This window comes from Pseudomonas sp. FG86, assembly GCF_057808775.1.
Map to the genome: position 1 here is coordinate 1 of NZ_JBMDIS010000056.1, position 41,087 is coordinate 41,087.

36 protein-coding genes are annotated in these 41,087 nt (G+C 61.0%); 12 read left to right on the forward strand and 24 right to left on the reverse strand.

The window, feature by feature from the left end; translation table 11 throughout:
- Positions 1–1,491 precede the first annotated feature (1,491 nt).
- Positions 1,492–3,051, forward strand: coding sequence for a sensor domain-containing diguanylate cyclase (locus ACODSV_RS25970; protein ID WP_150054050.1), 1,560 nt, complete (start codon positions 1,492–1,494; stop codon positions 3,049–3,051).
- A gap of 53 nt (positions 3,052–3,104) precedes the next feature.
- On the opposite strand, the gene ACODSV_RS25975 is transcribed toward ACODSV_RS25970, so the two are convergent.
- The 6 genes from ACODSV_RS25975 to ACODSV_RS26000 form a co-directional block, all read right to left on the reverse strand.
- A complete protein-coding gene (locus ACODSV_RS25975) occupies positions 3,105–4,145 on the reverse strand; it encodes a DMT family transporter (protein ID WP_150054051.1) in 1,041 nt (346 codons plus the stop codon).
- Positions 4,146–4,222: 77 nt separating this feature from the next.
- On the reverse strand, positions 4,223–4,558 hold the full coding sequence (locus tag ACODSV_RS25980; RefSeq protein WP_024076912.1) for a hypothetical protein: 336 nt from the start codon (positions 4,556–4,558) through the stop codon (positions 4,223–4,225).
- A gap of 91 nt (positions 4,559–4,649) precedes the next feature.
- Complete coding sequence (locus ACODSV_RS25985) at positions 4,650–5,003, reverse strand: gamma-glutamylcyclotransferase family protein (RefSeq protein ID WP_024076911.1); 354 nt, start codon at positions 5,001–5,003, stop codon at positions 4,650–4,652.
- Between the two features lie 17 nt (positions 5,004–5,020).
- Positions 5,021–5,680, reverse strand: coding sequence for a M24 family metallopeptidase (locus ACODSV_RS25990; RefSeq protein WP_069076755.1), 660 nt, complete (start codon positions 5,678–5,680; stop codon positions 5,021–5,023).
- 402 nt (positions 5,681–6,082) lie between these two features.
- Positions 6,083–6,661, reverse strand: coding sequence for a DUF4337 domain-containing protein (locus tag ACODSV_RS25995; protein WP_024076909.1), 579 nt, complete (start codon positions 6,659–6,661; stop codon positions 6,083–6,085).
- Between the two features lie 54 nt (positions 6,662–6,715).
- The gene (locus ACODSV_RS26000) at positions 6,716–7,600 is read right to left on the reverse strand and encodes a LysR family transcriptional regulator (RefSeq protein ID WP_024076908.1); all 885 of its coding nucleotides are present in this window, start codon (positions 7,598–7,600) and stop codon (positions 6,716–6,718) included.
- Between the two features lie 93 nt (positions 7,601–7,693).
- Here ACODSV_RS26000 and ACODSV_RS26005 point away from each other — a divergent pair, with 93 nt between their 5' ends.
- The gene (locus tag ACODSV_RS26005) at positions 7,694–8,689 is read left to right on the forward strand and encodes an NAD-dependent epimerase/dehydratase family protein (protein ID WP_069076757.1); all 996 of its coding nucleotides are present in this window, start codon (positions 7,694–7,696) and stop codon (positions 8,687–8,689) included.
- Here the strand turns inward: ACODSV_RS26005 and ACODSV_RS26010 are convergent.
- A complete protein-coding gene (locus ACODSV_RS26010) occupies positions 8,649–9,005 on the reverse strand; it encodes a DUF2784 domain-containing protein (protein WP_024076906.1) in 357 nt (118 codons plus the stop codon). The genes ACODSV_RS26005 and ACODSV_RS26010 overlap by 41 nt on opposite strands.
- Before the next feature lie 109 nt (positions 9,006–9,114).
- Here ACODSV_RS26010 and ACODSV_RS26015 point away from each other — a divergent pair, with 109 nt between their 5' ends.
- Positions 9,115–9,801, forward strand: coding sequence for an HAD-IA family hydrolase (locus ACODSV_RS26015; protein ID WP_024076905.1), 687 nt, complete (start codon positions 9,115–9,117; stop codon positions 9,799–9,801).
- Between the two features lie 366 nt (positions 9,802–10,167).
- Here ACODSV_RS26015 and ACODSV_RS26020 read toward each other — a convergent pair whose 3' ends face one another.
- Positions 10,168–10,914, reverse strand: a complete 747-nt coding sequence (locus ACODSV_RS26020; RefSeq protein WP_102625416.1) for a 3-oxoacyl-ACP reductase family protein — start codon at positions 10,912–10,914, stop codon at positions 10,168–10,170.
- Positions 10,915–11,039: 125 nt separating this feature from the next.
- Between ACODSV_RS26020 and ACODSV_RS26025 the strand changes: the two genes are divergently transcribed.
- On the forward strand, positions 11,040–11,963 hold the full coding sequence (locus ACODSV_RS26025; RefSeq protein ID WP_024076903.1) for a LysR family transcriptional regulator: 924 nt from the start codon (positions 11,040–11,042) through the stop codon (positions 11,961–11,963).
- A gap of 31 nt (positions 11,964–11,994) precedes the next feature.
- Here the strand turns inward: ACODSV_RS26025 and ACODSV_RS26030 are convergent, their stop codons facing one another.
- From ACODSV_RS26030 to ACODSV_RS26040, 3 genes are all read right to left on the reverse strand, one after another.
- Positions 11,995–12,723 (reverse strand): aspartate/glutamate racemase family protein, encoded by a 729-nt coding sequence (locus tag ACODSV_RS26030; protein WP_024076902.1) that lies wholly within the window; start codon positions 12,721–12,723, stop codon positions 11,995–11,997.
- 13 nt (positions 12,724–12,736) lie between these two features.
- On the reverse strand, positions 12,737–14,266 hold the full coding sequence (locus tag ACODSV_RS26035) for an NCS1 family nucleobase:cation symporter-1 (protein ID WP_150055885.1): 1,530 nt from the start codon (positions 14,264–14,266) through the stop codon (positions 12,737–12,739).
- Between the two features lie 483 nt (positions 14,267–14,749).
- Positions 14,750–15,484, reverse strand: a complete 735-nt coding sequence (locus ACODSV_RS26040; protein WP_024076900.1) for a phosphoadenylyl-sulfate reductase — start codon at positions 15,482–15,484, stop codon at positions 14,750–14,752.
- Positions 15,485–15,636: 152 nt separating this feature from the next.
- On the opposite strand from ACODSV_RS26040, the gene thrH reads away from it, so the two are divergent.
- Positions 15,637–16,254 carry a bifunctional phosphoserine phosphatase/homoserine phosphotransferase ThrH gene (gene thrH, locus ACODSV_RS26045; protein ID WP_024076899.1) on the forward strand — a complete coding sequence of 206 codons (618 nt, stop codon included), beginning with the start codon at positions 15,637–15,639 and terminating at the stop codon, positions 16,252–16,254.
- Between the two features lie 50 nt (positions 16,255–16,304).
- On the opposite strand, the gene ACODSV_RS26050 is transcribed toward thrH, so the two are convergent.
- From ACODSV_RS26050 to rloA, 6 genes are all read right to left on the reverse strand, one after another.
- Positions 16,305–16,661, reverse strand: coding sequence for a helix-turn-helix domain-containing protein (locus ACODSV_RS26050; RefSeq protein ID WP_069077441.1), 357 nt, complete (start codon positions 16,659–16,661; stop codon positions 16,305–16,307).
- Entirely contained in the window at positions 16,661–16,963 is a 303-nt protein-coding gene (locus ACODSV_RS26055) for a type II toxin-antitoxin system HigB family toxin (protein WP_024076897.1), read from the reverse strand. The genes ACODSV_RS26050 and ACODSV_RS26055 overlap by 1 nt, the downstream gene beginning before the upstream one ends.
- Before the next feature lie 229 nt (positions 16,964–17,192).
- Positions 17,193–18,536, reverse strand: a complete 1,344-nt coding sequence (pabB, locus tag ACODSV_RS26060; protein WP_150056047.1) for an aminodeoxychorismate synthase component I — start codon at positions 18,534–18,536, stop codon at positions 17,193–17,195.
- A gap of 100 nt (positions 18,537–18,636) precedes the next feature.
- The gene (locus tag ACODSV_RS26065; RefSeq protein WP_150056048.1) at positions 18,637–19,623 is read right to left on the reverse strand and encodes an alpha-L-glutamate ligase-like protein; all 987 of its coding nucleotides are present in this window, start codon (positions 19,621–19,623) and stop codon (positions 18,637–18,639) included.
- On the reverse strand, positions 19,623–21,155 hold the full coding sequence (gene rloB / locus ACODSV_RS26070) for an osmotic stress tolerance membrane protein RloB (protein ID WP_024076894.1): 1,533 nt from the start codon (positions 21,153–21,155) through the stop codon (positions 19,623–19,625). The genes ACODSV_RS26065 and rloB overlap by 1 nt, the downstream gene beginning before the upstream one ends.
- A 5-nt stretch (positions 21,156–21,160) precedes the next feature.
- Positions 21,161–21,706 (reverse strand): retropepsin-like aspartic peptidase RloA, encoded by a 546-nt coding sequence (gene rloA, locus ACODSV_RS26075; RefSeq protein WP_024076893.1) that lies wholly within the window; start codon positions 21,704–21,706, stop codon positions 21,161–21,163.
- A 272-nt stretch (positions 21,707–21,978) separates the two neighbouring features.
- On the opposite strand from rloA, the gene ACODSV_RS26080 reads away from it, so the two are divergent.
- The 6 genes from ACODSV_RS26080 (at position 21,979) to prpD (ending at position 30,450) form a co-directional block, all read left to right on the forward strand.
- Positions 21,979–22,701 (forward strand): GntR family transcriptional regulator, encoded by a 723-nt coding sequence (locus ACODSV_RS26080; protein ID WP_024076892.1) that lies wholly within the window; start codon positions 21,979–21,981, stop codon positions 22,699–22,701.
- On the forward strand, positions 22,698–23,591 hold the full coding sequence (gene prpB / locus ACODSV_RS26085) for a methylisocitrate lyase (RefSeq protein WP_024076891.1): 894 nt from the start codon (positions 22,698–22,700) through the stop codon (positions 23,589–23,591). The genes ACODSV_RS26080 and prpB overlap by 4 nt, the downstream gene beginning before the upstream one ends.
- A gap of 52 nt (positions 23,592–23,643) precedes the next feature.
- Positions 23,644–24,771 (forward strand): bifunctional 2-methylcitrate synthase/citrate synthase, encoded by a 1,128-nt coding sequence (gene prpC / locus ACODSV_RS26090; protein ID WP_024076890.1) that lies wholly within the window; start codon positions 23,644–23,646, stop codon positions 24,769–24,771.
- Positions 24,772–24,977: 206 nt separating this feature from the next.
- Entirely contained in the window at positions 24,978–27,572 is a 2,595-nt protein-coding gene (acnD, locus tag ACODSV_RS26095; protein ID WP_024076889.1) for a Fe/S-dependent 2-methylisocitrate dehydratase AcnD, read from the forward strand.
- An 11-nt stretch (positions 27,573–27,583) separates the two neighbouring features.
- The gene (gene prpF, locus ACODSV_RS26100) at positions 27,584–28,774 is read left to right on the forward strand and encodes a 2-methylaconitate cis-trans isomerase PrpF (protein ID WP_150056111.1); all 1,191 of its coding nucleotides are present in this window, start codon (positions 27,584–27,586) and stop codon (positions 28,772–28,774) included.
- Positions 28,775–28,965: 191 nt separating this feature from the next.
- On the forward strand, positions 28,966–30,450 hold the full coding sequence (gene prpD, locus ACODSV_RS26105; RefSeq protein WP_150056124.1) for a 2-methylcitrate dehydratase: 1,485 nt from the start codon (positions 28,966–28,968) through the stop codon (positions 30,448–30,450).
- Positions 30,451–30,615: 165 nt separating this feature from the next.
- On the opposite strand, the gene ACODSV_RS26110 is transcribed toward prpD, so the two are convergent.
- The 7 genes from ACODSV_RS26110 to ACODSV_RS26140 form a co-directional block, all read right to left on the reverse strand.
- Complete coding sequence (locus ACODSV_RS26110) at positions 30,616–31,938, reverse strand: ABC transporter ATP-binding protein (RefSeq protein WP_041161281.1); 1,323 nt, start codon at positions 31,936–31,938, stop codon at positions 30,616–30,618.
- 14 nt (positions 31,939–31,952) lie between these two features.
- Positions 31,953–33,698, reverse strand: coding sequence for an ABC transporter permease (locus tag ACODSV_RS26115; protein ID WP_150056265.1), 1,746 nt, complete (start codon positions 33,696–33,698; stop codon positions 31,953–31,955).
- 226 nt (positions 33,699–33,924) lie between these two features.
- A complete protein-coding gene (locus tag ACODSV_RS26120) occupies positions 33,925–34,653 on the reverse strand; it encodes an alanyl-tRNA editing protein (protein WP_069076762.1) in 729 nt (242 codons plus the stop codon).
- Positions 34,654–34,655: 2 nt separating this feature from the next.
- On the reverse strand, positions 34,656–35,648 hold the full coding sequence (locus ACODSV_RS26125) for a serine O-acetyltransferase (protein WP_024076883.1): 993 nt from the start codon (positions 35,646–35,648) through the stop codon (positions 34,656–34,658).
- A gap of 37 nt (positions 35,649–35,685) precedes the next feature.
- Positions 35,686–36,600, reverse strand: a complete 915-nt coding sequence (locus ACODSV_RS26130; protein ID WP_024076882.1) for a PLP-dependent cysteine synthase family protein — start codon at positions 36,598–36,600, stop codon at positions 35,686–35,688.
- 24 nt (positions 36,601–36,624) lie between these two features.
- Positions 36,625–38,487 carry a molybdopterin-synthase adenylyltransferase MoeB gene (moeB, locus tag ACODSV_RS26135; RefSeq protein ID WP_024076881.1) on the reverse strand — a complete coding sequence of 621 codons (1,863 nt, stop codon included), beginning with the start codon at positions 38,485–38,487 and terminating at the stop codon, positions 36,625–36,627.
- A gap of 35 nt (positions 38,488–38,522) precedes the next feature.
- Positions 38,523–39,416, reverse strand: a complete 894-nt coding sequence (locus ACODSV_RS26140; RefSeq protein WP_162163613.1) for a DMT family transporter — start codon at positions 39,414–39,416, stop codon at positions 38,523–38,525.
- Positions 39,417–39,576: 160 nt separating this feature from the next.
- Between ACODSV_RS26140 and ACODSV_RS26145 the strand changes: the two genes are divergently transcribed.
- Positions 39,577–41,001 carry an aminotransferase-like domain-containing protein gene (locus tag ACODSV_RS26145; protein ID WP_150056266.1) on the forward strand — a complete coding sequence of 475 codons (1,425 nt, stop codon included), beginning with the start codon at positions 39,577–39,579 and terminating at the stop codon, positions 40,999–41,001.
- Positions 41,002–41,087: the final 86 nt, after the last annotated feature.

A 41,087-nucleotide genomic window follows, 5' to 3' on the forward strand; every position in this document is an offset into this window, starting at 1 on the left:
ATCATGCTCCAGCTTCAAATCAATAACCGTGTTGCACTCAGCTTCTGCAACCGCCTAGGTATTGACACAATGGCGATGCCTAAGAGGCCGGTATTGGGGAAAAAAATCAACTTCATAAAAAACAGGGGGGTGGCGAGGTGAGCGAGCGTGTGGTTGCACACATCCCTGTACGAAGAGACAGCGGCTTACTGATGATGACCACGAGTTGATGATAACGGCTGTACCGGCGAGTGGAGGCTTTCTAAAGAATAAACTCATCCGAAAAACACTTATCCCCCTCCCGCCGACGGGCTTTGTGTCCCTTTTTTGTGCAAACGGGGTTTGGGGTGCAAACGGTGCCCCCGCCCAAGCCCGCTGCGGGGGCTGGGGGATGTTTCGCAATTGCACAGAGCGCAAGGCTTTGCAAAAAAGTGCAGTGGCCTTGCACATGCGTCACGGGACGGCAGGGGAGTGGTCACGCAAAGGAGGTGCCCGGTTTACGGGGGCTATGGTTGTGAAAACCTGCTGCAGGCGGCGTTTTCGTTTTCGGAACCGTTCATATCAGGGGTCAACCAGCTGCGGTCAAACCCTACGCAAAAAACGACTGTGAGGCCCAGCCTGTCTGGGTTTCAAGCATCCTGAGACATTGCACAGTATCGGCATCAGTTTTCGGGTGTGAGTACCCATCGAGAGCGTGCGGAAAAAATCGCCAGAACGGTTAGCGCATTGCTATTTTCCAGGCAAGGGGTGGGGAAAAGGGTAATTTTAGTAATCGGTAGGGAAGAATGGGCTGGAGCCCTTATAAAGCTTGGCTTTCAGCCATTACCTTGGAGAGTAATATAAGGTAACGAGAGAGGTAATATTTTGTTCAAGCCCCCATTTTACTGGGGTTGGCGGCTCACTGGCATTACTAGCACTGAAAGTAATTTTCTAACCTATTACTTACCTTATTATTACCTCTATAAAATCATATCAACTACCTGATTTTATTGGTATTTATTCGATTTTCCACAGCTCATTACCAAAATTACCTCTTTCCCATGCCTCAACATAAATCGTTCAAAACGACTGTTGTGACCGTTTTCTGCAACCTGGTGCATTTAAGCCATGGGACTGACATGGGACAGATCCTGCGAGCACCACCGGGCTGCAGCTCTTATAAACCGGGGGCTTTGGTTTCGAAAACCGCGAACGGGTAGTTTCGAATCTCTCCTTCACCGCCACATTCTACAAACACAAACCCCTGATTTTCCAAGAGAAAGTCGGGGGTTTGTGGTTTTTTGCGTCTGAAAAAAAGGTCATATAGGCCCAATGTCGGGACAGACGGTACTTATTGCCATCTGCACCCAGCCACATTGGCGCGGCCGGTCCATAATCGGAGGGTGGGTTTTTAAGTCTGTTTTGCACGCGGTTTTTTGGCCAAAATGGGTCAACCCAGTGCGGACCCAACCTAGGACAGTTCATGCAGTATGTTTGTTTTGGTAATTCTTCGGCCCGCTTGGACAGCGTGAAATGACCACCCAACCGAGGCCTAAGCTCAACCTGCGCATTCTGATTCTTATCTTTGTATTGCTCTCTGCAATCGCCACCCTGGCCAATAGCTTTTGGGTGACGTTCAAGATTCAGAAGCAGGAGTTAATCGAGAACGCGCTGGACGTTAACGAAGCCTACGCTGCCCGGATCGCCGCGAGTGTGGAGCAGGTTCTCAATTCCGACCTCGACAAATTGAGGTATGGCGCCGTTGTCATTGGCAAGTCCTTTGACGACAAGTCCTTGTTGGCAGAAGAAGCCGAGCGATTGTTCGGGCAGGACGCCAGTTTCAACTCCGTGCTGGTCGCCGACGCGGCCGGAACGATCATTGCGTCAGCCCCCGGCAGCCTCCATCTCGATGGCAAGACTCTGCAACACAAGGAGCCGCTCAGTCTGCGTGCGCCGAAGATCAGCAACGCGTTCAGGTCCATTTCGGGCCACCTGGTGGTGTTCATCACCCAACCCGTATTCGATGCGAAAGGAACGTACCTGGGCCTGATAGGGGGCAGTGTTCGACTTGAGCAGAGCAATACGCTTCAAGCATTGATGGACACCAATGTGCGCAAGGATGGGGCGCATGTATACCTGGTCGACAGTGCCCGTCGGGTGCTCTACCACAGCGATCCGGAGCAAATCGGGAACGTCGTGGGGAAGGATTGGGTGGTCGATGCGGCCCTCAGCCAGGGGGCGGGGACGTTGCAGGCAATGGACGAAAAGGGTGTGGAGATGCTCGCAGGCTTTGCCAAGGTGTCCAGCAGCGGCTGGGGGGTGATTTCGCAGCAGCCGCTCGGCAATATCCAGGCCGTGCTGCGACACACGATGGCCAAGGTGGCGCAAGGCATTGCCCCGCTGGCGCTGTTCGGCATCATGTTGATCTGGTGGCTGGGGGCGAGGATCTCGGCACCCCTGTCTCGCCTCGCCGATTGTGCTAAACGGCTGGACACGCCGGACAGCTACGAACGCATCAGCGCCATCCCGGCGCGCTATTTCGAGAGTTGGCAGATTCGCAGAGCCCTGCTGCTGGGCGCCACGCTGTTGCAGGAGAAGATCGGCAAACTCAACCAGCAAGCCCAAACCGATGTGCTGACTGGACTGGCCAATCGGCGAGCGATGCAGGACATCCTGTCACGGTGGTACGACGCTGACAAAGCGTTCGCAGTGGTCTCCATGGACATCGATCACTTCAAGCGAGTCAACGATACGTTTGGCCACGGTGTAGGTGATGAAACACTCAGGGCCATCGCGGAACTCATGCAACAGAACTCACGCGTGAACGACTTGCCTTGTAGGGTCGGTGGTGAGGAGTTCGTCCTGTTATTGCCCAATAGTTCGCTGCAGGCGGCCACGGATGTCGCAGAGCGACTGCGGGCCTCGATCGAAGCGGCAGATATCTACATGGTCGGCCACATCACCGTTTCGCTTGGCGTAGCGCTGTGGCGCCCGGGCGGCGATTCGGTATCCGCTGTGCTGGATAGGGCTGACCAGTTGTTGTACCAGGCCAAGCAAAGTGGTCGTAATCGGGTGGTGGTGCAACCGTCTTAAAGGGGTGGGGCGTCGGGGGATAACATCGTGATCACACGCCCCCCAACCCCTCTTCAATGCCTATGCCGATGATGCACATCCGGAAAATGTGCATGGCTATGCTTCATCGCACCATGCATATGCACATGACTATGTGGCACCTTCGCATCCCACTCAAACCCATGCTCATGCTGGTGATGTTCATCGTGCACATGCCAATGCCCGTGCTCAGTCGCTTCATGTTGATGCTCATGGGCGTGCCGCTCCGTCAGGTGCAGCCACACCCCTACGGCCATCAGCGCGGACGCTATCCAGAAGGCCGCTGACACCGATTCCCCCAACGCCAGCAGCGCAATCGCGGCGCCCAGGAAGGGCGCGGTCGAGAAATAGGCCCCCGTGCGTGCGCTGCCGAGCCCGCGCAGTGCCAGTACAAACAGGACCAGGCTGATGCCGTAGCCCAGGAAGCCGACCAACAGGATCGGCCCCAGTTGCGCGGCACTGGGTAGCTGCGCGCCGAGATAAAGCGCCAGGCTGCAATTGACCAGGCCCGCCATCAACCCCTTGGCGCCGGCGATAAACAGTGCGTCCGACGCCGACACCTTGCGCGTCAGGTTGTTATCGATCCCCCAGCACAGGCAGGCCACGGCAACCGCCAGCGGGCCGGTCCAGTCGTGGCTTGCGCCGCCGCCTTCGGGCCATGACAGCACGACGCCGCCCAGCACGATGGCGAGCATGCCGAGGACGATGCGTCGATCCGCGTTTTCCCGGAACACCAGCCAGGCGATGACGGCGGTCAGTACCGATTCGAGGTTGAGCATCAGGGAGGCCGTCGAGCCGGTGGTGCGGGTAAGGCCGAACATCAGGGCCACGGGGCCGAGGATGCCGCCGAATGCGATGGCACCGAGCAGCCAGGGCCATTCAGGTGCGGTCAGGCCGGTGGGTTTCCAGCCGCGATCACGGATGAGGCGTACGGCACTCAGGCCAATACCGCTGCCGAGGTAGAGCAGGCCGGCGAGCAAGACGGGCGAGAGGCCCAGGCCGAGGCTTTTGGCAAGCGGGGTGCTGGCGCCGAACAGCGCGGCGGCGGCGAGTGCGTAGACGATACTGAGGTTCATGGGCCATCCTCGGAAGGTTGGCCCATGATACGTCGCTCACTCGGGTTAAATCCCGGGCGAATACAGCAACGTGAGGTTTATTGCGCTTTTTTCAGCTTGATCACATCACCGGAAATGTTGGTGGTGTAACCGCTCAGCACCCAAGCCCAGAACCATTTTTCCTGTACTTGTGTGTTGATCAGCGCGTCGCCGCCTTTTGCCTTGATGGCAGCATCCTGTGCACGCACGAAACGGCTGTTCTGGCCGATCGGGATGACGCCGAACAGCATGATGCCGGTGGCGCTGGCTTCGCTGTGGCCCAGCACGGTGTATTGATTGCTGTCGTACTGCGGGGATTTGATGGCGGTGCCGGTGCAACCTGCGAGGGCGAAACCGAGAACAGCTGCTGCAACCACTTTACTGACGTACTTCACTGAGTAACTCCATGGGCTGAATCCCGAGATTCAATTCTCGGGGGCGACACTTTAATCGCTCCTGTAACAGATTGAAATAAAAGCGCCTGCGTCAGGCTTGCACATACACCCATGCGGTGAGGCCCGAGGCCAGCGCCACCGATACCCGCTTGTAGTCCGACACTTCGTACGCATCCGCCGCCGCCAGCTCCTGCTCGGTGATCTGGAACACCATCCCGTCGACGCTGGCGCCTTGCTCGAGGGTCGGCGCCACGATCGGATGATGGGTCTTGCCACTGGTGGCCAGGACGTGCGGGTCGGTGATTTCTACCCAGCGTTGCGAGTAGCCCAGCATGGCGTCGTGATGGCCGCTCAGTTCGCGGCCGAAGTTAGCCAGTTGTACGGCTTTGTCCTGCAAGGTGCCGTAGGAAAACAACAGCACGGGAAATTCGGTTGAGCGTTCCATTTCTGTTCCTTGAAGGGTCAGGCGAGCAGGTCTTCGTAGAAGGCGCCGTAGGGTTGGGTCGGGTGGGCGATCTGGATCTCGAGAATCCACAACCCGGCATTCGGACAGTGCTCGAAATCACCCAGGTCGCCGCCACGATGAATGGCGTGGGGAAAGTCGCTGACACGGTGGCCCTTGATGTCCAGGTTCAACCGCCAGCCCATGGCGCGCGCTTGTTCTTCGGCGTAGCGGTAGAGTTCGAGGCCGACCACCTGGTCGTTTTTCCAGCGCGATTGTACGCGGTCGAACAGCTCCTTGGCGGCGCTGGCGCAGGCGATCATGTCCGGGTCGGTGCCGGTGGCGAATGTCGCGCCGGCGTCACCTTCGTGGCCTTGCCACACGGCGCCCATGTCGATGAAGAAGATATCGTTGTCGCCCAGCACCGGGTCGCCTTCGGAGCGTTGCTTGAAGGTCTTGAGGGTGTTGGCGCCGAAGCGCACCAGCAGCGGGTGCCAGATGCGTTGCATGTTCAGGTCGGCGAGCACTTGCTTGCCCAGTTCACGCGCTTGGGACTCGAGCATGCCAGGGCGGATGCGCTGTGAGAGGTGTTCGATGGCTTGCCAGGTCATGGCCTGGGCGTAGCGCATGGATTCGATGCTGTAGGCGGCGCCCACGGCTTCTTTGGGTTGTGCGGACACCGGTGTTCCCTCGAGTTGAATAGCATCAGGCGTTATGCGTTTAACTATATAGCGACTCGCAGGCAGAGCCAAAGCGCAAAGGGGCTGTGCGACGACGTTTTCTGTCGAAATCACCTGCTGGGGTTGATGAGTCAAGCGTCAACGAGGCCGTAATCTTCTCAAGCATTAAACGACCGAATTTGTGTGGCGGGCCTGTTGTAGTGAGCGGGCTTACTGTGGCGATCGGGCCTGTTGTGGCGAGCGGGCTTGCCCCGCGTTGGGCTGCGAAGCGGCCCCAAAACCTGGCGATTTAATATGCCTGGATAAACGCGGTGGCCTTATTGGGGCTGCTTCGCAGCCCAACGCGGGGCAAGCCCGCTCGCCACAGGGGGGGCGACAGCACTCGCAAGGTTTTTATGCCCCTCAGACATGCAACCAGGCCAGGCTCCCCAGCAGCATCGCCACACCCGCTGCCGTATACGACAGCCGCTTCAACCACTCTTTCCTCGTCAACAACGTGATCGCCGCCAACGAGATCGCGATCTGGATCGCGGTCATCGCTTGGGCCCAGCGGTGATGCTGGTGCAGCGCCTGTTCGGATTTTTCATCCCAGGCTTTCGAGGTCGCTTCGAGTTTCTCGGCCTGCTTGCGCACTTCTTCCTTCTGGTTCCTGTAGCGCTCGATCTCATCCTTGTAGTGCGCGGCGTCCACACCAGGAATATGGGTGGCCAGTTCCGCCAGGTTTTGCCGGCTGGATTTGGCCTGGTAGTAGTTCCATTGGTTGGCGGCTTCGGTCTTGATGATGGCGGCGTTGTTCTTGTCCATCGCCGCTTCGCTTTCGGTGGAGCCGGCCTGGTAGCTGAGCATGGCACCCAAGGTGGCCATCAGGGCGGTCATCACGGCGATGCGGCTGGCGAAACTGTCGCCGCGTCCGTGGGCATGTTCAGTGGTGTGTTCGATGTGTTTTTCGTGGGGGCTGGGGACTTCGAAGGCTTCGGACATGGGGGCGTCTATGAAGGGAGTGAGGGAGTCTGATTCTTTACCAGTGAAGCTGTCTCAATCCTGTACGTAACGCTGCAAACCCTGCACGAGGGCATCGAATGTGACCCGGCAGCGCGGGCTGTTGCGCAGGTCTTCATGCATGGTCACCCAGGTGTCGAGTTTCAGCGCGAAGGCCTGCGGCAATACGCGCCGCAAGCGCGGGTCTCGTTTGGCCAATTGCACCTGGCATCCACCGATACCGGCGCCGGCGCGGATCAGGGCCAGTTGGGCCAGGTCGCTGTCGCTGCTGAAGGCAAAGTCGCTGCGTTCGAAGCCGGTGATGGCCACGCTGCGGATAAACGCGTTGGCCTGGTCGTAGCCGATCACCGAATGGTCGGTGAGGTCTTTCAACACCTGGGGGATGCCGTGTTGTTGCAGGTAATCGTCGCGGGCGTGCAGGCCGACTTCGATCAGGCCGATGCGCTGTGCCAGCAGTTGTTCCTGGCTCGGGCGCACCATGCGCACGGCGATGTCGGCTTCCAGTTGCAGCAGGTCGCTGAGGCGGTTGGTCAGTACCAGTTCGACCTTGAGATGCGGGTGCTGCCGGCGCAAGTGCGTGATGATCGACGGCAGCACTTCCACGCCGACCACTTCGCTGGCCGACACGCGCACCACGCCGCGCACTTCGTCGCCCTGGGATGACGCGGCGCGCTCAAGGGCGGCGGCGGTGCGCTCCATGGTTTCGGCATGGGCGCGCAAGGTGTGGGCTACCGCGGTGGGCAGTAAGCCCGTGGGGGAGCGGGTGAACAGCACCACGCCCAGGGCACTTTCCAGCGCAGCGATGTGCCGACCGACCGTGGGCTGTGTAATGCCAAGCAGCCGCGCGGCCCCTGACAGCGACCCCTCCTTGAGTACCCCGAGGAACGACCGGTAAAGCTCCCATCCAATGCTTGATGCCATGCATAAATGTATAGCGACTGGATGGTCTTCGGCAATTTATCTATAGCAGGGCCGCGCACACAATGGCCTCACCAACCACTGTGGGAGAGGATGATGAGCAAGGTTCTGGTATTGGGTGCCACCGGTGGCATTGGCGGCGAAGTGGCGCGGCAGTTGAGCGCAGCGGGCTGGGAGGTGTGTGCGTTGACCCGGGATGTCGACAAGGCCCGTCGCCAGAATCCCGCCCTTACCTGGCTCAAGGGCGATGCCCTTGATCGCGCTGCGGTGATCGCGGCCGCCCGTGGTTGCGCGGTGATCGTCCATGGGGTCAACCCGCCGGGCTACCGCCATTGGGCCGAGCAGGTGCTGCCGATGATCGACAACAGCATTGCCGCCGCCATCGCTGAAGGTGCCACCATCGTATTGCCCGGTACGGTCTACAACTTCGGGCCGGATGCGTTTCCCGTGTTGCACGAAGACTCGCCCCAGCACCCGCAGACTCGCAAGGGCGCGATCCGGGTCCAGCTGGAGCAACGTTTACGGGAGGCGTCCCAGCAGGGCGCCCGGGTGTTGATCGTGCGCGCCGGTGACTTTTTCGGGACCCGGCTGGCCAATAACTGGTTTGCCCAAGGGTTGGTCAAACCCGGCAAACCCGTACGCCGCGTCAGCTATCCCGGTGCCCCTGGGGTGGCCCATCAATGGGCCTACCTGCCGGATGTGGCGCGTACCGTGTTGGAGTTGATCGAGCGCCGCGCGACCCTCGACGCCTTCGCCTGTTTTCATATGGCCGGGCATGTGGATACGGATGGCACGCAGATGACCCAGGCGATCCAGCGCGTGGTGTTGCGCCGGACAGGCCAGCAACCCCAGGTCGGCGCGTTCCCCTGGTGGCTGTTGACGTTGGCGATGCCCTTTGTCGTGACCATGCGCGAGATGCAGGAGATGCGCTACCTGTGGCACACCCCGTTGCGCCTGGATAACCAGCGCTTGCTGGCGACCCTCGGCCACGAGCCCCACACCCCGCTGGAGCAGGCAGTAGAGGCCACATTGGAGGGCTTGGGTTGCTTGCCTACGCCCGCCTGGTCAGGCGCACATACACCGCAAGGTTGACCAGCACCACCACGGCGCCCAACACCAGTTGAATGTTCGGCGTCAGGCCGGCGGGGTAGATCAGCGTCAGGATGTAATGCTCGATAAAGCCACCGCCATAGCCGTCTTGCCCGGCCAGGTGGCGAAACAGGTTTTCCCAGCGGGTCAGCGGACACGGCAGGTGGAACACCTCCACCGCAATGCCCCAGGCGACCGCAGGTCCATGCAGCCACAGCACCCCGCGCCACTTGAGGGCGAGCAACCCGCCGAACAGCACGAACACAATGAAGGACAGATGGAACAGCACCAGGCTGTCGGCGGCCAGACGGTAGAGCATCACGGGCACTTCAAAAGGAGGGCCCCACAGTCTAAAGGGTTGCCTGCTGGCAAGGGGGGCCGTTATTGTGCTGAATCCTTTTAGTCCTTCCCCCCAAGGATCTGTAGTGATGAATGCACCGCGTACCGCCGCTCCGATCAAGGCCGTCATTTTCGATATGGACGGTTTGCTGCTGGATACAGAAGGCATCTACACCGAAGTGACGCAGATCATCGCCGAACGCTACGGCCGCACCTATGACTGGGGGATCAAGCAGCACATCATCGGGCGAGGCGCCCAGGACCTGGCCGACTATGTGGTCAAGGCGCTGGACTTGCCGATCACATCGGCGCAATTCCTCGAAATCCGTGAACCGCTGATGAGCGAGCGGTTCCCCAGGGCCCTGGGCATGCCCGGTGCCGAGGCGTTGGTGCGGCACTTGAAGGCGCACAATATTCCGATTGCCGTGGGCACCAGTTCGTCGCGCAATTCGTTTGGCCATAAAACCACCCTGCACCGCGAGTGGTTCAGCCTGTTCGGCACCATCGTCACCGCTGACGACCCGGAAGTCGGTGCCGCCAAACCTGCGCCGGACATCTTCCTCACCGCCGCCCGCCGCCTGGGTATCGCGCCACAGGACTGCCTGGTGTTCGAAGACTCACCGTTCGGCGTCACCGCTGCAAAAGCCGCGCGCATGACCGCCATCGCCGTGCCTGATGAAGCCATGGCCGACAGCAAGTACCACCACGCCGACCAGATCATCCGCAAACTCGCGGACTTTGACCTGGCGGCCTATGGCTTGCCGCCAATGTCCTGATTCACCACGATCAAACGGTGGGAGGCCCCGCTGCCTCTGTGGCGAGCGGGCTATTGTGGCGAGCGGGCTTGTTGTGGTGAACGGGCTTGTTGTGGCGAGCGGGCTTGTTGTGGTGAGCGGGCTTGCCCCGCGTTGGGCTGCGAAGCAGCCCCAAAACCTGGCGATTCAATATGCCTGGATAAACGCGGTAGCCTTATTGGGGCCGCTTCGCAGCCCAACGCGGGGCAAGCCCGCTCACCACAAAAAAACGGGCGCTTAGTGAAAATTTAATACTTAAAAATCAATAAGTTACTTTATTGAGAAGAGGGGGCACGTCGAATCGTCGCTCCCCCCTCCCTCATTTGGTTTTTGCAGGGCTTCAGAAAATCAGGCGCTGAACCCACCGTCGATAGTCAGGCTGGCACCGGTGATATACCCGGCTTCAGGCCCGGCCAGATACGCCACAAAGCTGGCAATCTCTTCCACATGCCCATAACGCCCGACCGCCATCAACCCGATCAGGCTCTCGGCGAATTCGCTGTTCGCCGGGTTCATATCGGTATCCACCGGCCCCGGTTGCACATTATTGATGGTGATCCCACGTGGCCCCAAGTCTCGCGCCAACCCTTTGGTCAAACCGACCAGCGCGGCCTTGCTCATCGCGTATGGCCCACCCCCGCCAAACGGCATGCGCTCGGCGTTGGTGCTGCCGATGTTGATCACCCGGCCACCTTCGCCCATATGCTTGGCGGCTTCCTGGGTCGCGATAAACACACTGCGCACGTTGATCGCCAACGTCTGGTCGAAGTCTTCCAGCTTGAAGTCTTCCAGCGGTGCGATGGCCAGTACGCCAGCGTTGTTCACCAGGATATCCAGGCGGCCAAACGCTTTGACGGTGGCATTCACGGCATTGCGAATCGCTGCCGCATCGGCACTGTCGGCATGGATCGCCAGGGCCTTGCCACCTGTGCGGATCACATCGTTTTGCAGTTCCTCAGCCTTGGCGGCCGAGCTGACGTAGGTAAATGCGACGGCTGCGCCCTGCGCCGCCAGGCGCTTGACGATGGCAGCGCCGATGCCACGGGAACCGCCTTGAATCAAGGCAACTTTGCCGCTGAGGTTGTGGGTGGTCATGTCGATCTCCAAAGGGTCCAAGGCGGTATGCCTTGTTGATGGGACCGAGTATCGACCTCGCCTGCCCATGCCGGTAGACGGTGATTGCTATAGTCTGTGTAAACCAAAAGTTTAGAGTGGGCGATATGGAGAGCTTTGGAAGTATCGAATGCTTTGTGCGCAGCGCCGAAGGCGGCAGCTTTGCCGAAGCGGCCCGGCACTTGAGCCTGACCCCGGCAGCGGTAGGAAAAAGCGTCGCCAAACTGGAAGTGCGCCTCGGTGTGCGTCTGTTCCAGCGCAGCACCCGCCGCCTGGCCTTGACCGAAGCCGGCAAGCTGTTCCTCGAAGAGGTCAGCGGCAGCCTCACCACCATCCAGAACGCCGTGGCCAACCTGGCCAGCGCCGAAGGGCGGCCGGTGGGCACGCTCAAGGTCAGCATGGGCACGGTATTTGGCAACCGCTATGTGGTGCCGCTGCTGGGGGCGTTTATGCAGCGCTTTCCGGATATCCGCCCGGACTGGCATTTCGATAACCGCCAGGTCGACCTGATCGGCCAGGGCTTCGATGCCGCCATCGGCGGTGGTTTTGAACTGCCCCAGGGCGTGGTGGCGCGCAAGTTGGCCCCCGCCCATCGGGTGCTGGTGGCATCGCCGGATTACCTGGCGCAACGCCCAGCGGTTTTGCTGCCCGAAGACTTGTCGCGGTGCAGCGGCATTCTCATCCGCTCACCGCAAACCGGCCGCGTGCGCTCCTGGCAACTGACCAGCCTGGCACGCGAACAGCGCCCGCTGCAGCTCAAGCCCGGCATGACCATGAGTGACTCCGAAGCCGCCTGCTGTGCCAGCGCCCAAGGCCTGGGTATCGCGCTGGTAAGCATGCCGATGGCGGTGCCGTTTCTGCACAGTGGCGAGGTGGTGCGGGTGTTGCCCGACTGGTACGTCGATGACGGCAACATCTCCATCTACTACGCCGAACACAAACTGCTGCCGGGCAAGACCCGGGCGTTTGTGGATTTCATCCTCGAGCAGTTTGTGGGGCAGGGCCTGGGCCTGCAGTTCAGCGCAATCTGAAACGGAGCAGCGCCCCTCCCACTTTTAATCTTCAGTGGCCGAACCGGGTCGGCCAGCCAATGACTTTCTTCGGCCGTGGCGTCGCGTAAGTCCTGATCTTCGATGTCGACAACCCCAACCGCACCAGGGATTCGGCAATGGTCACCGCTGCCGTTACCCCGTCCACCACCGGCACCCCGGTGCGTTGGCGAATCTGTTCATCCAGCCCGGCCATGCCGCCGCAGCCCAGGCAGATCACTTCGGCCTTGTCCTCGCGGATCGCCAGCTCTGCCTGACGCACGATGGCTTCCATGGCGGCCAATGGGTCTTCTTCCAGCTCCAGCACCGCCATGCCACTGGCGCGCACCGAGGCGCAGCGCTGGTACAGCCCGGCCAGCTTCAGGCGGTCCTCGATCAGCGGCACCGTACGGTCCAGGGTGGTCACCACGGAGTAGGCATGGCCGAGGAACATCGCCGTGCTGGCCGCCGCTTCGGTGATGTCCACCACCGGCACGTCGAGTAATTCCTGCAAGCCTTCGCGGCCATGCTCGCCATAACCGGCCTGGATCACCGCATCGAAGGGCTGGTCATAGGCCATCACCCGGTCCATGACGGCGATGGCCGCCAGGTAGCTTTCAAAATTGCCCTCCACCGATTCAGCCCCGAAGTAGGGGGTGAGCCCGACAATCTCGGTGCCTGGCGACGCCACGGCCCGCGCTTGTTGGGCGATGGTTTCGGTAATGGATTCGGTGGTGTTGACGTTGACCACGAGGATGCGCATGGAAGGTCCTTGTTTAATGACTGACGTTATCGACTGCAATGCTTTCACCGCTGACATCGGCATAGAACGGCTGGCGCTTGGCGATCACCCGGTAGAGCAACCCTGCAATACCGGCGCCAAACAGCCAGGAAAACGGCGAGACGCTGGCAAAGCCCGGCAGCAGCGCCAGCAGGATGGCGATCACCGCCGCAGGAATGAACGCTGCCACCGCGCGCATATTCACGCCACGGCTGTAGTAATAAACGCCATTCGGGTCTTCGCTATACAGCTGCGGCACGTCCACCTGGCTTTTCCGAATCAGCCAGTAATCGACCATGATCACCCCGTACAACGGCCCCAGCAGCGCGCCCAGGCCGGAAAGGAAATACACGATCACCAACGGGCTGTTGTAGAGATTCCACGGCAGGATCAGTACCGCCACGGCGGCGCTGATCAAACCGGCGCGGCGGAAGTTCAGGTACTTGGGCGCCAGGTTGCTCAGCACAAAAGCCGGCGCGACGAAGTTGGCCATGATGTTCACCGCCACGGTGACGATCAGGAACGCCAGGCAGCCCAGCACCAGGAAGAAGGTATTGGGGATGGCTGCGATGATTTCGGTGGGGCTCTCGATCACCTGGCCGTTGAGCTGGAACTGCCCGCCGCAGAGCAGCACGGTAATCGCGGCGAACACCAGGATATTCACGGGCAGGCCCCAGAAGTTGCCGACCTGGATGGTCTTGCGGCACGGCGACGAGCGCGCGAAGTCGCAGAAGTTGAGGATCAACGTGCCGTAGATCGCCAGCCACAGCGCACCACCGGCAAAGATATTGCGCCACATCTCACCGCCGCTCAGCGGTTCGCGGATCGACCATGCAATGTGGCCGTCGGCCTGGAAGTACATCCACCCGGCCAGCGACGCGACGGTCAGCAAAATGACCGGCCCGGCGAAGCCTTCGTAGCGACGCACCGTTTCCATGCCGTAGGCCAGTATCACCAGTTGCACGAACCAGATGGTCACAAAGCACACCCAGCCCAGGCTCGACAAACCCAGGATCGAATTGTGGTCGTAGTCGCCGAACCCCGGATGAATCGCCGTCAGCAATACGCGGAAAACCACCGATGCGAGGTAGGTCTGGATACCAAACCAGGCAATCGCGATCACCGCCCGGATCAACGCCGGAATCTGCGCCCCGTGAATGCCGAAACTGATGCGGCTGATCACGGGAAACGGCACGCCGGTCTTTTGGCCCATATACCCCGACAAGTTCATGAAGAAGTACACCAGCGCCGCGCCTATCCCCAGGGATAACAAAATCTGCCAGCCACCCAGGCCCAACGCATATAAGCCGATGGCGAATGAATAGTTGGCAATGTTGTGCACGTCGTTGGTCCACAGCGCAAAGATGCTGTAGCGCCCCCAGCGTCGGCCTTCGACCTTGGTGGGTGCCAGGTCTTTGTTGTGCAGGCGCGGGCTGAGCACCAGCGGGCCGGGGCCGGCAGCCTCGGGGTTCAGGGTGGAGGAGGGCAGATCCAGTGCGATGTTGTTCGAGAGGCTTGTACGCATTCCGGCAGGCTCCAGCACATCTGCAGGGAAGCTGCAGACTGCAAAGTGTATGTAGGTTTTGTATTTATTGTATACAAAGCGTATTTACACTTAAGCCACATGCGTGCCAGTTTTGGATCTATGAAAGCCCTGGCTAATTTCGTTTTTATAGGTGAGTTAAATAACTGGCTGAATTTGAAGAGATATAAATTGACCGATTGAACAGCTATTTATTTTTGCGTTGTCAGCGTGCGATTCGCCAGACCAACCGAGGGGAGGGGGGAGGTGTTACGTTATGGTGCGCATGAAGAGAAATTGCACACATAAATGGCACCAATGGTTACATGCATGTGTACATTTCTAACACTCAACACAAACCAAATGTGGGAGGGGGCTTGCCCCCGATTGCGGTGGATCAGTCAGCTCAATGGTTACTGACACTCCGCTATCGGGGGCAAGTCGAATCGTCGCACCGCCCCTCCCACATTTTTTACAGCATCAACTTCAAGCCTTGCTGATGATATTCCCAGCGTGCAGCCCGCACTCCTTCTGCGTGGCTTCCTCCCACCACCAGCGGCCTTCACGCTCATGCTGGTTCGGCAGTACAGGGCGGGTGCACGGTTCACACCCGATGCTGATAAACCCGCGCTCATGAAGGCTGTTGTACGGCAGCTCCAGCATGCGGATGTACCCCCAGATCTCTTCGCTGGTCATCTGCGCCAGCGGGTTGAACTTGTACAGGGTGCGTTCCGGGGTGGAGAAGGCGCTGTCGATTTCCAGCGCCGCTACCTGGCTGCGGGTGCCGGGGCTCTGGTCGCGGCGCTGGCCGGTGGCCCAGGCGCGGACGTCGGAGAGTTTGCGGCGTAGCGGTTCGATCTTGCGGACACCGCAGCATTCGCCATGGCCGTCCTTGTAGAAGCTGAACAGGCCTTTTTCTTTGACGAAGGGTTCCAGCTTGCTCTGGTCCGGCGAGATCAGTTCGATATCGATCTTGTAGAACTCGCGCACCTGCTCGATAAACCGGTAGGTCTCCGGGTGCAGGCGGCCGGTGTCGAGGCTGAACACCTTGACGTTCTTGTTCAGCTTCCAGGCCATGTCCACCAGCACCACATCCTCGGCACCGCTGAAGGAAATCCACAGGTCATCACCGAACTGGCTGAACGCCAGCTTGAGAATGTCCTGGGCAGACTTGTTGGCATAAGTCGCGGCGAGTTCAACGACATCGAAGGCTTGGTTCATCAGGACGGTTCCTACAGGTCAATGGCGCTGAGCGCTCTATAGGGGAGCGATGGTATCAAAATCCGTCCCGCGTTGCGGCGGCGGGCTTGAATCGCTAGAGTTCGGCAGTCCTTTTGCTCGCTCGACTTGAACAATATAACTAGGAGTGTCTTGTGGAAATTGCCTGTCTCGACCTGGAAGGGGTGCTGGTTCCGGAAATCTGGATCGCCTTCGCTGAAAAAACCGGTATTGAATCCCTGCGGGCGACCACCCGGGACATTCCCGACTACGACGTGCTGATGAAGCAACGCCTGCGCATCCTCGATGAGCACGGGCTCAAGCTGGCCGATATCCAGGAAGTGATCGCCACGCTCAAGCCGCTGGAAGGCGCCATCGAGTTCGTCAACTGGCTGCGCGAGCGCTTCCAGGTAGTGATCCTGTCCGACACCTTCTACGAATTTTCCCAGCCGTTGATGCGCCAGTTGGGCTTTCCGACCTTGCTGTGCCACCGCCTGATCACCGACGACAGCGACCGTGTGATCAGCTACCAACTGCGCCAGAAAGACCCCAAGCGCCAGTCGGTACTGTCGTTCAAGAGCCTGTACTACCGCGTGATCGCGGCCGGCGATTCCTACAACGACACCAGCATGCTGGGTGAGGCCGACCGTGGGATTCTGTTCCATGCGCCGGAGAATGTGATCCGCGAATTCCCGCAATTCCCGGCGGTGCATACGTTTGAAGATTTGAAGAAAGAGTTCATCAAAGCGTCGAATCGGCTGTTGAGCCTTTAATTTTTTCGGCCGGGCTGATGGGACGGGTAAAGCCACTGCCTATGTTCCTGTCAGCCCTCTGCAAGCAATCGCTCATAAGGAATACTCAAGCCTTCATGCAGTCGCTTGATCATCGACAAGCTCAGCTTGCGCTTGTGATTCAGCACTTCGGATACACGTCCGCTCGTCCCGATGAAAGGCTCAAGATCCCGGGCGGTCATGCCTAGCTGTTCCATGCGAAATTTAATCGCTTCCACCGGGTCCGACGGGGGGATTGGATAGTGCTGCGCCTCGTATTTTTCGATGAGTATTGCGAGGACTTCCAGCTCATCACCCTCTGGCGAGCCTGGTTGCGCTCCCCATATCTGCTCCACGCGCGCAAGCGCAGCGGTCAGGTCCTCTCGGGAATGTATCGGTTTGATGTTCATCATACGGTCTCCGCATTGATCTGATCGTATTGCGCATGAGTTCCTACGAACCGTATGAACCCAAGCTGTCGCTGGTAATCGATCGCCATGATCACTCGATATTTGTTGCCGCCCACGTTGAATACAACCCTGCCACCTTTGAGAATGCTCGCGGTCCTGAGCTCTGCCTTGAGTGCTTGTGGCGTCGGGTAAATTGCCTTTTCCATATGCCGATACAATTCAATAAGCGGCGCTTTTGCATCGATATAGGCGGGTTGGTTTTCCCAGAATATTCGTAAGGTCGATAGAGCGATTATCCGCATCGCTGCAACCTCCCAATTTGGGAGATGGTAGGTGCGATTGAGAGGAGATGCAATCTCGGAAATATTTCCTGAAGGGTAGGCAGTCGCTTCATGTGATCCTTCACAGACGGCGGGTGGACGGTTGACGCCGGACGCTATCCTCCGACGTTCAACTGCGTCGACTGCGGGTCTGATTCAGGTTTTTTCTACTGCCCGGCTCTGCGTCTGAGAGCCAGGAAGGAACTGCGCGCTACAGGCTTTCCAGTGTTTGTAACAACACCCGCACCTTGGTCAGCGACTCCTGATACTCCGCCTGCCACTGCGAATCCGCGACGATCCCGCCGCCGCCCCAGCAGCACACCTGACCATCCTTGACCAGCAAGCTGCGAATGGCGATGGAGCTGTCCATCTCGCCGCGCACATCCAGGTACACCAGCGAACCGCAATACAAGCCGCGCCGCGTCGGCTCCAGTTCGTCGATGATCTGCATCGCGCGGATCTTCGGTGCGCCGGTGATGGAGCCACCGGGGAAGCTGCCGGCGATCAGGTCCAAGGCATCTTTGTCGTCGGCCAATTCACCGATGACGCTACTGACCAGATGGTGCACGTTGGGGTAGCTTTCCAGGCTGAACAGCTCCGGCACGCTTACCGATCCGGTGCGGCAGGTGCGGCCGAGGTCGTTGCGCAGCAGGTCGACGATCATCAGGTTTTCGGCGCGGTCCTTGGGGCTGGCCAGCAGTTCGGCGGCATTCGCCGCGTCTGCTTCGGGGGTCAAGCCGCGAGGGCGAGTGCCTTTGATCGGGCGGGTTTCGACCTGGCGCTGGCTGATACGCACGAACCGCTCCGGCGACAGGCTCAGCACCGCGCCATCATCCGGCAGGCTCTGGAACCCGGAAAACGGCGTCGGGCAGGCTTCGCGCAGGGCGCAATAGGCCGCCCACGGATCGCCGAGGCACGGTGCGCGAAAGCGTTGGGCAAAGTTGACCTGGTAGCAGTCACCGGCCTGGATGTAATCCTGGATGCGTACGATCGCCTGGCGATATGCCTCGGCGGTCAGGTCAGGGGCCATGGGGCCCAGGAGCTTGAATGTGGCTGCTCCGTCGACAACGCCATGACTGAACACCGCGATCAAGCGTTGCCGCTCGCTGACTGCCAGCGCCGGGTGAAACACCAACTGGCTGGTCCGCGCCTGGTGATCACTGATCAGCGCCCAGGCATACAGGCCAAAACGCGCATCTGGCAGGTGCAAATCGTCTGCGGCCAGGTGCGGCATCTGTTCCAGGTGGCGGCCGAAGTCGTAGCTCAGGTAGCCGATCAGGCCGCCAGCAAACGGGAGTTCCAAGCCTGCGGGTATGTTCGCTTCACCCAGTTGGGTCAGGCTTTCCCGCAGGCGCTGCAGGAAGTCTGCGCCGCTTTCACCAGGCGATACCGTTAGCGTCACTTGCGGCCAGGCGCTGAGCAGGTCATAACGCCCGCGCTCGGCCACGGGCCTGCCGCTGTCCAGCAGGACTGCGCCTGGCGCATGGCGAATCGCCGCAAAATACTCGGCGGGGTTGGCCCGGTAGGGCAGCGGGTGTACGGAGCAGGTCGACATGCGGGGGTGGATCAGCTGTTGGCGTGGGGGAGGGGATTGTAGTCCCCCGTAGGATTTGCTCCTAGGGGGGATGTCGGGGATAGACAGATGTAAGGCCGCGTCAGCCTTCGACGGGCGGAATATGCCCGAACATTTCCTGTACGAACGCCACTCGCTCTTCCGGGGTTTCCGTCACACCGGCCGCTTTCAGCGCTTCCAGGCGCGCCTCCACGGCATGGGTGCGCAGGGTCAGGCCGCAGTCGTTGGCGATCTGGATATTCAGCCCCGGCCGCGCGTTCAGTTCGAGGATCAGCGGGCCTTTCTCCTGGTCCAGCACCATGTCCACGCCGATATAACCCAGCCCGCACAGCTCGTAGCAGCCGGCCGCGAGCTTCATGAAGCCGTCCCAGTTGGGTAGTTGCACACCGTCCACCGCATTGGTGGTGTCGGGGTGCTTGGTGATGATGCTGTTCAGCCAGGTACCGCGCAGGGTCAGGCCGGTGGCGAGGTCGACACCCACGCCAATCGCGCCCTGGTGCAGGTTGGCCTTGCCGCCGGACTGACGCGTCGGCAAGCGCAACATGGCCATCACCGGGTAGCCCATCAAGACGATGATGCGGATATCCGGCACGCCTTCGTAGCTGATGCTCTTGAAAATCTGGTCGGGGACCACGCGGTACTCGATCAGCGCGCGGTCACGATGGCCACCCAAGGAGTACAGGCCGGTGAGGATGCTGGAAATCTGGTGCTCGATTTCCTCATGACTGATGATCTTGCCGGACACTGTGCGGTAGCGCCCTTCAAAACGGTCGGCGACGACCAGGATGCCGTCGCCGCCGGCGCCCTGGGCCGGCTTGATCACGAAGTCGCTGCGCCCACCGATGATCGCGTCGAGCTTGTCGATTTCCTTCTCGGTGGAAATCACCCCATACATTTCCGGCACATGGATGCCGGCCGCCATGGCCCGTTCCTTGGTGATGATCTTGTCATCCACGATCGGGTACAGGCTGCGCTTGTTGTACTTGAGCACGTAGTCGGCGTTACGCCGGTTGATGCCCATGATCCCTCGCGCTTCCAGGGCCTTCCAGGTCTTCCAGAAGCCGAACATTACGAATCAGCCTTGAGGAAGGCCTTGAACCGCACCAGTTCGGTCAGGCGGTAGCCGCGATAGCGACCCATGGCCAGCATGAAGCCCACCAGGATCAACAGGATCGCCGGGAAGGTGAATACGAAGTAAATCAGCTCCGGCACGCTCATGATGATGTGTGCCAGGGAGGCGGCGAACAGCGTGCCGATCGCGACTTTCATCGCATGGCTGGCGCCGCGTTCTTCCCAGGTGATCGACAGGCGTTCGATGGTCATGGTCAGGATCACCATCGGGAACAGCGCCACCGACAAACCGCGCTCCAGGCCCAGTTTATGGCTGAACAGGCTGATGGCGGCGATCAGCACCACCACGAAGGTCAGCACCACCGACAACCTGGGCAGCATTTGCAGCTTCAAGTGTTCCAGGTACGACCTCAGGGACAAGCCCAATGCCGTGATAATCGTGAACAGCACAATCCCGAAGCCCAGCTGTGTCTCGCGGAACGCCAGCGCGATCAGCACCGGGGTGAACGTGCCCAGGGTCTGCAGGCCGATCAGGTTGCGCAGGATCAGGATCACCAGCACGCCGATCGGGATCATCACCATGATCATGAAGGTTTGCTGGGTTTGCAGCGGCAGGCCGTACAGCGAGTATTCGAGGAAGTTGGCGTCGGTATTTTCGTCGGTCAGCTTGGCCAGGCGAATCGCGTTCATTTCGCTGTTGTTCAGGCTGAAGGTGACCACGGCTTTCTTGCCGCCATCGACGGTGATCAGGTTTTCATCGCCGGTCCACCACAGCAGGCGGTCGGCGGGCAGGCCCTGTTCGCCGGTCTCCGGGTTGAAGTACAGCCAGTCATTGCCATTGAAGCTGCGCAGCCACAGTTCCGGGGTTTGCGGCTGGTCGGCGACCAGGCGGATGGTGTGGACCTTTTCCACCGGTACGTGGGCGATGGACAGCAGCAGCTCGACGATCTTGGCCTTGTGCGGCGTCGACGGGTCGCCGCCCAGCAGCAGCTTGACGTTGTCGTCGTTGAGGTTGTTGGTGCGCTTGATCGCTTCGGTAATAAAGGTCTCGACGTCGGCCGAGTGCTGGCGGATCGGCGCCAGCAGGGCTTCGGCGGCGATTTTCTCCGGGCCTTCCACGGCAATGCTGTCGCGGAAGGTCGGGCCCTTGATCTTGACCTTCTCGCCGCTGTAGCGCTTGGTCAGCACCAGGCGGTAATACAGGGTCTGGTTGCCCTTGGCGCGGCGTGCCGACCAGGTGACCTTGCGGTTGCCATCGATGCGGTTGACGCTCACCCCGTAGTTGTTCGAGATGAAACTCTCATTGAGGCTGACGAAGTCGCGGCTCAGGGGCGGCACGAACATCTGGATCTTCACCGGGTCTTTCGGGTTGGCGACGAACTCGACCTTGGCGTCGATGTTCCACAAGTCGTCGGTGGCGTCCTCGGTAACAGGAATGCCCAGCACGAAGATCTGGTAGGCGGTGACCGAAATACCGAGCACCACCAAGAGGGTGATGAGGATTTTCAGGTGCAGGGTGAGAGAGCGCATTCGGTTTACTCGGCGGTATGAGCGTCGGCGGCGCAGGCGGGTTTGCCTGCTGCGTATTTAAGACTGGGGTCGACCAGCGCATCAAAGCGTTTCAAGGCTTCGGAGCCGATCAGCAGTGGGTATTGGAAGGCGCTGCGGTCAGTCAAGTTCACTTCGATGCTGCGTAAAGCGCTGCCCATGCAGATATCCAGGGCAATCACCGGACGGGCGGTGTAGTTCTTGTCCTCATCGGGATCGTAGTCACCGGCGCGACGCTTGATCTTGCTGACGCGGGCCAGGGGGCGCTCGATGGGGTGGGAATGGGCGGCGTCGATCGCCAGGTAGAAGCGTACCCAGGATTCACCGTTGCGCTTGAAACGCTTGATATCGCGGGCGCTGAGCGAGGCGGTCTTGGCGCCGGTGTCGAGCTTGGCCGCGACTTCCAGGTCGATACCGGCGAGCTTGGCGTATTCGTTGAGGCCATACACGGTCTTTTCGGCGGCAACGCTTAGCCCCGGCATAAGTCCCGGTACGAACAATAGGCATATCAGAAGGAAGGGCTTGAGTCTCATAGATCCTGAGGCGGTGCAGTGCGATGTTCAATTCAAGGCGACTGGCATTGCTGCGCAAGCTCCCTCGTGCGCCGTTTCATCCAGTGATGTCAGGCAAAAGCGGCGGGCATTCTAACATGATGCTTTTCTGACGCCAGCGCTGGCAGGCGGCCATGCCCCAAGCGCGTGCAGGGCTGGTTATTAGACGATTGTCGACAATGTGCATTTATTCTTTGACTATCTGGGGCTGATTGGCTAGTTTTTGCCACATTGCTTTTAAAGGTGTCGACAATATGCTCGAGCAAGCGGAAGCCCCGGTGGTGCCCTCGGATGAATCCCAGACGATGTCGGAAAACGTCTTCCGCCGTATCCAGGCCGCCATCGTCAAGGGCGAGATCGCCCCCGGCAGCAAGATCTCCGAGCCAGAGCTGGCGCGCACCTACGGCATCAGCCGCGGCCCGCTGCGTGAGGCGATCCACCGCCTGGAAGGCCAGCGCCTGCTGGTGCGCGTACCCCATGTGGGCGCGCGAGTGGTGTCGTTGAGCCACGCCGAGCTGATCGAACTCTATGAGATCCGCGAGTCCCTCGAAGGCATGGCCTGCCGGCTGGCTGCCGAGCGCATGACCGATGCGGAAATCGAAGAGCTGCGCCAGGTGCTGCACACCCATGAACGCGACGAGGCGTTCCAGGCCGGCCTGGGCTACTACCAGCAGGAAGGCGACTTCGATTTTCACTACCGGATCATTCAAGGTGCCGGTAACCGCACCCTGACCCAAATGCTCTGCGGCGAGCTGTACCAGTTGGTGCGCATGTACCGCATCCAGTTCTCCGCCACCCCCAATCGTCCACGCCAGGCTTTTGCCGAGCATCACCGCATTCTTGACGCGATTGCCGATCGCGACGGTGAACTGGCCGAACTGTTGATGCGCCGCCATATCGGTGCATCAAAACGCAATATCGCCCGTCATTTTCCCGACGGCGCTCCCCAGACAGCCACTCAGCGAGGTGAGTCATGAGTTCCAATAACAACACCACTCCAGGCCAGCGTTTCCGTGACGCGGTTGCCAGCGAACAGCCCTTGCAAGTGGTCGGCGCAATCAACGCCAACCATGCGCTGCTGGCCAAGCGCGCGGGCTTCAAGGCGATCTACCTGTCGGGTGGCGGGGTGGCTGCCGGCTCCCTGGGCGTACCGGACCTGGGCATTACCGGCCTGGATGACGTGCTGACCGACGTGCGCCGCATCACCGACGTGTGCGACCTGCCCTTGCTGGTGGACGTGGACACTGGCTTCGGCTCCTCGGCGTTCAACGTGGCGCGTACCGTCAAGTCGATGATCAAGTTCGGCGCTGCCGCCATCCACATCGAGGACCAGGTTGGCGCCAAGCGTTGCGGGCATCGTCCGAACAAAGAAATCGTGTCCCAGCAGGAAATGGTCGACCGCATCAAGGCCGCCGTGGATGCGCGCACCGATGACAGCTTCGTGATCATGGCGCGTACCGATGCCCTGGCGGTCGAGGGCCTGGAGTCGGCGCTGGAGCGTGCCGCCGCCTGCATCGAGGCGGGCGCCGACATGGTGTTCCCCGAAGCCATCACTGAACTGGAGATGTACAAGCTGTTCGCGTCCCGGGTGAAAGCGCCGATCCTGGCTAACATTACCGAGTTCGGCGCAACGCCGCTGTACACCGTCGAACAGTTGAAATCTGCCGATGTTTCCATCGTGCTGTACCCGCTCTCGGCCTTCCGCGCCATGAACAAGGCCGCCGAGAACGTCTACACCGCGATCCGTCGCGACGGCACCCAACAGAACGTGATCGACACCATGCAAACCCGCATGGAGCTTTACGATCGCATCGACTACCACACCTTCGAGCAGAAGCTCGACGCGCTGTTCGCCGCGAAGAAATAACGAACGCGCCTCTCTATAAATACAAGATTAAATACAAGATTGGAGAACAGACATGGCTGAAGCAAAAGTACTGAGTGGCGCCGGCCTGCGTGGCCAGGTTGCCGGGCAGACGGCGTTGTCCACCGTGGGGCAGGCCGGTGCCGGCCTGACCTATCGCGGCTACGACGTGCGCGAACTGGCGGCCGATGCGCAGTTTGAAGAAGTGGCCTACCTGCTGCTCTACGGCGAACTGCCGACCAAGACCGAACTGGCCGCCTACAGCGCCAGGCTGAGCAAGCTGCGCGACCTGCCGCAAGCGCTCAAGGAAGTCCTGGAGCGCATCCCCGCCGACGCCCACCCGATGGACGTGATGCGCACCGGTTGCTCGTTCCTCGGCAATATCGAGCCCGAGCAGGACTTCAGCGTGCAACGCGACGTCACCGACCGCCTGCTCGCCGCCTTCCCGGCGATCATGTGCTACTGGTACCGCTTCAGCCACGACGGCAAGCGCATCGACTGCGTGACCGACGAGCCCAGCATCGGCGGCCACTTCCTGCACCTGCTGCATGGCAAAAAACCGAGCGAGCTGCACGTCAAGGTGATGAACGTGTCGCTGATCCTCTACGCCGAACACGAATTCAATGCCTCGACCTTTACCGCGCGGGTGTGTGCGTCGACCCTGTCCGACCTGTATTCCTGCGTCACCGCTGCGATTGGCTCGCTGCGCGGCCCGCTGCACGGCGGCGCCAACGAAGCGGCGATGGAAATGATCGAGCGTTTTGGCTCGGCAGAGGAAGCAGTCGAAGGCACCCTCGGCATGCTGGCGCGCAAGGACAAGATCATGGGCTTCGGCCACGCGATCTACAAAGACAGCGACCCGCGCAATGAAGTGATCAAGGGCTGGTCGAAAAAGCTCGCTGACGAAGTGGGCGACACGGTGTTGTTCCCAGTGTCCGAAGCCATCGACAAGACCATGTGGGAACAAAAGAAACTGTTCCCCAACGCCGACTTCTACCATGCCTCGGCGTACCACTTCATGGGCATCCCGACCAAGCTGTTCACGCCGATCTTCGTGTGCTCGCGCCTGACCGGCTGGGCCGCCCACGTGTTCGAACAGCGCGCCAACAACCGCATCATCCGTCCAAGCGCCGAGTACATCGGCGTTGAACAGCGCAAGTTCGTGCCAATCGAACGTCGCTGAAGGCCGACGATCCCAGGATTGAAATGAGGTCAAAGTGTGGGAGGGGGCTTGCCCCCGATGGCGGAGTGTCATTCAACACCTATGGCAACTGATACACCGTCATCGGGGGCAAGTCGAATCGTCGCACCGCCCCTCCCACATTTGAATCGCATTTCAAATCTGGATCAGTGGGTTCATTTTGCAATCACCGTGACCGAGTCCTGACGATGAACACTGAATTCCGCAAACCGCTCCCCGGCAGCCGCCTGGATTATTTCGACGCCCGCGCGGCGGTCGATGCCATCCGCCCAGGCGCCTACGCCACCTTGCCCTACACCTCACGCGTGCTCGCGGAAAACCTGGTGCGCCGCTGCGACCCTGCCACCCTCAACGCGTCCCTGAGCCAGTTGATCGAACGCAAGCGCGACCTCGACTTCCCATGGTTCCCGGCACGCGTGGTATGCCACGACATCCTTGGCCAGACCGCCCTGGTCGACCTCGCTGGCCTGCGCGATGCCATCGCCCTGCAAGGCGGCGACCCGGCCCAGGTCAACCCGGTGGTGCCGACGCAACTGATCGTCGACCACTCCCTGGCCGTTGAAGCCGGTGGTTTCGACCCGGACGCGTTCGAGAAAAACCGCGCCATCGAAGACCGTCGCAACGAAGACCGTTTCCACTTTATCGAGTGGACCAAAAAAGCCTTCAAGAACGTCGACGTGATCCCGCCGGGCAACGGCATCATGCACCAGATCAACCTGGAGAAAATGTCCCCGGTGATCCAGGTGCGTGACGGTGTGGCCTTCCCGGATACCTGTGTCGGTACCGACAGTCACACCCCGCATGTGGATGCGCTGGGCGTGATCGCCATCGGCGTCGGCGGCCTCGAAGCCGAAAGCGTCATGCTTGGCCGCGCCTCGTGGATGCGCCTGCCGGAAAGCGTCGGCGTGGAGCTGACGGGCAAGCTGCAACCCGGCATCACCGCCACCGACATGGTGCTGGCGCTGACCGAGTTCCTGCGCCAACAGAAAGTGGTCGGCGCCTGGTTGGAGTTCTTCGGCGAAGGCGCATCGAAACTGACGTTGGGCGACCGCGCGACCATCTCCAACATGGCCCCGGAATACGGTGCGACAGCGGCGATGTTCTACATCGACCAGCAGACCATCGCCTACCTGAAACTCACCGGCCGCGAGGACGAACAGGTCACCTTGGTCGAGCAGTACGCGCGTCATACCGGCCTGTGGGCGGACGACCTCAAGAGCGCGAAATACGAGCGCGGCCTGACCTTCGACCTGTCCAGCGTCGTGCGCAACATGGCCGGCCCGAGCAACCCCCACGCCCGTGTCGCCACGCGTGACCTGGCCGCCAAGGGCATTTCCGGCCAGTGGGATGAAGTTCCGGGGCAAATGCCTGACGGCGCGGTGATCATCGCTGCCATTACCAGCTGCACCAACACCAGCAACCCGCGCAACGTGATCGCCGCCGGCCTCCTGGCGCGCAACGCCAACAAGCTGGGGCTGAAACGCAAGCCGTGGGTCAAGTCGTCCCTGGCACCGGGTTCGAAAACCGTGGCCATGTACCTCGAAGACGCGGGCCTGGGCCATGAGCTGGAAAAACTCGGTTTCGGCGTGGTGGCCTTTGCCTGCACCACCTGCAACGGCATGTCTGGCGCACTGGACCCGGTGATCCAGCAGGAAATCATCGACCGCGACCTGTACGCCACCGCCGTGCTCTCGGGCAACCGCAACTTCGACGGGCGTATCCACCCGTACGCCAAGCAAGCGTTCCTGGCTTCGCCGCCGCTGGTGGTGGCCTATGCGATTGCCGGCACCATCCGTTTCGATATCGAGAAGGACGTGCTGGGCCTCGATGCCAATGGTAAGGAAATCCGCCTGCAGGACATCTGGCCGACTGACGAAGAGATCGACGCAGTGGTCAAGGCCTCGGTCAAGCCGGAGCAGTTCCGCGCGGTGTACATCCCGATGTTCGCGATCCACGAAGACACCGGCCCGAAAGTCGCGCCGCTGTATGACTGGCGCCCGCAAAGCACCTATATCCGCCGTCCGCCGTACTGGGAAGGCGCACTGGCCGGGGCGCGGCCACTCAAGGGCATGCGCCCGCTGGCCGTGCTGCCGGACAACATCACCACGGACCACCTGTCGCCGTCCAACGCGATCATGCTCGACAGCGCCGCGGGCGAATACCTGGCGAAAATGGGCCTGCCGGAGGTCGACTTCAACTCCTACGCGACCCACCGTGGCGACCACCTGACCGCGCAGCGCGCCACGTTTGCCAACCCGAAACTGTTCAACGAGATGGTCGTCGAGAACGGCAAGGTCAAACAGGGTTCCCTGGCGCGCATCGAGCCGGAAGGCAAGGTCACGCGCATGTGGGAAGCCATCGAAACCTACATGGAGCGCAAGCAGCCGCTGATCATCATTGCCGGCGCCGACTACGGCCAGGGCTCGTCCCGCGACTGGGCGGCCAAGGGCGTACGCCTGGCTGGCGTGGAAGCGATTGCCGCCGAAGGCTTCGAGCGCATCCACCGCACCAACCTGGTGGGCATGGGCGTGTTGCCGCTGGAGTTCCTGCCGGGCACCGACCGCCACACCCTGCACATCGACGGCAGCGAAACCTATGACGTGGTCGGCGAGCGCACCCCGCGCGCGCAGTTGACCCTGGTGATCAATCGCAAGAATGGCGAACGTGTCGAAGTGCCGGTGACCTGCCGCCTGGACACCGCCGAAGAAGTGTCGATCTACGAGGCGGGCGGCGTGTTGCAACGTTTTGCCCAAGACTTCCTGGAATCGGCGGCGACCGTCTGAAGAGGATAACCATGGCACACGTAGCGCAAATCAAGATCCCCGCCACCTATATGCGTGGCGGTACCAGCAAGGGCGTGTTTTTCAGGCTCCAGGACCTGCCCGAATCGGCGCAGGTGCCGGGTGCCGCCCGCGATGCTTTGCTGTTGCGGGTGATCGGCAGCCCCGACCCCTATGACAAGCAGATCGATGGCATGGGCGGTGCCACGTCGAGCACCAGCAAGACCGTGATTCTCGCCAAGAGCACCCGTGCCGATCACGACGTGGACTACCTGTTTGGCCAGGTCTCCATCGACAAGCCCTTTGTCGACTGGAGCGGCAACTGCGGCAACCTGTCGGCGGCGGTGGGCTCGTTCGCTATCAGCGCGGGGCTGGTCGACCCGGCGCGCATACCGCACAACGGCATTGCCGTGGTGCGGGTGTGGCAGGCCAATATCGGCAAGACCATCATTGCCCATGTGCCGATCACCGACGGCGCGGTGCAGGAGACCGGTGATTTCGAGCTCGATGGCGTGACCTTCCCGGCCGCCGAAGTGCAGCTGGAGTTCATGGACCCGGCGGCGGAAGAAGAGGGCGGCGGCGGTTCGATGTTTCCCACCGGCAACCTGGTCGACGAGCTGGAGGTGCCGGGTGTCGGCACCTTCAAGGCGACGCTGATCAACGCGGGCATCCCGACGATTTTCATCAACGCCGAAGACCTTGGCTACACCGGCACCGAGCTGCAGGGCGCGATCAACAGCGACCCCAAGGCCCTGGCGATGTTCGAGACGGTGCGCGCCTACGGCGCGTTGCGCATGGGCCTGATCAAGCACCTGGACGAAGCCGCCCAGCGCCAGCACACGCCGAAGGTGGCGTTTGTGGCTAAGCCTGCCGATTACGTGGCGTCCAGCGGCAAGGCGATCAAGGCCGGCGATGTGGACCTGTTGGTGCGCGCCCTGTCCATGGGCAAGCTGCACCACGCCATGATGGGCACCGCAGCGGTGGCGATTGGCACGGCTGCGGCTATTTCCGGGACCTTGGTCAACCTCGCCGCGGGCGGCATCGAGCGTAATGCCGTGCGCTTCGGGCATCCGTCCGGCACGTTGCGCGTCGGCGCTGAAGCCACCCAGGTGAACGGCGAATGGGTGGTGAAGAAAGCCATCATGAGCCGCAGTGCCCGGGTGCTGATGGAAGGTTTCGTGCGCGTGCCCGGCGACTCTTTCTAAAGTCCAGCACCAATCCCCTGTGGGAGGGGGCTTGCCCCCGATAGCGGTGGATCAGTGATGAATGTGTTGACTGACAAACTGCTATCGGGGGCAAGCCCCCTCCCACAGTCATAAACAGGCATTCAGACCTGCGAAACGATTAACCCTGACCCTGAGGATGCAACAACCCTAACTCACTTTGGAGATCTGCCATGAGCACCAACGTCGACCAGAACAACCGCCCCGATTACGACCAGGTTTTGCAGGACATTGCCGACTACGTCCTCAACTACCGCATCGACTCCCCGGCCGCCCTGGACACCGCGCGCAATTGCCTGATGGACACCCTCGGCTGCGGTCTGCTGGCCTTGCGTTTCCCGGAGTGCACCAAGCACCTGGGGCCCATCGTCGAAGGCACGGTGGTGCCGTTCGGCGCGCGGGTACCGGGCACGTCGTTCCGCCTGGATCCGGTCAAGGCCGCCTGGGACATTGGTTGCCTCGTGCGCTGGCTCGACTACAACGACACCTGGCTCGCCGCCGAATGGGGGCACCCCTCGGACAACCTCGGCGGCATCCTCGCCGTGGCCGATCATCTTTCGCAAAAGCGCGTGGCCAATGGTGAGGCACCGCTGACCCTGCGCGCGGTGCTGGACGCAATGATCATGGCCCACGAAATCCAGGGCGTGATTGCCTTGGAAAACTCCTTCAACCGCGTCGGCCTCGACCATGTGCTGCTGGTGAAAGTCGCCTCCACGGCGGTCACCGCCAAGCTGATGGGGGCCAACCGTGAACAACTGCTGGCAGCGCTGTCCCACGCCTTCGTCGACGGCCAGGCCTTGCGCACTTACCGCCATGCGCCCAACGCCGGTTCGCGTAAATCCTGGGCGGCGGGAGATGCGTCGAGTCGTGGTGTACGCCTGGCGGACATCGCCCTGCGCGGTGAGATGGGCATTCCCGGGGTGCTGAGCGCGCCGCAGTGGGGGTTCTACGACGTGTTGTTCAGCCACACCAACAAGGACTTGGCGCTCAAGCCCGAAGACAAGCGCGTCTTCAGCCTGTCGCAGCCCTACGGCACTTATGTGATGGAAAACGTGCTGTTCAAGATCAGCTTCCCTGCCGAGTTCCATGCGCAAACCGCCTGCGAAGCGGCGGTGACCTTGCACCCGCAGGTCAAGGATCGCCTGCATCAGATCGAGCGCATCGTGATCACCACCCATGAGTCGGCGATTCGCATCATCTCCAAGGTCGGCCCACTGGCCAACGCCGCCGACCGCGACCATTGCCTGCAATACATGACCGCGGTGCCCCTGGCGTTCGGCAACCTGGTGGCCGAGCAGTACGAAGATGAGTTCCATGCAGCCCACCCGATCATCGACGAACTGCGCGACAAAATGGTCATCGTCGAAGACCCGCGCTACAGCCGCGAATACCTGGAGGCCGACAAGCGCTCCATTGCCAATGCGGTGCAGGTGTTCTTCACGGATGGCACCCACACCGAGCAGGTGGCGGTGGAGTACCCGATTGGCCATCGCCGTCGCCGCGCAGACGGCATTCCGTTGCTGGAAGACAAGTTCAAGGCCAACCTGGCCACGCGGTTTACCGCGCAGCGCAGCGCGGAGATTTTTGCATTGTGCAAAGACCAGGCGCTGCTTGAAGCGACGCCGGTCAATCGGTTCGTGGACCTGTTCGTGATCTAAAAAACACAGGAGATCCCAGTCACACAGGAGATCAAATGTGGGAGGGGGCTTGCCCCCGATGGCGTTATGTCAGCCCCCGATGTATTGGCTGACACACTGCTATCGGGGGCAAGTCGAATCGTCGCACCGCCCCTCCCACATTTGGAATTGTGCTGGAGTTGAAAGTTACATACTGCCTTCGACATCATCCAGGCTGAACGTCTCGGTATGGTCGTCATAGGAGAAAATCTCCGCATACCGCCCCCAGGCCACCACGCTTTCCAGGGTTTTCTCCACGAACGCTTCCGTCATCGAGTCTTCCAACTCCTGTTCGAAGCGCACCCGTGGCGCCCGATGCCCGCTGCGCTCCAGCAGCACCTGGTGAATGCGCGCGGCCAACGGCACGTGTTGAATCAAATGCTCGGCGAACAGGGTTTTGCGTTCCTGGGTGCCGTAGTTGGCGAACAGCTTGCCAGCATCGGTAAGCGTGATGTCGGCGCCCTTGAGTTCGGCGAAACCCAAATGTTCAAGCATCTCCGCCACCGGGAACAGGTCGTCCACTTCCAGCAAGCGCCGTTCGGCGACGGTCGGCAAACCGGCATGACCGTTGTAGGGTTCGGCGGCCAGGGTTTCGATCAGGCCGGCCATCAGGTTGGTGGACACTTCCGGCAGCAGGCTACCCATTTTCAGCTCGGGTATGCCCCGGCTCGCATCGGCGCTGCGCCTGTCGGTCATCAGGGCGTAGATGTCGTCGACCATTTGGCGGAAGGTGGGGTCCAGCCGATTGCGCGGGTGCGCGAACGGCACTTTGATCTCGGCGACCACGCGGCCGGGATTGGACGACAGCACCAGGATGCGGTCGCACATCAGCACCGCCTCTTCGATGTTGTGCGTCACGATCAGGATTGACTTGATCGGCAGTTGTTTGCCGCTCCACAAATCCAGCAGGTCGTTGCGCAGGGTTTCGGCGGTGAGCACATCCAGCGCCGAGAACGGTTCGTCCATCAGCAACAAGGTCGGGTTGACCACCAGGCCACGGGCGAAGCCCACGCGCTGGCGCATACCGCCGGACAACTCGCGTGGGTAGGCGTTTTCAAAACCGTCCAGGCCGATCAGGTCAATCGCCGCCAGCGCGCGCCTGCGGCTTTCCTTGCGTTCGACTTGCAAGGCTTGCAGGCCGGCCTCCACGTTTTCCAGCACGGTCAGCCAGGGGAACAGCGCAAACGTCTGGAACACCATGGCCACGCCTTCGGCCGGGCCGGTCAGCGGTACGCCGTGGTAGCGCACTTCACCCGATGACGGCTGGATCAGCCCGGCGATGATGCGCAGCAGCGTGGATTTGCCGGAGCCGGAGCGGCCGAGCATGCCGACGATTTCGCCTTCGTGCAGGCTCAGGTCCACACCGCTGAGGACTTGCAGTTCATCCTTACCTTTGCCGAACACCCGGTTCACGTTTTTCAGCGAGTAGATTTCCGGGGTGTCGGCAGCATGTTCGGGGCGGGTAGTCATCACAGCGAATCCCATCAGTTCAAGCGGAGTTTGTTTTCAGCCATGGCGTACATCGGTCGCCAGACCGCGCGGTTGAAAGCCACCACAAAGATCGACATCACCACCACGCCCAGGGCGATCTTCGGGAAGTCGCCGGCCGCGGTGGTCTGTGCGATATAGGCGCCCAGGCCATGGGCGACCACGTTGTCCTGGCCCCAGGATACGTACTCGGAAACGATGCTGGCGTTCCATGCCCCGCCCGAGGCGGTAATGGCGCCGGTGACGTAGTACGGGAAGATGCCCGGCAACATTACCTTGCGCCACCACAGCCAGCCGCGAATGCGGAAGTTGGCGGCGGCTTCCTTATAGTCATTGGGAAAGGCACTGGCGCCGGCGATCACGTTGAACAGGATGTACCACTGGGTGCCGAGCACGATCAGTGGGCTCAGCCAGATGTCCGGGTTGAGGTGGAAGTGCAGGATCACAATGACAAAGACCGGAAACAGCAGGTTGGCCGGGAACGCCGCGAGGAACTGCGCCAGTGGCTGGATTTTTTCCGCCAGCTTTGGTCGTAGGCCGATCATCACCCCCAGCGGTACCCAGATGAGCGAGGCGATCAGGATCAGCCCCACGACACGCAGCAGGGTAATCAGCCCCAGTACCACCACATGCCCGACTTCGGCGAGGGTCACCTCGGTGCCGACATAGCGCACGATGTGGTACAGCGCGTAGGCCGTCAGCAGGGCGATCAGTGAGCCCCATACCCAGTCGATCACCTTGGACCTCGTGGCACTGGCCGCGGGCATGGCCTTGAGCGTGCCGCGCGGCAAGGCGAAGCGTTTGTTGCCCAGGCGGCTGATCGTACGGGTTATCGGGCGCAGGATACGTTGGACCACGCGTGTGCGCTGGATCAGGTTCAACACCCAGGATTGCGGGGCGACGCCTTGTGAGGCGGTGGTTTCCATCCGGAACTTGTCGGCCCAGGCCACCAGCGGGCGAAACAGGAACTGGTCGTAGATCAGGATTACCGCGATCATCGCCAGGATCACATAGCCTACGGCGTGCAGGTCTTTCTGGGCGATGGCCAGGGCCAGGTACGACCCCACGCCTGGCAGGGTAATGGTCTTGTCGCCGACCGTGATGGCCTCGGAGGCAACCACGAAGAACCAGCCGCCTGACATGCTCATCATCATGTTCCAGACCATCCCCGGCATGGCGAAAGGCACGTCGAGTTTCCAGAACTTCTGCCAGCCGGACAGCCGCAGGTTGGTGGACACTTCGACCAGGTCGTGAGGAAGCATGCGCAGGGACTGATAGAAACTGAACGTCATGTTCCAGGCCTGGCTGGTGAAGATCGCAAAGATCGCGGCGAACTCCGCGCCGAGCACGCGCCCGGGAAACAGCAGCAGGAAGAACGTCACCGTAAACGAGATATAGCCGAGCACCGGCACCGATTGCAGGATGTCCAGTACCGGCACCAGCAGCTTTTCGGCACGTCGGCTTTTGGCCGCGAGGGTGCCGTACAGCAGGGTGAACACCAGCGCCGCCGCCATTGCCGCGAGCATGCGCAGCGTGGTGCGCATGGCGTATTCCGGCAGGTTGGCCGGGTCGAGGGAAATGACTTCGCTTTGTAGGGTGGCGATGGGGGCCCAGGTTTCCCGGGCGGTGATGGAAAAAAACAGTAAAAAGCCGATGACCAACGGCAGGGCGACCAGGTCCCAGCGATTGGGGAGCAGACGTAGCGTGGACGCCGGGATGTAGTGACGGAACACTTTGTTCATAGGCAGTCAGTCCTGCAGCGTTCAGGTTCAGAGTGGGCGTAATGGGAGTGAGCGTAGCCGCTGCACGAATGACCTACCGAACAGCACGGGTGCTGTTCATGAGTCAGGGGCATCAAGAAGATGCCGGAGGAATTGTACGTTTCTGAATGTTACAAGCGCGTCAATTTTGCTGTCAGTTTCCTGTACGAACTGAGACTGGGGCGCGAGCACCCCAGCCGCTCAGCTGTTATTCAAACCGCAGGATCACGCGGCGGTTGTGTTTGCTCTTCTTCTCGATCTTTTCGCAGAACACCCGGCCGATTTCCTCGGTGTTGGCCACATGGGTGCCGCCGCACGGTTGGATATCGATCCCGCCAATTTCAATCACGCGTACCGAGCCCTGGATCACCGGCGGCGCGACCGCCTGGGTGCGAGTGATCTGCAGCAGGGTGGCGTACTCCGTGGCGGGCATCGAGAGGGTCTTGACCTCATGGGCCTGGGCGATCAGCGCGTTGAGGTCGCGGGTGATGCTGTCCTTGTCCAGCGTCATCTCTGGCAGGTCGAAATCCAGGCGGCCCTTGTCGGCACTGATGCTGCACCCGGTCACAGGGGCATCGATGAGCGAGCACAGCAGGTGCAGGCAGGTGTGCATCTTCATGTGCTGGTAGCGCCGTTCCCAATCGAGGTTGGCCTCCACCTGCACCCCGGCAACCAATGGCTCGGGGCAATGTTCCACCTGGTGCCAGATGATCGAGCGCGCTTCGGCGTCGCGCACGGTACCGGTGATGTCGACGCGCGTGCCATCCGCCAGGGTGAAGTGGCCAGTGTCACCCGGTTGCCCGCCGCCGGTTGGGTAGAACAGCGTGTGCTCCAGGGCGATGCCGTGCTCGCTGACGGCAATCACCCGGGCGTTGAATGCGTTCTGGTAGGGCGCGCTGTCAAATAGCGCCAGGGTTTCCATGGTGTGTACGGACATGTTCATCCTCCGACGATCAGTGGGCTGGCTTGCAGCAAGTGGCGCACCATTGCGCTCAAGCCAGGGGGGGAGAGCAAAGTGATTTCGAATTCCGGGCCGCAGACTTTGAGGTTCAATGGCAGGCGCGGCAGGTGGTCGGCCGTTTCGACGCGATGCAGGCGAAATTGCAGGTGATGGCGTTCCTTCACCGTGGGTTCGAGCATCAGCCCTTGCAGGGGGTGGAAGTCGGCGTCGAGTACGGTGACCTTGTGGCTGGTACTGATCTCACCGACCACGTGCAGGCGCTCATCGAGGGCGAAGGCACCGAGGTAGTTGCTGTGGTCCGATTCATCGTTTTTTTGCAACTGGATCTGGTTCACCACTTTGACCTTGGTACCGGCGGGCACGTCCTGGGTAATCACGCACGAGGGGCTGATAAACACGTTGTCGCCGATCGTCACATAACCCAGTACGCGGGCGCCGGAGCCGACTTCGACGTTGTTGCCCAGGCGCGGGTGGCGCTTGCCGTCCGGGTTGTTGGCGATGCCGCGGGCGCCCAAGGTCACGCCGCAGAGGATGTAGCAGTCGTTGCCGATTTCGCAGGTTTCGCCGATCACCGTGCCGTAGCCGTGGTCCAGCACAAAGCGCCGGCCGATGCGCGCAGCCGGGTGAATCTCCGCGCCGGAAAGGATCTTGCCCTGGTTGCTGAGCTTGAGGGCAATGCGCGAAAACACGCCGTTGGTCCGGTCGGGGAAATTCCATACCAGGTGGGCAAGCCGATAAAACAGCACGGCCTTGAACGAGGCATAGGACTCCAGGATCAGTTCGCCCCGCCCGCGCGACGCCGGGTCGCGGTAGGCATAGGCGATCAGGTCCTCGGCTACCGCCTGTGCGGCGTTCTGGATCAGCGGCGCCAGGTGCGGTTCCAGCTGCTTCATCTGCGTGGGCGTGAGGGTTTTGATGAGGTGGGTGAGTAACTCATCGTGCAGCTGTTGCATGTCGATAAAGCCGCTCATGGAGGCACCCCCGCATTCTGGATGGTTGGAAAACCGGTTATTCGAAACTGGGCAGGTAGCTGTCGGCATTGTCGTAGACCATGGTCAACACCACCGTTTCGGGCGGTAGTTCGGGGGCGAGTTGGGCGATGGCCACCATATTGGCGGCTGAGGACAGGCCCAGGCTGATGGCGTCGGTGCGCATGATGCGTTTCATCATGTCGATGCATGCCTGGCGCGAGACCTTGAGCATGCCGTCGATCACGTCCAGGTTGAGGATGCTCGGGATCAACCCGATCGACAGGCCCTGGATATGGTGCGGCGCGTGCTGGTTTTTCAGCAGGTCGCATTCCTCCGGCTCCACGCCCATCACACGCAGGGCCGGCCAGGCGGCCTTGAGGGTTTCACCGATGCCGGTGATATGGCCGCCGGTACCGATGCCGCTGACAAAATAATCGACACGCCGGTCAGCGAAGGCTCGCAGGATTTCCGGGGCGGTGGTGTCGCGGTGGGTCTGCGGGTTGGCGCCGTTGCGTTGCTGGTTGAGCATCACGTAGCTGGGGTTTTCCAGCTGCAGTTCCATGCACTTTTCACCGTGGGAATTGTTGCCCAGGCGACTGTCCGACAGCACCACCTTGGCGCCGTAGAGGCGTAGCAGTTTCTGTTTTTCGGGGCTGTAGTTATCCGGGATCACCAGCACTACTTTGTAGCCCAGCACGTTGCCCGCCATCACCAGGCCGATGCCGGTGTTGCCACCGCTGGGTTCGATGATGGTTTGCCCGGAGTCGCGGATCAGCACGCCCCGGCGTTCGGCGTCGAGGATCATGCCCAGGGCGATGCGCGCCTTGTGGCTGCCGCCGGGGTTGAGCGATTCCAGCTTTGCGTAGACCTCGATGCCGAGGTCTTCGGAAAACTGCGCCAGGCGCACGATCGGCGTATGGCCGATGGCGTCGAGTATGGAGTTATGCAACATCAGCTCATCATCCCAAATCGACGGTCAGTACAAGGGCATGTCGGGTTCGACGTCGCGAACCCAGTGCTTCATGCCGCCTTGCAGGACTTTGGTGTTGGCAAAGCCGGCCGCCAGCAGTGTGCTGGCCGCTTGTTCGGCGCGGGTGCCGGCGTAGCAGATCAGGTAATGGGTGTTGTTCCGGCTGAGGCGCCCGAGTTGGCCATCCAGCTCGGCCAGGGGGATATGCACCACCCCCGGTAATTTGCACACCTCGAGTTCGCTGGCATCGCGCACATCCAGCAGCACGTCGGCGCTGCTGTGGTGTTCGAGTACCTGCTTGAGTACGCGCGGCTTGATGTAGCGCTCTTCGGCCAGGGACGGTTGGCTGGGCACGGCATCTGCGCACACGGTCGGTGCCTGGGTTTCGCTGTGGCGCAGGTCGGAGCAGCACGGGCAGTCGGCGCGGCGCTTGAAACGGATTTCGCTGAATTTCATCGCCAGCGCGTCGAAGCGCATCAAGCGGCCAGACAAGGGCTCGCCCAAGCCGATCAAGAGCTTGATGGCCTCGGTGGCCTGGATCATCCCAACCACGCCCGGCAGTACGCCGATAACCCCGCCGGCGCTGCAGTTGGGCGCCAGTTCCGCCGGCGGAGCCTTGGGGAACAGGCAGCGGTAGCACGGGCCTCCTTTATAGTTGAGCACGCTGATCTGCCCGTCGAAACGGTAGATCGCCCCGTATACCAAGGGTTTGCCCAGTTGCACGCAGGCATCGTTGACCAGGTAGCGGGTGTCGAAGTTGTCGGTGCCATCGATGACCAGGTCGTAGGCACCCACCAGTTCCAGGGCGTTATCGGCATTCAGCGCGGTGTCGTGGGCGTTGATCTGGATATGGCGGTTGAGGTCCTGCAAGCGCTGCTTGGCAGATTCGACCTTGGGCATGCCGAGGGTGCTGTTGCCATGCACGATCTGGCGTTGCAGGTTGCTGCTTTCCACCACATCGAAATCCACCAGGCCCAGGGTGCCGACGCCGGCCGCCGCCAGGTACAGGCTGATGGGCGAGCCCAGGCCACCGGTGCCGATGATCAGCACCTTGGCTTTCTTCAGGTTCAACTGGCCTTCGCGCCCAACGCCGGGCAGGGTGATATGGCGCACGTAGCGCTGTACTTCCTCATTACTCAGGGTGTCGACATCCATGCCGCCGGACGTGGCGAGCAGGACTTCGATCCTGGCCTTTTCCGGCAGCCGGTCATCGGCGTCGATCAGCGCTTCCTCGGCGGTGAACAGGAAGTGCTCCTTGAGCTGGTTGTTCTTTTCGTGAAACAGGTGCGTGCGCAGCTGGGGGTGGCTGTCGCAGAGGCTTTCAATGACTTCGCGCAATGTCGATCCGGCGCCCTCGAGGGTCGATTCCGGCAGCTTGGCCACGCGAACCAGAATGTCGGGGAAAGAGACAGCGTTCATGGACAACTCCGTGTGCAGGTCGTTGAAGGGTTGAAGGGCGAAATGCTTGCCATCCCAGGCAAACAGCTTTGATCCCAGGGCCTGGCCTCGGCGAACATCCACCACCAGGTAGCTGACGGGGTAGATCGGCTCGCCCAGGAACAGCGCCTTGTCCTGGTCTTCGTCACTGAAGTAGGCGCCGACGTCCGGGTGGGAGTGGTAGATCACCACCACCGGGTTGTCGCTGCGAAACGCCTTGTTCATCAGCAGGGTGTCGGCTACCGAGAACGTGTAGCCGTTGGCCGCGCTGCGCGGATACATCTCGGGGTTCTTGCGGTGCAGCTCATTCTGGATATTGCTGCCCAGGTACACGCTGCCATCGGCGAAGACGAACCCACAGCATTCCTCGGGGTAGCTGCGGCTGGCGTGGGCGTAGATCTGTTCGAGGGCTTCTGGGCGAAGGACGGCCATGTTTCTCTCGCGTTTCTGTGTGAGGGCCGGGAGGGTCAATTTTTCTTGGCCATGAGTTTTTCAATGGGCAACTTGGTGATCGCAAAGCCGGCCAGCAGGATGGCCGAGTACAGCATCAGGTCGCGGGAAATCGTCACGCCTTCGTACCAGGCGCCGATGATCACCGCGAACACCGGGAAGATGATGAACACGAATGACAGGATGATCGGGCTCAGGCGCTTGAGCAGCATGAAATACACGATGAACCCACCCACCGAGGCGACCAGCCCCAGGTAGAACAGGGCGCTCCAGGAGCGCAGGGTGATGGCTTCGAAGGTCGGCGCTTCAAACCACAGCCCGGCGACGAACAGCATCAGCCCGGCAATCCCGATGGGCAGCGTGTTGTAGGTGATCACGCTGATGGCGCTGCCTTTCTGCTTGGTAATGACGTAGCACAGGGCATGCATGATCGCGGCGCTCAGAATCGCCAGCACCCCGAAGAACTCGGCGTGGTCCAGGTGCAGGCCCTGGCTCTTGATGATCATGTACAGGCTGCCGAAGCCGATACCGATGCCGACCACTTGGGAAAAATAGATGCGCTCGCGCAGGAACAGTGCGGAAAAAATCAGGATGAACACCGGCATGCAGCTGAACAGCAGGGCGGTGAGGCCGGACGACACATGCATCTCACCGTAGTTGAGCAGGTAATAGGGCACGCTGAAGTAGGACAGGGTCACGAACACGAAGAACCAGCGGCTTTCCCTGGGGAACAGGATCGGCTCACGGCGCACCATGGCGAAACACAGGAACAGCGGGAAGGCGATGAGGAAGCGCAGGCCGGCGGAGGTCAGCGGCGGCACGCTCTCCACGGCGATCTTGATGCCCAGCCAGGTAGTGCCCCAACTCAGGCACACGATGAGAAACATCACACTGGTCACCAGGCCGGCCAACCACTGTTTTTGAGTTTTTGTTTTTGCAGTGTTTTCGAGAACGGCGGACATTGGCATCGTTTATTGCTTCCCTGAGCCGGAATTGAACTCTATATTGAACTTGTAATGAGTTATTTTTTTGGCTGATTGAACCCGTAAAAGCACACTATTAGGGCGAAAGATGACTGTCAAAACAAATATTGACATGGTGTCAATTATGCGTGAGGGGTTATCCAACGGGCAGGGCGTCAAGTACAAGCGCCTGTCCGATGTCATGGAACGGGGTATCCTCGAAGGCTTGATTGAACCGGGACGAAAACTACCGCCCCACCGGGTGCTTTCCGACAATCTGGGCGTGACTATCGGCACTATCAGCCGGGCCTACGGCGAACTCGAACGCCTCGGCCTGGTGGTGGCGCGGGTCGGTGACGGCACGTTCGTGCGCAAGCGTGGGATGGAGCGACAGCGTGATGAAGGCTTTCGTAACTTCAGCGAAGAGCCGCGGCAGTACTTTGATATGAGCCGCAACATGCATATCCCGGGGCAGGAGACGGTATTCCTGGCCCAGAGCTTCCAAACCCTGTCGACCAATGCCAAGTTCCTCCAGGACATCAGCGCCTACACCCCTGACGCCGGCCTGCCGCGTTACCGTGAAGCCGGTGCGCAATGGCTGGTGCAGCGCGATTTCCATCCGATTCCCGAACAGGTCATCTGCGTCAACGGCGGCCAGCATGGGTTGTTGTGCGCGATGATGGCGCTGTTGCGTGCAGGCGATACGGTGGTCACCGAACAGCTGACCTACCCTGGCCTGATCACCGCCGCGCGCATGCTGGGTGTGCGTCTGATCGGCCTGGAGATGGATGAAGAGGGCGTGCTGCCGGGAGCGCTGGATGAAGTCTGTCGTAATCACCGGGTTTCGGCGTTGTATTGCACGCCGACCATCCAGAATCCTACGACGGCGGTCTTGTCGGTCGCACGTCGCGAGGCTTTGATCAAAGTGTGCCGCGAGCACAACCTGTTGATTCTTGAAGATGAAGCCCACGGCGTGCTGGTAGAAGATCGGCCGCCGCCTCTCAGCTATTTCGCGCCTGAGCGTACGATTTTGATCAGCAGCCTGAGCAAGGCGGTGTCGGCCGGTTTACGCGTGGGCTACGTGCACGCGCCACCGGCGCTGGTCAGCCGTATCTCGGCGGCCTTGCGCTCGACCTGCTGGATGGCCACCCCCGTGACCCTGGAACTGGCCACCCAATGGATCGAAAACGGCACGGCGGAATACCTGCTGCGCCAGCAGATCAACGAGATCAGCCGGCGCAAAGCGCTGGTGCGCGACCTGTTGGCCGGGCTGGAATACCGCACCCATCTCAATAGCCCGCATTTCTGGATTGAAGTCCCAGAGCCCTGGCGCGCGTCGGAAATCGAGGCAGAGCTCAAGCAGAACAATTACCTGATCGCCACCGCCGAAGCGTTCGCCGTCGGGCAAACGGCTGTACCACAGTTTATTCGAGCGAGTATCTGCAATACGTCGGGCGATGATCAGTTGTTGCGGGCCGGGTTCGATGCGTTGGCGACGGCGTTGGGGCAGGGTGGTGGGCGGTTCCACCTGTAGCGAGGGGCGTTGTTGGGGGGGAGCGGGCTTCTTTGTGGCGAGCGGGCTTGTTGTGGCGAGCGGGCTTGCCCCGCGTTGGGCTGCGC

Excerpts from the sequence above, each read along its gene's own strand:
- ACODSV_RS26110 (WP_041161281.1), bottom strand. The coding sequence starts at position 31,938 with ATGACTACCCGCCCCGAACATGCTGCCGACACCCCGGAAATCTACTCG.
- ACODSV_RS26000 (WP_024076908.1), bottom strand. The coding sequence starts at position 7,600 with ATGGCATCAAGCATTGGATGGGAGCTTTACCGGTCGTTCCTCGGGGTA.
- ACODSV_RS26130 (WP_024076882.1), bottom strand. The coding sequence starts at position 36,600 with ATGTTGCATAACTCCATACTCGACGCCATCGGCCATACGCCGATCGTG.
- ACODSV_RS26015 (WP_024076905.1), top strand. The coding sequence starts at position 9,115 with ATGAATGCACCGCGTACCGCCGCTCCGATCAAGGCCGTCATTTTCGAT.
- ACODSV_RS26035 (WP_150055885.1), bottom strand. The coding sequence starts at position 14,266 with ATGCGTACAAGCCTCTCGAACAACATCGCACTGGATCTGCCCTCCTCC.
- ACODSV_RS26025 (WP_024076903.1), top strand. The coding sequence starts at position 11,040 with ATGGAGAGCTTTGGAAGTATCGAATGCTTTGTGCGCAGCGCCGAAGGC.
- ACODSV_RS26020 (WP_102625416.1), bottom strand. The coding sequence starts at position 10,914 with ATGACCACCCACAACCTCAGCGGCAAAGTTGCCTTGATTCAAGGCGGT.
- ACODSV_RS26065 (WP_150056048.1), bottom strand. The coding sequence starts at position 19,623 with ATGTTCGGCTTCTGGAAGACCTGGAAGGCCCTGGAAGCGCGAGGGATC.
- ACODSV_RS25975 (WP_150054051.1), bottom strand. The coding sequence starts at position 4,145 with ATGAACCTCAGTATCGTCTACGCACTCGCCGCCGCCGCGCTGTTCGGC.
- ACODSV_RS26125 (WP_024076883.1), bottom strand. The coding sequence starts at position 35,648 with ATGAGCGGCTTTATCGACATGCAACAGCTGCACGATGAGTTACTCACC.
- ACODSV_RS26115 (WP_150056265.1), bottom strand. The coding sequence starts at position 33,698 with ATGAACAAAGTGTTCCGTCACTACATCCCGGCGTCCACGCTACGTCTG.
- rloA (WP_024076893.1), bottom strand. The coding sequence starts at position 21,706 with ATGAGACTCAAGCCCTTCCTTCTGATATGCCTATTGTTCGTACCGGGA.
- ACODSV_RS26010 (WP_024076906.1), bottom strand. The coding sequence starts at position 9,005 with ATGCTCTACCGTCTGGCCGCCGACAGCCTGGTGCTGTTCCATCTGTCC.
- ACODSV_RS26050 (WP_069077441.1), bottom strand. The coding sequence starts at position 16,661 with ATGAACATCAAACCGATACATTCCCGAGAGGACCTGACCGCTGCGCTT.
- ACODSV_RS25995 (WP_024076909.1), bottom strand. The coding sequence starts at position 6,661 with ATGTCCGAAGCCTTCGAAGTCCCCAGCCCCCACGAAAAACACATCGAA.
- pabB (WP_150056047.1), bottom strand. The coding sequence starts at position 18,536 with ATGTCGACCTGCTCCGTACACCCGCTGCCCTACCGGGCCAACCCCGCC.
- ACODSV_RS26040 (WP_024076900.1), bottom strand. The coding sequence starts at position 15,484 with ATGAACCAAGCCTTCGATGTCGTTGAACTCGCCGCGACTTATGCCAAC.
- prpD (WP_150056124.1), top strand. The coding sequence starts at position 28,966 with ATGAGCACCAACGTCGACCAGAACAACCGCCCCGATTACGACCAGGTT.
- ACODSV_RS26080 (WP_024076892.1), top strand. The coding sequence starts at position 21,979 with ATGCTCGAGCAAGCGGAAGCCCCGGTGGTGCCCTCGGATGAATCCCAG.
- moeB (WP_024076881.1), bottom strand. The coding sequence starts at position 38,487 with ATGGCCGTCCTTCGCCCAGAAGCCCTCGAACAGATCTACGCCCACGCC.
- ACODSV_RS25985 (WP_024076911.1), bottom strand. The coding sequence starts at position 5,003 with ATGGAACGCTCAACCGAATTTCCCGTGCTGTTGTTTTCCTACGGCACC.
- prpC (WP_024076890.1), top strand. The coding sequence starts at position 23,644 with ATGGCTGAAGCAAAAGTACTGAGTGGCGCCGGCCTGCGTGGCCAGGTT.
- ACODSV_RS26005 (WP_069076757.1), top strand. The coding sequence starts at position 7,694 with ATGAGCAAGGTTCTGGTATTGGGTGCCACCGGTGGCATTGGCGGCGAA.
- rloB (WP_024076894.1), bottom strand. The coding sequence starts at position 21,155 with ATGCGCTCTCTCACCCTGCACCTGAAAATCCTCATCACCCTCTTGGTG.
- ACODSV_RS26030 (WP_024076902.1), bottom strand. The coding sequence starts at position 12,723 with ATGCGCATCCTCGTGGTCAACGTCAACACCACCGAATCCATTACCGAA.
- acnD (WP_024076889.1), top strand. The coding sequence starts at position 24,978 with ATGAACACTGAATTCCGCAAACCGCTCCCCGGCAGCCGCCTGGATTAT.
- ACODSV_RS26055 (WP_024076897.1), bottom strand. The coding sequence starts at position 16,963 with ATGCGGATAATCGCTCTATCGACCTTACGAATATTCTGGGAAAACCAA.
- prpF (WP_150056111.1), top strand. The coding sequence starts at position 27,584 with ATGGCACACGTAGCGCAAATCAAGATCCCCGCCACCTATATGCGTGGC.
- ACODSV_RS26120 (WP_069076762.1), bottom strand. The coding sequence starts at position 34,653 with ATGTCCGTACACACCATGGAAACCCTGGCGCTATTTGACAGCGCGCCC.
- prpB (WP_024076891.1), top strand. The coding sequence starts at position 22,698 with ATGAGTTCCAATAACAACACCACTCCAGGCCAGCGTTTCCGTGACGCG.
- ACODSV_RS26145 (WP_150056266.1), top strand. The coding sequence starts at position 39,577 with ATGACTGTCAAAACAAATATTGACATGGTGTCAATTATGCGTGAGGGG.
- ACODSV_RS25970 (WP_150054050.1), top strand. The coding sequence starts at position 1,492 with ATGACCACCCAACCGAGGCCTAAGCTCAACCTGCGCATTCTGATTCTT.